The organism is Candidatus Avoscillospira sp. LCP25S3_F1 (assembly GCF_052117125.1).
In the GTDB taxonomy this organism is placed as follows: domain Bacteria; phylum Bacillota; class Clostridia; order Oscillospirales; family Oscillospiraceae; genus Avoscillospira_A.
On sequence record NZ_JBQKJT010000013.1, the window covers coordinates 57,672 to 114,912 of the forward strand.

The 57,241-nt window shown below is 55.2% G+C and carries 43 protein-coding genes, 1 tRNA gene and 1 pseudogene (1 of these 45 running past the window's edge); 18 read left to right on the plus strand and 27 right to left on the minus strand.

The window, feature by feature from the left end:
* From ACTQ33_RS12375 to ACTQ33_RS12395, 5 genes are all read left to right on the plus strand, one after another.
* On the plus strand, positions 1-76 hold the final stretch of the coding sequence (locus tag ACTQ33_RS12375) for a TetR/AcrR family transcriptional regulator (protein WP_441464909.1). Its footprint begins 503 nt before the window's first position; the window shows 76 of its 579 coding nt (coding positions 504-579); its start codon lies beyond the left edge, outside the window; it ends in the stop codon at positions 74-76.
* A gap of 4 nt (positions 77-80) precedes the next feature.
* Entirely contained in the window at positions 81-2,540 is a 2,460-nt protein-coding gene (locus tag ACTQ33_RS12380; protein WP_441464910.1) for an efflux RND transporter permease subunit, read from the plus strand.
* Complete coding sequence (locus ACTQ33_RS12385; RefSeq protein WP_441464911.1) at positions 2,537-5,680, plus strand: hypothetical protein; 3,144 nt, start codon at positions 2,537-2,539, stop codon at positions 5,678-5,680. Before ACTQ33_RS12380 ends, ACTQ33_RS12385 begins: the two co-directional genes overlap by 4 nt.
* 83 nt (positions 5,681-5,763) lie before the next feature.
* A complete protein-coding gene (locus tag ACTQ33_RS12390; protein WP_441464912.1) occupies positions 5,764-6,231 on the plus strand; it encodes a YbaK/EbsC family protein in 468 nt (155 codons plus the stop codon).
* A gap of 36 nt (positions 6,232-6,267) precedes the next feature.
* Positions 6,268-6,807 (plus strand): FmdE family protein, encoded by a 540-nt coding sequence (locus tag ACTQ33_RS12395; protein ID WP_441464913.1) that lies wholly within the window; start codon positions 6,268-6,270, stop codon positions 6,805-6,807.
* A gap of 125 nt (positions 6,808-6,932) precedes the next feature.
* On the opposite strand, the gene ACTQ33_RS12400 is transcribed toward ACTQ33_RS12395, so the two are convergent.
* Positions 6,933-8,081 carry a glycosyltransferase gene (locus ACTQ33_RS12400; RefSeq protein ID WP_441464914.1) on the minus strand — a complete coding sequence of 383 codons (1,149 nt, stop codon included), beginning with the start codon at positions 8,079-8,081 and terminating at the stop codon, positions 6,933-6,935.
* Positions 8,078-10,294, minus strand: a complete 2,217-nt coding sequence (csaB, locus tag ACTQ33_RS12405) for a polysaccharide pyruvyl transferase CsaB (RefSeq protein WP_441464915.1) — start codon at positions 10,292-10,294, stop codon at positions 8,078-8,080. Before csaB ends, ACTQ33_RS12400 begins: the two co-directional genes overlap by 4 nt.
* Positions 10,295-10,457: 163 nt before the next feature.
* On the opposite strand from csaB, the gene ACTQ33_RS12410 reads away from it, so the two are divergent.
* Positions 10,458-10,970, plus strand: a complete 513-nt coding sequence (locus ACTQ33_RS12410; RefSeq protein WP_441464916.1) for a DUF4330 domain-containing protein — start codon at positions 10,458-10,460, stop codon at positions 10,968-10,970.
* Positions 10,963-12,555: an O-antigen ligase family protein gene (locus tag ACTQ33_RS12415; protein ID WP_441464917.1), complete on the plus strand. Its 1,593-nt coding sequence runs from the start codon at positions 10,963-10,965 to the stop codon at positions 12,553-12,555. Before ACTQ33_RS12410 ends, ACTQ33_RS12415 begins: the two co-directional genes overlap by 8 nt.
* A 35-nt stretch (positions 12,556-12,590) precedes the next feature.
* On the opposite strand, the gene ACTQ33_RS12420 is transcribed toward ACTQ33_RS12415, so the two are convergent.
* The 4 genes from ACTQ33_RS12420 to ACTQ33_RS12435 form a co-directional block, all read right to left on the minus strand.
* Entirely contained in the window at positions 12,591-12,932 is a 342-nt protein-coding gene (locus ACTQ33_RS12420; protein ID WP_441464918.1) for an arsenate reductase family protein, read from the minus strand.
* Positions 12,929-13,669 (minus strand): tRNA pseudouridine(38-40) synthase TruA, encoded by a 741-nt coding sequence (gene truA, locus ACTQ33_RS12425; RefSeq protein ID WP_441464919.1) that lies wholly within the window; start codon positions 13,667-13,669, stop codon positions 12,929-12,931. The genes ACTQ33_RS12420 and truA overlap by 4 nt, the downstream gene beginning before the upstream one ends.
* A gap of 239 nt (positions 13,670-13,908) precedes the next feature.
* Positions 13,909-15,204 (minus strand): glycoside hydrolase family protein, encoded by a 1,296-nt coding sequence (locus ACTQ33_RS12430; RefSeq protein WP_441464920.1) that lies wholly within the window; start codon positions 15,202-15,204, stop codon positions 13,909-13,911.
* Positions 15,205-15,322: 118 nt separating this feature from the next.
* Complete coding sequence (locus ACTQ33_RS12435) at positions 15,323-16,237, minus strand: alpha/beta fold hydrolase (protein ID WP_441464921.1); 915 nt, start codon at positions 16,235-16,237, stop codon at positions 15,323-15,325.
* Between the two features lie 85 nt (positions 16,238-16,322).
* Here ACTQ33_RS12435 and glpK point away from each other — a divergent pair, with 85 nt between their 5' ends.
* Positions 16,323-17,837, plus strand: a complete 1,515-nt coding sequence (glpK, locus tag ACTQ33_RS12440) for a glycerol kinase GlpK (RefSeq protein ID WP_441464922.1) — start codon at positions 16,323-16,325, stop codon at positions 17,835-17,837.
* Between the two features lie 89 nt (positions 17,838-17,926).
* Here the strand turns inward: glpK and ACTQ33_RS12445 are convergent, their stop codons facing one another.
* The 4 genes from ACTQ33_RS12445 to ACTQ33_RS12460 all read right to left on the minus strand — a co-directional run bounded on the left by ACTQ33_RS12445 (position 17,927) and on the right by ACTQ33_RS12460 (position 22,239).
* Positions 17,927-19,807, minus strand: coding sequence for a sensor histidine kinase (locus ACTQ33_RS12445; RefSeq protein WP_441464923.1), 1,881 nt, complete (start codon positions 19,805-19,807; stop codon positions 17,927-17,929).
* Positions 19,804-20,502 carry a response regulator transcription factor gene (locus ACTQ33_RS12450; RefSeq protein WP_441464924.1) on the minus strand — a complete coding sequence of 233 codons (699 nt, stop codon included), beginning with the start codon at positions 20,500-20,502 and terminating at the stop codon, positions 19,804-19,806. Before ACTQ33_RS12450 ends, ACTQ33_RS12445 begins: the two co-directional genes overlap by 4 nt.
* A gap of 30 nt (positions 20,503-20,532) precedes the next feature.
* Positions 20,533-21,708, minus strand: coding sequence for a hypothetical protein (locus ACTQ33_RS12455; protein WP_441464925.1), 1,176 nt, complete (start codon positions 21,706-21,708; stop codon positions 20,533-20,535).
* A 69-nt stretch (positions 21,709-21,777) separates the two neighbouring features.
* Positions 21,778-22,239: a metallophosphoesterase family protein gene (locus ACTQ33_RS12460; RefSeq protein WP_441464926.1), complete on the minus strand. Its 462-nt coding sequence runs from the start codon at positions 22,237-22,239 to the stop codon at positions 21,778-21,780.
* A gap of 72 nt (positions 22,240-22,311) precedes the next feature.
* On the opposite strand from ACTQ33_RS12460, the gene ACTQ33_RS12465 reads away from it, so the two are divergent.
* The 3 genes from ACTQ33_RS12465 to ACTQ33_RS12475 are packed head-to-tail and all read left to right on the plus strand — an operon-like array spanning position 22,312 to position 23,189.
* The gene (locus ACTQ33_RS12465; protein ID WP_441464927.1) at positions 22,312-22,539 is read left to right on the plus strand and encodes a hypothetical protein; all 228 of its coding nucleotides are present in this window, start codon (positions 22,312-22,314) and stop codon (positions 22,537-22,539) included.
* 11 nt (positions 22,540-22,550) lie between these two features.
* Positions 22,551-22,904 carry a hypothetical protein gene (locus tag ACTQ33_RS12470; RefSeq protein WP_441464928.1) on the plus strand — a complete coding sequence of 118 codons (354 nt, stop codon included), beginning with the start codon at positions 22,551-22,553 and terminating at the stop codon, positions 22,902-22,904.
* A gap of 6 nt (positions 22,905-22,910) precedes the next feature.
* Positions 22,911-23,189, plus strand: a complete 279-nt coding sequence (locus ACTQ33_RS12475) for a hypothetical protein (RefSeq protein WP_441464929.1) — start codon at positions 22,911-22,913, stop codon at positions 23,187-23,189.
* Here the strand turns inward: ACTQ33_RS12475 and ACTQ33_RS12480 are convergent.
* The 4 genes from ACTQ33_RS12480 to trpS are packed head-to-tail and all read right to left on the minus strand — an operon-like array spanning position 23,176 to position 27,245.
* Positions 23,176-23,952: a hypothetical protein gene (locus ACTQ33_RS12480; protein WP_441464930.1), complete on the minus strand. Its 777-nt coding sequence runs from the start codon at positions 23,950-23,952 to the stop codon at positions 23,176-23,178. The two genes, ACTQ33_RS12475 and ACTQ33_RS12480, sit on opposite strands and share 14 nt — an antisense overlap.
* Positions 23,953-23,983: 31 nt before the next feature.
* Positions 23,984-25,132: a non-hydrolyzing UDP-N-acetylglucosamine 2-epimerase gene (gene wecB / locus ACTQ33_RS12485; protein WP_441464931.1), complete on the minus strand. Its 1,149-nt coding sequence runs from the start codon at positions 25,130-25,132 to the stop codon at positions 23,984-23,986.
* The gene (locus ACTQ33_RS12490; RefSeq protein WP_441464932.1) at positions 25,119-26,228 is read right to left on the minus strand and encodes an MraY family glycosyltransferase; all 1,110 of its coding nucleotides are present in this window, start codon (positions 26,226-26,228) and stop codon (positions 25,119-25,121) included. Before ACTQ33_RS12490 ends, wecB begins: the two co-directional genes overlap by 14 nt.
* Before the next feature lie 21 nt (positions 26,229-26,249).
* On the minus strand, positions 26,250-27,245 hold the full coding sequence (gene trpS / locus ACTQ33_RS12495; RefSeq protein ID WP_441464933.1) for a tryptophan--tRNA ligase: 996 nt from the start codon (positions 27,243-27,245) through the stop codon (positions 26,250-26,252).
* Positions 27,246-27,420: 175 nt separating this feature from the next.
* Here trpS and gltX point away from each other — a divergent pair, with 175 nt between their 5' ends.
* Positions 27,421-28,908: a glutamate--tRNA ligase gene (gltX, locus tag ACTQ33_RS12500; protein WP_441464951.1), complete on the plus strand. Its 1,488-nt coding sequence runs from the start codon at positions 27,421-27,423 to the stop codon at positions 28,906-28,908.
* A gap of 190 nt (positions 28,909-29,098) precedes the next feature.
* Positions 29,099-30,814: an ABC transporter ATP-binding protein gene (locus ACTQ33_RS12505; protein WP_441464934.1), complete on the plus strand. Its 1,716-nt coding sequence runs from the start codon at positions 29,099-29,101 to the stop codon at positions 30,812-30,814.
* Positions 30,815-30,922: 108 nt separating this feature from the next.
* Here ACTQ33_RS12505 and ACTQ33_RS12510 read toward each other — a convergent pair whose 3' ends face one another.
* Positions 30,923-32,284 carry an alanine/glycine:cation symporter family protein gene (locus ACTQ33_RS12510; RefSeq protein ID WP_441464935.1) on the minus strand — a complete coding sequence of 454 codons (1,362 nt, stop codon included), beginning with the start codon at positions 32,282-32,284 and terminating at the stop codon, positions 30,923-30,925.
* 119 nt (positions 32,285-32,403) lie between these two features.
* Between ACTQ33_RS12510 and ACTQ33_RS12515 the strand changes: the two genes are divergently transcribed.
* A tRNA-Thr gene (locus ACTQ33_RS12515) sits at positions 32,404-32,479 on the plus strand.
* A gap of 86 nt (positions 32,480-32,565) precedes the next feature.
* Here ACTQ33_RS12515 and ACTQ33_RS12520 read toward each other — a convergent pair.
* Positions 32,566-33,393 (minus strand): P-loop NTPase, encoded by an 828-nt coding sequence (locus tag ACTQ33_RS12520; RefSeq protein ID WP_441464936.1) that lies wholly within the window; start codon positions 33,391-33,393, stop codon positions 32,566-32,568.
* A gap of 169 nt (positions 33,394-33,562) precedes the next feature.
* On the opposite strand from ACTQ33_RS12520, the gene ACTQ33_RS12525 reads away from it, so the two are divergent.
* Positions 33,563-34,459, plus strand: a complete 897-nt coding sequence (locus ACTQ33_RS12525) for a hypothetical protein (RefSeq protein WP_441464937.1) — start codon at positions 33,563-33,565, stop codon at positions 34,457-34,459.
* Positions 34,460-34,542: 83 nt separating this feature from the next.
* Here ACTQ33_RS12525 and ACTQ33_RS12530 read toward each other — a convergent pair whose 3' ends face one another.
* The 3 genes from ACTQ33_RS12530 to ACTQ33_RS12540 are packed head-to-tail and all read right to left on the minus strand — an operon-like array spanning position 34,543 to position 36,890.
* Positions 34,543-35,118 (minus strand): ATP-binding cassette domain-containing protein, encoded by a 576-nt coding sequence (locus tag ACTQ33_RS12530; protein ID WP_441464938.1) that lies wholly within the window; start codon positions 35,116-35,118, stop codon positions 34,543-34,545.
* A 3-nt stretch (positions 35,119-35,121) separates the two neighbouring features.
* A complete protein-coding gene (locus tag ACTQ33_RS12535; protein WP_441464939.1) occupies positions 35,122-35,877 on the minus strand; it encodes an ABC transporter permease in 756 nt (251 codons plus the stop codon).
* Positions 35,877-36,890 carry an ABC transporter substrate-binding protein gene (locus ACTQ33_RS12540; protein WP_441464952.1) on the minus strand — a complete coding sequence of 338 codons (1,014 nt, stop codon included), beginning with the start codon at positions 36,888-36,890 and terminating at the stop codon, positions 35,877-35,879. Before ACTQ33_RS12540 ends, ACTQ33_RS12535 begins: the two co-directional genes overlap by 1 nt.
* A 201-nt stretch (positions 36,891-37,091) precedes the next feature.
* On the opposite strand from ACTQ33_RS12540, the gene trxA reads away from it, so the two are divergent.
* Positions 37,092-37,397, plus strand: a complete 306-nt coding sequence (gene trxA / locus ACTQ33_RS12545; protein WP_441464940.1) for a thioredoxin — start codon at positions 37,092-37,094, stop codon at positions 37,395-37,397.
* A gap of 113 nt (positions 37,398-37,510) precedes the next feature.
* Here the strand turns inward: trxA and ACTQ33_RS12550 are convergent, their stop codons facing one another.
* From ACTQ33_RS12550 to ACTQ33_RS12565, 4 genes are all read right to left on the minus strand, one after another.
* A complete protein-coding gene (locus ACTQ33_RS12550) occupies positions 37,511-38,770 on the minus strand; it encodes an S-layer homology domain-containing protein (RefSeq protein WP_441464941.1) in 1,260 nt (419 codons plus the stop codon).
* 25 nt (positions 38,771-38,795) lie between these two features.
* Positions 38,796-43,766 carry a M60 family metallopeptidase gene (locus tag ACTQ33_RS12555; RefSeq protein WP_441464942.1) on the minus strand — a complete coding sequence of 1,657 codons (4,971 nt, stop codon included), beginning with the start codon at positions 43,764-43,766 and terminating at the stop codon, positions 38,796-38,798.
* Positions 43,767-44,070: 304 nt separating this feature from the next.
* Positions 44,071-44,577 (minus strand): GNAT family N-acetyltransferase, encoded by a 507-nt coding sequence (locus ACTQ33_RS12560; RefSeq protein ID WP_441464943.1) that lies wholly within the window; start codon positions 44,575-44,577, stop codon positions 44,071-44,073.
* A gap of 75 nt (positions 44,578-44,652) precedes the next feature.
* The gene (locus ACTQ33_RS12565) at positions 44,653-49,392 is read right to left on the minus strand and encodes an MBG domain-containing protein (RefSeq protein ID WP_441464944.1); all 4,740 of its coding nucleotides are present in this window, start codon (positions 49,390-49,392) and stop codon (positions 44,653-44,655) included.
* A 686-nt stretch (positions 49,393-50,078) separates the two neighbouring features.
* On the opposite strand from ACTQ33_RS12565, the gene ACTQ33_RS12570 reads away from it, so the two are divergent.
* Positions 50,079-51,686, plus strand: coding sequence for a potassium/proton antiporter (locus tag ACTQ33_RS12570; RefSeq protein ID WP_441464945.1), 1,608 nt, complete (start codon positions 50,079-50,081; stop codon positions 51,684-51,686).
* A 313-nt stretch (positions 51,687-51,999) separates the two neighbouring features.
* On the opposite strand, the gene ACTQ33_RS12575 is transcribed toward ACTQ33_RS12570, so the two are convergent.
* Together ACTQ33_RS12575 and ACTQ33_RS12580 are read right to left on the minus strand one after the other, a co-directional pair.
* Positions 52,000-53,007 (minus strand): aldo/keto reductase, encoded by a 1,008-nt coding sequence (locus ACTQ33_RS12575; protein WP_441464946.1) that lies wholly within the window; start codon positions 53,005-53,007, stop codon positions 52,000-52,002.
* Positions 53,008-53,061: 54 nt separating this feature from the next.
* Positions 53,062-53,901: an aldo/keto reductase gene (locus tag ACTQ33_RS12580; RefSeq protein WP_441464947.1), complete on the minus strand. Its 840-nt coding sequence runs from the start codon at positions 53,899-53,901 to the stop codon at positions 53,062-53,064.
* Positions 53,902-54,145: 244 nt separating this feature from the next.
* On the opposite strand from ACTQ33_RS12580, the gene ACTQ33_RS12585 reads away from it, so the two are divergent.
* Positions 54,146-55,492, plus strand: a complete 1,347-nt coding sequence (locus ACTQ33_RS12585; RefSeq protein ID WP_441464953.1) for a cytidylate kinase family protein — start codon at positions 54,146-54,148, stop codon at positions 55,490-55,492.
* A 25-nt stretch (positions 55,493-55,517) separates the two neighbouring features.
* On the opposite strand, the gene ACTQ33_RS12590 is transcribed toward ACTQ33_RS12585, so the two are convergent.
* Both ACTQ33_RS12590 and ACTQ33_RS12595 read right to left on the minus strand, forming a co-directional pair.
* Positions 55,518-56,198 carry a thioredoxin family protein gene (locus ACTQ33_RS12590; RefSeq protein WP_441464948.1) on the minus strand — a complete coding sequence of 227 codons (681 nt, stop codon included), beginning with the start codon at positions 56,196-56,198 and terminating at the stop codon, positions 55,518-55,520.
* A 114-nt stretch (positions 56,199-56,312) separates the two neighbouring features.
* Positions 56,313-57,128 (minus strand): annotated as a pseudogene (locus tag ACTQ33_RS12595) (permease); the annotation flags it as partial.
* Between the last annotated feature and the right edge of the window lie 113 nt (positions 57,129-57,241).

The window sequence follows — 57,241 nt, forward strand, 5'->3', positions numbered from 1 at the left end:
GGAACCCTATCCCCTGTCCCAGGAAGAACTGTTACGCAATGTGGCCCGGCTGCTGCCGGAGTTTCCCGGAGAGTGAACCCATGCAGCGCGAAAAAAACTCTGAAACCTTTATGACCAAACTGGCCCGCTTTATCGTGGACAAACGAAAGGCGTTCTACCTGATTTTCATTGCAGTCTTTCTGTTCAGCGCTGCGTCGGTAAATAAAGTACAGGTCAACAACGACATCACCAGCTATCTGCCCAGTGAGACCGAGACGCGCCGGGGTCTGACCATTATGGATCAGGAATTCGTCACCCTCGGCAGCGCCAATATCATGGTGTCCAACATCACCTATGAAACAGCGGAGGCCCTTTCCAAGGAGATTGCAGCCGTTCCAGGAGTCTCTGGCGTGGAATTTGACGACACCGAGGGGCATTACCATGACGCCGCCGCCCTGTTCACAGTCTCGTTTGAGGGCGAGGAACAGGCACCGGAAACGGTGGAAGCGCTGGAGCGTGTGGAACTGTTGTTGGATGAATACGATTATTACCCCTCCACCACGGTAGGCCGTGACGCCTCTGCCAGTCTCCAAAAGGAAATGACAGTGATTCTCGCCATTGCCGCCGTCGTCATCGTGGTGGTGCTGCTCTTCACCTCCAAAAGCTATTTGGAGGTACCAGTTTATCTCATTGTCTTTGCGACGGCTGCTGTGTTGAATATGGGTACCAATTACTGGTTTGGCACCATTTCTTTTATCACCAACGCCATTGCCATTGTTTTGCAGTTGGCTCTGGCCATCGATTACGCCATCATCTTCTGCCATCGGTACATGGAGGAGCGGGATAACGGTCTGGACGCCCGGGAAGCGGATATTGCCGCCCTGTCCAAGGCTATTGTGGAAATTTCCTCATCCAGTTTGACCACCATTTCCGGTTTGGTGGCCTTGATGCTGATGCAGCTGCGCATCGGTTTCGATATGGGCATCGTACTGGCCAAGGGTATCGTCATCAGTATGCTCTGCGTCTTCCTGTTGATGCCGGGCCTGCTGATGCTGTTCCACAATGCCATTGAGAAAACCCGGCATAAAAATCTGGTTCCCCATATCTCCTGGCTGGGCAAAGGTGTGGTCAAGCTGCGCTTTATCCTGCCGCCCATCTTTCTGGGCGTTCTGGTGGTGGGAGCCATCCTGTCGGGCCGCTGTGACTATGTGTTCGACGCCAACGACACGGATTTTGACAATAAGCCCGCCTGGCGGATTGCGGATGAAAAAGTCACAGAAGCCTTTGGACAGAAAAACACCATCGCCATGTTGGTACCCCGGGGCGATTACGACAAAGAGGGCGCCATTCTTCGGCATGTGGAGGCGTTGGAACCGGTGACCCAGGTCACTGGCCTTGCCAACATTGAAGTGGAGGACGGTCGTATGCTGACCGATGCCATGAATCCCCGGCAGTTTGCCGAGCTGGCCGGCGTGGATGTGGAGTTGGCCCGGCTGCTCTATCAAGCCTACGGTCTCAGTGTAGAGGAATACGGCGCCATTTTCCAGGAACCGGACGAATACACCGTTCCCCTGCTGGATATCTTTGAATTTCTGGTGGAACAAATCGACAAGGGCGTGGTCAGTCTGGACGAGGAGCAAAGCGAAAAGGTGGAGGATCTGCGGGAGCAGCTGGACATGGGTATTGAACAGCTGCGGGGAGAAAACTGGTCCCGCCTCGTCTTTGTGGCAGACTTGCCCACCGAAGGGTCCGAGACCTACGACCTGCTGGACGAGATTCGCGCCATCGGTCAGACATATTACGGCGACAGCGTGATTCTGGTGGGCAACTCCACCAACGCCTTTGATCTCTCCAGCTCTTTCTCTCAGGACAACGCCAAAATCAGCATTTTGACAGCGCTGTTCGTCATGGTTATTCTGTTGTTTACCTTCAAATCGGCTGGTTTGCCTCTGCTGCTGGTTTTGACCATTCAAGGCTCCATCTGGATCAACTTTTCGTTCCCGGTATTGCAGGGGACCAACCTGTTCTTCCTCAGCTATCTGGTAGTCAGTTCCATTCAGATGGGCGCCACCATTGACTATGCCATCGTCATCACCAACCGGTATCTGGAACTGAAAACCACCATGGAGCGAAAGCAAGCCGTCATAGAAGCGTTGGACCAGAGTTTCCCTACCATACTGACTTCAGGCAGTATTATGGCGGTGGCCGGTTTCCTCATCGGCGGTATCTCCACCGACGCCACCATCGGATCTGTGGGTCTGACGCTGGGCCGTGGTACCGTCACCTCCATTCTGCTGGTCATGACGGTACTGCCCCAACTGCTGCTGTTGGGCGACAGTCTCATCGAACGGACGGCCATTACCCTCAACCGCGACCGGAAACAGCGGTTTAACCGGGGCACCATGCGTTTGGACGGCCATATCCGCGGCCATGTGGCCGGTTTCATTGACGGCGAGTTTAAAGGCGTGGTCCATGGCAGCATCGACGCGCTTGTGGAAAGCAAATACCAAGTCCCGCAGGCGTTGGACGAGGCCGACGAAGAGGAGGCGGAAAGCATATGATGAAACAGAAGCAATTTTTTCGGCGGCTGTGCGCCTCTCTGGTAGCCGCTGCGGTAACGCTGTCCCTGCTGCCGCCGGTATCGGCGGCCAACAGCATTTCCATCGCATCTCTGGAGGACTGGAAATCATTCACAGACCGCTGTGTCCGGGACACCTATTCCCAGGGATTGACAGTAGAGCTGACGGCGGATCTGGATTTTACAGACCATACCGTGGAGCCGGTACCTATCTTCCAGGGTACCTTCCATGGCAACGGCCACACCATCACCGGCTGGACCTACACGGAAAAAGGTTCCACCGTGGGCTTATTCCGCACGGTGACCGCCACCGCTGTGGTGGATGGATTGACGCTGGACGCCACTGTCAGCCCCGGCGGTACCGCCTCCACCGTAGGCTTGCTCTGCGGCGATAATTTCGGCATTCTGCAAAACTGCACGGTGCGCGGCACCTTGTCGGCCCAAACGGACACCGGCGGCATTGCCGGCTGCAACGAGGAATCGGGACAGATTCTAAACTGTATCAGCCATGCCCATGTGACTGCCGTCACCAACGGCGGCGGCATTGTAGGGCGGAATCTGGGAACTGTATCGGGCTGCATCAACATTGGAATTCTCAATGATGATCCGGACCAGACGATTCCCACCAGCATCGGCGGCATTGCCGGTCTGTCCCGCGGCACCCTGACCGGCTGCCGCAACCAGGGTGCCGTGGGCTATGACCATCTGGGCTACAACATGGGCGGTATCGTAGGTCTGCAATCCGGGACCATTCTGGACTGCACAAACAGCGGGACCATTCGCGGCCGTAAGGATGTAGGCGGCATCGTAGGCCAATTTGAACCCAGCACCCATGTAACCTATGGTCCCTCCCCTGCCGATCAGCTCAACGACAAGTTGACGGGCTTGATGGCGGAGATGACCAGTCTCACCGACCGGCTCTACGCCATCTCCTCCAGCAGCGTGGACGATGTACAGGTCATTCACAACGCACTGGCCGAAATTCAGAAGCAGGCCCATTCTGCCGGTACGGAAAGTCTGGAAAACGTGCAGGAACTATCCGATCAGCTTCACATCCACGCTACGGCCATCAGCGATGCCATCACCCAGGGCCGAGCGGTCATGGATGGCTTTCAGGATACTGCCCATCAGGATATCGAGGAGTTACTGAAGGCTTCCGACGCGTTTTCTGACGCCATCCATGCTATGGCTGAACAACTGGATGACGGACTGCGCGATACGCTGCATACAGCTGACATCGCATCATCGGATATTCACCGCCAAGTGCAGGCTATCCAATCCGCCATGAACCAGATGGACCGGGAGTTGACGGCGCTGCATAATTATGTGGAGACGGTGATTTCCCTGTTCAACAGCGGTGATCTGTTGGGGGCGCTGACCACTCCACTGCCGGACATGAATCCTAGGGGAAACCTCAATACCATCGGCACGGCTCTGGTCAACATCGGCTCCAGCCTTGATACACTGACCAGTCAGTGGAGCACCATTTACAAGCACACTTCCGACCAGCTGGGGCAGGAGCGGGAGCAGGCCCGGCAAGCTGCGGAACAGATTCGGGAAACGGCGGGCCATCTTAATGACGCCGCCTATGCCATGACCCAATCCCTCTCCAGCGTAACAGAGCAGCTGCAAACCAATTACGACGCTATTCTGGACCTAGTGAAAACCCATACCGACAGTCTCAACCAGACCGCCCAGGATACTGGCGACGCCATCGACGCCCAGCTGGAGATTCTGTCGGACCAAGTACAGAAAATGACCGACAAAGCAGCGACAGACACCGATCTGGTACATGATACCACCACGGCCCTGCTGAACCAGCTAGACCAGGTCCGGCAAGCCATTTACGATATGGGCCGGGAGCCGGAACTGACAGTGGAGGAAGTCACAGATATCACCGAGGGGCCTGGTCTGCTCTCCGGTTGTATCGCCACTGGCGACGTTTTCGGCGACAGCAACACCGGCGGATTGGTAGGTGTTGTCTCCACGGAGCTTGGCGACGACCCAGAGGCCACCTTCTCCATGGATGACATGGAATTGCTGTCCGATGTGTACGCAACACTGCGGGCTGTCATCCGTGACAGCCGCTTCGACGGCACGGTAACCGTACGCAACGACTGCGGCGGCGGTATCGTGGGCCGCAGTGAATCCGGCGCCATTGTCAATTGTGTGGCCCGTGGCACCGTAGAAACCGGTACCGATTACTGTGGAGGCATTGCCGGCCGCACCAAAGGCATTGTTACCGGCTGTGCCGCTCTGGTGGATTTGTCCGGTGACAACTGGGTAGGCGGTATCGCCGGTTTGGGTGCGGATATCAGCGGCTGCCGCACCATGGTGCGGGATGAAGGCGGCGGCGAATACCGCGGCGCCATTGCCGGACAGAGTGACGGTACATTGACCGACAACCGCTATCTGATGGAGGACCTCCCCGGACTGGACGGCGTAGACTATGCCGACCGTGCCCAAGGGCTGGATTTTGCATCATTTTCTCAACTTTCCGGCGTCCCAGCTGATTTTCTGCACTTCTCCTATCGCTATGTGGTGGATGGCAAGACAATCGCCGAGATTCCTTTCTCCTACGACGGCAATTTGGACGAGAGCAAGATTCCTGCCGTGCCGCAACGGGATGGAAGCTACGGCCAGTGGCCGGAATGCCCCACTGAGCATCTGACCCGGTCCATGGTGTTGGAGGCACAGTTTACGGCGCCCACTGCTACCCTGTCCAGCGGCGGCGCCATTCCGGCGCTTCTGGTACAAGGTGACTTTGGCCCCGATGCGTCGCTGCATGTGACAGAGGAGCCGCTGGACGGAGCACCCACCGGCGCGGTGGCCGCTTATGGCTACACCATAGAGAACTTCTCGGGCGACACTGTAACCTTACGTCTGCGGGCAGCCGACTGCACCCATCCGGCAGTCTATCTCTGGCAGGATGGCCAATGGCAGACGGTAGATACCGAAACAGATGGTTCCTATCTGATATGCACCGCACCAGCCAACAGCAAGGTACTGTTGACGGACACTCCCACGGTTTGGCCCATTCCAGCTGCCATCGGCGGCGCGGCTGTCATAGCCGTCGTTGTACTTCTATTGGTACACCGTCGGAAACGGGCTAAATCGGCTTGAACCAAGGATAGATTTTTTGCGACACTTATGGTATGATCGACCCATAATCCGGCATCGGTCCGGAAACTACGGGAGGAATGATCGTGTCCATTGAACGAGTGATCGCGTATTTTCAGCAGTTCGGCATGGCGGACCGGATTTTGCAGCTGGATGCATCCAGCGCCACGGTCGCATTGGCCGCGGAGGCGCTGCATTGTGCGCCCTGCCGCATTGCCAAAACCCTGTCCTTTGCCGTCCATGACGATGCAGTTTTGATCGTCGCCGCCGGTGACGCCCGTATTGACAATGCCAAATACAAGGCCCGATTTGGCGTCAAGGCAAAAATGCTTTCGCCGGAAGAAGCGGCGCAACGCATTGGTCATGCGGTGGGCGGTGTGTGCCCGTTTGCCGTCAACGACGGTGTCACCGTCTACCTGGACAAATCCCTGCAGCGGTTCGACACGGTCTTTCCGGCCTGCGGCAGCAGCAACAGCGCCATTGAACTGACTCTGGCAGAGCTGGAGCAGCATTCCAATTCCGCCGGATGGGTGGACGTTTGCAAAGATTGGTAATCGCATTTGCGGCAACAATGGAAAGGAGCCTATCGCATGGACCAAGAAAAAGCACAAGCGCTGTGGCAGTGGGCCATTGACTTTCATGGTCATACCTGTCCCGGCATCGCCATCGGTTATCGGGCCGCACTTTACGCCATGGAGCTGTTGGGGCTGGAATTCTCCGACGATGAGCAGGTAGTTTGTATCACAGAAAACGACGCCTGTGGCGTAGATGCCATTCAGGCTGTTCTGGGCTGTTCTGTCGGCAAGGGCAATCTGCTATTCCACCTGCGGGGAAAACAGGCGTTCTCCTTCTATCGACGCACTACCGGCCAATCGGTGCGGTTGGTACTCAATCCCCGCCCACGAGGCCTGAGCCGGGAGGAATCCCTCCGCTGGATTCTGGAAAAACCCTCGGCGGAGCTGTTCACCGTCAAGGAACCCACCATTACGCTGCCGGAATCCGCCCGGATTTTCGATTCCTACGTATGCGACTGCTGCGGCGAAGTCACCGGTGCGAACTGGATTCGCCTATCCGGCGACAAAAAGCTGTGTCTCGATTGCTACTCTACTTATGACCGGTTCAACGTATAAACCCTTCCAGCATTTCAACGCAATACGAGAACGAGCAAAACCCGAATGTGCATGAAGGCTTTGTAAATTTTTTTCATAGAGAAAAACTGGGAGCGGAAACCGCAAGGCTTCTGCTCCCAATTTTTTTATAATATTTTCATTTCCCGCAGCATGGATTCCATCTGCGACACTCTGGCATCCCAGGAACTTTGACGGCCGGCCTCCATGCGGGCTTTTACCCGCTCAGGGGTCGTGTCTACGATGGCCTCCGCACAGCAGTTAACAAACTGCTCCGGCGTCCGGGCCACCTGCATAATGGATTCGTATTGCAGCACCTGGTCCGGCTGCGGCGTAGAGACGATGGGCTTGCCGGTAGCCAGATACTCGTAAAATTTCAGCGGACTCACATCTTTGCTCAGATCACCGGATGCAAACAGGTTCAGGCAAACATCAAAGGCCGCCAGATAATCCGGCAACTGCTCATGGGGCTTCAGGCCCAGAAAATGGACGTTGGGCAGCGCTCGCAGGTCGGACAAATCCACACCGGGCTTTTCCTTGCCAATAAAGACGAAATTCCACTGGGGCCGGGCTTTGGCCGCATGGACCACCCAACCGTATTCGATACAGCTTTGCAGCGCGCCGACGAAGCCCAGAATCGGTCCTTGCAGCGTTTGGAGTTCCTGTGGCACGGGCCGGGGCTCTGCGGCCTTGCTGAACAGCTCAAAGTTAGCGCCGTTGGGAATAAAGGCAGCTTTAGGATTGGCGGCTTTCAGCCGCTGGCACAGACTGTCGGCTGTGGCAAAGACCATGTCACTCTTGGCGGCCAGATCCATTTCCATTTGATCCACCAGCTGGGGATTCATCAATCCGCCGTAAGCCGAATGGCGATCCACGCAGTCATAGACCAACGCGCTGTGGGGCACATGGTCCACCAGATCGGCACAGACCGGCGAATAGGTCCACAGAACCGGCTTCTCAAACCCGTGGCGCTTCATCACCTTGCGGACATAGGCGGCCATTCGCTTCTGATTCAGCCGGTTAATCCAACGATATTTGTTGAAAAAAGGCAGTACCGGCGGCAACGCGTAAACCGTAATATGGTCCGCCACCTTTTCACCAGGCTTATGGTAGGCTTTGCAGTGGGCCAGGGCGCTGCGATCCTTGATTGGTGCAATGATGGACACCGACGGATCAAAATACAGCACCTCAGCGTCGTGCAGACGGCTCATGACCTGCTGCTTTCTTGTGGGAATGGGATACCACGGTGACGTGGCTAGACAGACGATTTGTTTCATGGCTCCTCCAATAGTCTTCGTGCGACGTCCTCGTTTTCCGCCGCCAGGACCCGCAGATGCTCAATGGTTTCCGGTGCGTCCCGGCCTTCCGCCAACGCCTCGGCAATAGCGGCCATAAGCCGCTCTGTGGTGACATCTTCCAGGTCCATATAGTGTTTTTTCCCCATGTAATCCAGGAAAGCCCGGACCTTGGGATCATATACAGCGCCCACCACCGGCGTTCCTACAGCAGCAGCAAAAATCAGCGCATGGAGCCGCATGGAAACCACCACTTCCATCCGGCCCAGAATGCCCACAATGAGATCACCGTCATTGGGTACCGTCAGCACTGGACAGAAGTTTTTCATCTGATCGGCCGCCAAATGACAGGCTGACTGGTCGTGCTTCGTCTCCAGCGCCAGGAAAATGGGTGTCAGGCCGAACTTTCGCTTCACCGTCTCGGCGGCGGCAGCAAAAGATGGCGCCTTGTCGGCATAGCCGGGCCAGTTCCGCACTACAAACATGGCATACTGGCCGTTGGGGTCCAGATGGTTCCGCAGGAACCATCCGTCCACCCGGTCATCGTCAGCCGGATGCAAAAGCAATGCCGGGTCTGCCGTCACATAGATGTTCGGTTTGCGGACGCCCATACGCACCAGCTCATCCTGGGAGGTATCCTCCCGCAGCGTCACACCGTCCACATACCGGTCAATGACCCGGCCGGCACACCGCATATTGATAGGGTGGGTAATGGGACCGATACCGCAGCCGTACATGAGGACCCGGTTGCCTGTGATCTTGGCAAGGTGGATACTAGCCAAATAGTAATAGAGAGAACGGGTGCTGGTCACATCCTGAATCAAACTGCCTCCACCGTTCAGATACAGCTTGGTATGCCGCATAATCCGCAAAAAGCCCGGCAAATTAAAGGTGTGAACCGCACCGATGCGGTACTGAATTTTCGTCTCCCGCGGCGTCCGGGTCAGCACATACAGGGGCATATCCGGGTCGATGTGCCGCATCTGTCGCACAATGGCATGGAGAATGGAGTCGTCACCGGCGTTGCCTTTCCCATAAGCGCCGCAGATCAACACACCGTCGCGCTTGCGCCGGGGCCGCTGGGACCGGCGGATCATGATGCGGTAAATCTCTTTTTGCTTCTCCACCGTGGCCGAAGCGGAAAAGTCCCTGCGGGCCTTTTCATACAGCTGCCGGCCCAACCGCTGCCGCAGGCTGTCGTCCTGAGCCAAGGAGATCATCTGTTCCGCCAGCTCTTCTTCGTTCTGAGCGGTAAACAACAGGCCCGTCACCCCGTGTTCAATGAGATCGGGAATGCCGCCCACCCGAGAAGCAATGGTGGCGCACTGGTGGCGGGCGCCTTCCGTCAACGCGTAGGGGAATGTCTCGGACAAAGATGTCAGCGTGTTGACATCCATAGCGTTATAAAAGCTCTCCATGTCCCCTACCCATCCCGCGAAGCATACCGAGCCCTGGGGACAGGTCTCCGCTGCCAGCTGCCGCAGGTCTGCCATCTGCTCGCCATCACCGGCAATGACCAGGCGGGCCGACGGCACTTGCCGGACGGTACGGGCAAAGCCGCGAATCAGCGTACCCACGTCCTTGACGGCGCTGAGACGGGCTGCGATACCAAATACTACGCTGTTCTCCTCTGTTTGAAGTCCGATGCTGTTCAGGTACGTCTGCCGGTCCATGGCAGGCGCAACAGAAGTGAACTCCACACCATTATAGATGGAAAACATGGTCTGTGGATCAAACCCCCGGGAAATGAGCAGTTCGGCCATGGCATCGGACACTCCGATATGATATGGAATCTTCCGAACGCAGATGGTGTTGATGGTGCCGTACGTCAGATGGTGGATGGGACGGCCCAAGTAGTCCAGCCGATAGTCGGAGTGGACCGTGGTCACCACCGGCGCCTGAATCTTGCGCCGCAGCAGGAACCCGATCAGATTTGCCCGGGAACCGTGACAGTGGACCACCTGATAGCCCCCGGCGTTGATCTCCCCAGCCAGGACAGACGCCACCCGCAGCACATTTTTATCGGGGTAGACAATGGTCTCAATGCCCAATTCCCTGGCCTCCTGGGCAAAGGGGCCTTCCATAAAGCAGACAAGACGGACTTCCTCGGTCTGACTCAGCCCCTTCAGCAGAGACAGAACGTGGGTTTTGGCGCCGCCCACATCACCGCCTGAGATGAGATGTATGATTTTCATAAACACGCTCCGTAATTTAACCTTGTAGAACTCGTCAAAATCCGGTATAATAGGAAGACATTGCGCAGGCTTTGCCAGGCAATGCAATGCGGTATCATTATAGTATACTTGCCTGTCGGAATCAAATGCAAATGAGAAAAAAATATCGTAGGAGGAAATAATTTTGAAAATTCTTGACTCTAAGGGAAAACTCTTCGGCAAGATCAACCTGGTGGACTGTCTGGTAGTGCTGGTCATTCTGGTAGTGGTCATCGCCGCCGCGTTCAAGCTGACCGGCAGTTCTGTCAGTGATCTGGGCAGCGGCTCCAACACGGTCACCATCCGTTATGAGGTACTCTGTCCGAAAATCGATCCGACTACTTCTGACTATGCGGTGACAGAAATCGGCAAGCAGTTGATGAACAGCGGCGAGATGATCGACGCCTATATTACCGACTGCGTCATCGAACCCCACATCCAACCGGTAGAGGCTGCCGACGGCACGCTGCATTATGTAGAGGATACCACATGCCATGATTTGCGCTTCACCATCGACGCCAACGTACAATTCGTGGGCAACGCCTATTCGGTTGGTACCCAGGAGCTGCGGGTGGGCAAGTCCCATATTGTCAAGACGGTTGGCCTGGAGGTCACCGGCACCATCCTGTCCATGGAAGAAGTGACGACCAATGAGTAACATTCTGGAAACCAGCGTTGTCTGGCGTCTGGTATGTCTGTTTTGGACCAGCTGGCAAAACAGCAACCTGCGGAGTGTGTTCCAGCGGTTTTCCGCTTCAGCGCATTTCTCCGTCACCGGCCGGGTCCTGCGCGCCATTTTCGGCTGCTCCGCCGCCATGACGGTCCATTCCCGCTGCCGCCGGCTCCTATCCCAGATCAATCTGGTTTTGTGGCATTCAGGGCGGCATCTGACAGCGGCCCTTCACGGGAGTCTGCTCTACCGTGTCTACCACGCCGTTTTTACAGCGGGTCGGGAAAGCAAATGCCTGGGCTGGCTGTTTCGCAGCGGTATGACTGGGATTCTGCTGGTGTCGGTGGGGCTTTATGCCGTTCTGGATTATTTCCTGCGGGACGTTTTTGCTGTTCCGGTCCTGTCCTCCGTATGGGATGAGTGTCTGATGCTGCTGGCCCTGCTGTGGGTGATCTATCGGCGTATGTTCAACAGCCGTCCCATTCTCAGCCGTATCTCTCCCCTGGACCCGGCGGTGTTCCTGTTTGTTTCCATGGGTTTGGCCCTGCTGTTTACCGCCGCGCCTTTCTTCTCCATCGGCGTGTCCGGCTACCGGGCTACGGTGCAGTACATGTTGTGGTTCTTCCTGGTAACCCGGCTTCTGCGTAATGATCGGGACTTCACCTTGCTGTATGTGACCCTGGTGACCGCTGCGTTCCTCATTGCCCTGCATGGCATCTATCAGTTTATCATCGCAGTCCCCATTCCCGACAAATGGGTGGCCAATGCTGAAGGCTCTGTGCGTACCCGCGTCTTCTCTATCTTTGGCAGTCCCAACATCATGGGTGACTTCATGGTGCTGTTCGCGCCCATGGCGGCGGGTCTTGCCTACTGGTGCCGCAACACACGGGCCAAACTCCTGTGCTGGTTTGTCACCTTCTGTATGGGATTGGCCTGTCTGTTCACGATGTCCCGCGCCGCATGGGGCGCCATGGCCGTGGCGGTGCTGGTGTTTGCTCTGCTGGTGGACCGCCGTTTGATTGCCCTCATGTGCATAGCTCTGCTGGTGGCGCTGTGCATCCCCTTTGTTGCCAGTCGTCTGGGCTTCCTGCTGACACCGGAATTCCAGGCCGCCAACAACAATGGCGGCCGTGGCAGCCGTTGGGATATCGCGCTGGGTTATCTGGCGTTGCATCCAGTATTCGGCTTCGGGCTGGGCATGTTTGGCGGCGCGGTGGCGATGCAGCATCAGATTTACAAGTGGGTGTCTTACTTCTATGTGGACAACTACTATCTGAAAATCCTGGTAGAGATGGGCTGGATTGGTTTCTGCTGCTATCTGTTTCTGCTGGCTGCTCTCCTCTTCAACGGTGTGCGGGCTTGTTACCGCACGTCCCGGGAACCCAAGGAGACTTCTCCCCTGCCGTTGTGCGCCGGTATGCTGTCCGGCATGTGCGGTGTTCTGTTCCACTGTTATTTTGAGAACATTTTTGAAGAGCCGTATATGATGGCCTATTTCTGGACTATGGCCGCCATGATCGTCTATCTGGGTTTCTACCGCAGACGTCCTCGGCAAACGGCAAAGACTGCATAAAAAAATCGGTGCTGCTTGGATGCAGCACCGATTTTTTAGTTCCAGGTCTCCCACACCTCTGGGCAGAACCCCACGGTGGCCTGTTTCCCATTTCGGACCACCGGTGTTCTGATGAGTTTCTGATTATCATAGACCTTGTCTTCTTTCTGCCGTTCCTCGGACAGGTATTTCAGCAAGTCGATATCCGGCGATTTGCTGTCCCAGTTAATCAGAGCGTCAATGCCGCCCACAGCGCGCAAGACGCTGTCAAATTCACCGCCGGACATGCCGTATTTGACCAGATCGATCATCTGATATTTGATGCGCCGTTCCTTAAACCAACGTTCCGCTTTCTTCGTATCAAAACATTTGGATGTTCCAAAAATCTGTATGTTCATGGATAATATACCTCCTTCAAGCAGAGACCACGGGCCGGCGCGGTCTCTCCCGCCTGTTCCCGGCTATAGGAAGCCAGTATGGCTGGGATAGCGTCAACCGGCCGACGGTGTAAACCGATTTCCAGAAGGGTTCCCACCATAATCCGGACCATGTTATAAAGGAATCCATCGCCCGTTACTGTAAACCGCACCTCGTGCCCCAGCGTCTCAATGCGCAAAGCCGTGATGGTACGGATCGAGGATTTTTTAAAGTGTTTATTGGAGCAGAAGGCGATAAAATCATGGGTTCCTAAGAAATCAACTGCCGCTCGTTCCATGGCTGCCACATCCAGGGGTTCTCCCAACTGGTAAACGTAGCGCCGCTCAAACACATTGGGGACCCGGCTGTTCCAGACTCGGTATAGATAGGTCTTACCCGTGGCCGTCAGGCGGGCATGAAACCGGGGTGGAACCTCGGTGATTTCCAGAACGCCCAGGTCTTCCGGCAGATATTGGCGCAGCATCGCCGTCAACTCCCGGCAGGAACATGCCGTGTCGGCGTGAAAAGATGCCACCTGTCCGGCAGCATGCGCTCCGGCATCGGTTCGGCCGCTGCCATGGATTACAATGGGCTGCTCCAAAATACGGCTCAGCGTCTGTTCCAGCTTCCCTTGGATGGTGTCCGGACTGTTACCCAGCCGCTGCCATCCCCGATAGCGGGTGCCGTCATAGGCCAGCAGCATTTTAAAATTACGCATGGAGTTCCTCCATTATTTCACGGGCCTCCTGTTCGCTGTCGGCAGAAAACAGGAACGTTCCCCGGTAGTCGTAGACCTCAATATGACCTCTGACATGGTGGATACGATACATGCTGGACACTCCTTTTGCTTTGTGTCCTCAGTATATCGTATTAAGTGTCCTATAAATGGTACTGCAAAGCAGACAGAAGAACCATCCCGGCACATTACATGCCGGGATGGACTCTATCAAAGGTTTATCAATTCTTGGCGTGCTCTTCCATGGCATAGATGATCTTGGCCACTTCCGCACGATTCAGGGAGCGCTCCGGATAATAGTTGCGGTTGCCGTCGGCATCCACGGAGCCATCCAGAATCCCAGCGCCATACAGGGCCATCACATAGTTATCATCCGTATCGGCAAAAACCGAACTGCCCAAATACGGCTGCAAGCCCATGGCATTGCAGACCAATTTCGCCACCAACTGGCGGGAAATGGGCGCGTCCAGAGACGACAATTCCTCCGTAGTTGCCATCTGCTGCGACACAGCCAAAGACTGGTAGCCGCTGGCCCAGTGGCTGTCGGTTGCCGCTTGGGGCGGATATCCCGCGGCCAGCAGAATCAGTTTGAGACTCTCTCCCACGGTAACGGTATTTTCCGGTCGAAATGTACCATCTGCATAACCGCCGATGATGCCCTGGCTGCTCAACTCCGTTACATAGGGACTGTACCAATGGTCAGTTGTCACATCGGAATACATCGGCGCGCTGGTTGCCGCTTCCGGGGCCCATCGGGCATAAAGTGTATCGTCACCGTCCGCCATATCGCTGGCAGTGACCTCCCGTCCGCCCTCCGGCTCCGTAAACCATCCTACAAGACGATACCCCTCCCGATAAACCGACGGGAATGTGCTGTATGTAGTCCCGGCCTCATAGACGTAGACATCGGTATCGGCCTCGCCACCGTTGGCATCAAAGATCAGATAGTGGAAATCCGGGCTGGCGGTCTCCGTGTAGTCGCCGTACAGGAAAATCCGAATTTCACCAATCCGCCGCTGGAGCACACCGGTATGGATGGATGTACCCACATGGCACCAGACACCCAATGCACTGGCAATCTCGCTGGATGTATAATGTTCCAGGCCATCCTTCATCATAATCCAAAACCGGTAAGAAGAATTGAGCCAGGTTGGGCCCAGATTATAGGTCATGCTGGCCAGGGCGTCAAATTGGTTTTGCGTCACTGTAAGATTGTTCGCGGCCAGGAACTCGTTGAGATAGCCTTCAAAGTCCGCAATGGTGGTCTCCAGCAAAGCGCTGGCCTCTTCCTCCGTAATGCCGTCAGGATAGTCCGCCGGATCACAGGCATTGCCATATCCAATGGTCCACTGGCCGCCATCCACAAAGGCGGTAGGGCTGAACCCCTCCCACCCTTTGATTCTCTCCAAACCAGCGTCGCTGATTTGCAGTTCCGGCTCTGCCGCCACTGCTGCAACAGAGAAAAAAGTTACAGTGATACACACAACAAGAATACTGCTGAAAATACGTTTTATCATTGTTTTGCTCCTGTTTGCTGGGAAATCCCCACAGATCAGCAGGGAAAATCCATATAATCACAATTCGCAGTTTCGAGTATACCATGTGTTGTAACAATTTGCAACCTTTTTGTTAATTTCAGAGAACCCCATCGAGCCAGCGCAGTACGTCTGCGTAGACCTCTTCCCGGTTGACTTCCAGGAGCATTTCATGGCGGCGGCCCGGATAAAGATGGCAGGTTATCTGCTTCATTCCCGCCTTTTCAAAGGCTCGGACCGTGCGGCGAACGCCGCGGCCCATGGCCCCCACTGGGTCCTGTTCGCCGGAGAAAAACAGTACCGGCAGACTATGATCCATAGCAGCCAGATTTTCCGCTTTCTGATTGCGCCGGATGCCTCCCAGCATATCGGCAGCCAGCCCCACCGTGGGCCAATAGCTGCAATAGGGGTCGGCCAGGCTGGCGTCCACCACGGCAGGGTCCGAGCAGGTCCAATCCCGGTCGGTGCGGTTGGGCCGAAAAGGGCGATTGTAGTTCTCAAATACGATCCGTTGGAGCGATTCACTGACCTGATTCCCCCCCACTCTGCGGCGTTCCCGCTCACAAAGCCGTAAGCCGGCGGCCAGAACCACGGACGGTATCCAGCCGGTACCGGAGAGAATGACGCCGATGAGGTCCGCATCGGGATGGACATACAAAAATGTGCGGGTTAAAAACGATCCCATGCTGTGGCCCAGGAGCACATACGGCGTATGGGGCAGTTCCCGGCGCACTTCCGTCATCAGGCGGTATTCATCCTCCACCGCCCCGTCCCAGCCGCTGGGAAAAAATCCGGGCATATCGCCGGAGCCCACCGATTTTCCATGGCCCATGTGGTCGTCGCCCACCACGGCAATACCGTGCTCCGCGAGAAACCGTCCGAATTCGTCGTAACGTCCCACGTGTTCCGCCACGCCGTGGACCAGCTGGACCACTGCCCGGGGCGATTGCCGGGGCATCCACAGGCCGCACCGCAGATTGCATCCACCGGTGGAAGTCATAAAAAATTCGCGCATGTCCATGCTCCTTTCATACTTCTACTTGACATTATACACCTTTTCAGAGAAACTAAAAGAAAAACATTGGGAAAGGAATATGGACATGAACGGATACGTCCTGGCCCTGGATCAGGGCACCACCAGTTCCCGGGCCGTTCTCTGCGACGCCCACGGCGAGCTCCGCACCGTAGCCCAGTACCCCCTGCGGCAGATCTATCCCCGCCCCGGCTGGGTGGAACACGACCCCATGGACATTCTGGATACCATTTTGCACGCCATGGCGGAGGCCTTTGAGAAGAGCAAACTGTCTCCCACGGACATTGCCGCCATCGGTATCACCAATCAGCGGGAAACCACCATTCTATGGGACCGGAAAACGGGTCAGCCCGTATGCAACGCCATTGTCTGGCAATGCCGTCGGACGGCAGAGCTGTGTGAACAGCTCAAATCCGAAGGGCTGGGAGACCTGATCTATCAGCGGACCGGACTGCTCATTGACCCCTATTTTTCCGGTACGAAACTAAAGTGGATGCTGGATCAATCGCCAGACCTGCGCCGGCGGGCCAAGGCTGGGGAGCTGCTCTTCGGCACCGTAGACAGCTGGCTGATCTGGAATCTGACGGGGCATCAGGTGCATTGTACCGACTACTCCAACGCCTCCCGCACCATGCTCTTTGACATTGACCGGCTCTGCTGGGATGAAGATATCTGCAAGGCCCTGGACATTCCCATGTCCATGCTGCCTCAGCCAGTCCCCTCCAGTCAAGTCTACGGCACTGTGGCCAAAGGGCTGCCCGGTCTCAAGGCCCTGGCCGGTATCCCCATCTGCGGCTCCGCTGGCGACCAGCAGGCGGCGCTCTTCGGCCAGGGGTGTTTCCGGGAGGGTATGGCCAAAAATACCTATGGTACCGGCTGCTTCACACTGATGAACACCGGCAGCCATTCCATCCGCTGCAACAGTGGACTTCTGACTTCCGTGGCGTGGTCCATTGGTGGAACGGTCACCTATGCCCTGGAGGGCAGCGCATTCAACGCCGGTTCTGCCATCCAATGGCTGCGGGATCAATGCGGCGTCATCGCCACTTCTCACGATGTGGATATTCTGGCCGAGTCCATTCCCGACAACGGTGGTGTTTACTTTGTTCCGGCCTTTACGGGCCTTGGCGCCCCCTACTGGGACAGCTATGCCCGGGGCAGCTTCTTCGGGTTGACCCGGGGCAGCGGCAAGGCGGAGCTGAGCCGCGCCGTTCTGGAGGGCATCGCCTTTGAGGTGGCCGATCTGGTGCAAACTATGAATGAGGCGGCCCCGGTGGCCATTTCTGAGCTGCGGGTGGACGGCGGAGCCTGTGTCAGCGACTTTATGATGCAGTTCCAGGCCGATTTACTGCGTCTGCCGGTGAACCGGCCGGAAAATGTGGAGTCCACCGCCCTGGGCGCCGCCTTTCTGGCCGGTCTGGCCACCGGTGTCTGGAACTCCACCGAGGATCTGGAGCACATCCGCCGCACACAGCAGGTATTCCAGCCGGTCATGGCTATCCAGGATCGGAATCGGGCGCTGCAAAACTGGCACACTGCCGTGGAGCTGAGCCGCCTGTGGGGACAGCGCTGCCAACTGTAACTGGGTTTCGCTAGAAACCTGTACGCGCCGTCCTGTAATGGAACCATATCATAGCGCAAACGGAGCCGCAGGTCTGCGGCTCCGTTTCGTTATCCGTTCGCCTTGGGCAGTTCCACATCGACCTTAAACAGATCGCCATCCAGTTCCAGCCGGAACCGACCGCGCTGTAACTCCGTCAGGCTTTTTGCAATATTGAGGCCCAGGCCGGACCCTTCGGTGCTGCGGGCGCTGTCTCCACGGACAAACCGCTCCATCAATTCATCCGGGCTGATATTCAACTGCTGACGGGAGATATTTTTCAGTTGGATGGACACCGTCTTTTCCCGTTCCTCCACCGTCAGATAAACCCGCGTTCCCGGCATGGCGTATTTGCAAATATTGCCCAATAGATTATCCAGAACCCGCCATAGCAAGCGGCCGTCCGCCAGAATACTCAAGCCGTAGTCTGGGAAGTGGGCTACCAGTGTCAATCCTGCGGCCTCCAGCCGTTCCGTATACTCTCCTACAGCCTGATTCAGGCTCTCAGATACATCTGTTGGCACCAGGTCCGTCTGGATATTGCCCGTGGCGGCCTTAGAGGCCTCCACTAAATCCTCCGTCAGTTTCTTTAATCGCGTTGCCTGGCGGTGGAGAACTTCCAGGTACTGGGTTCGTTCCGCTTCATCATTCGTGTGCTGCAACAGGTCCACATAGTTGAGAATGGATGTCAGCGGCGTTTTGATATCGTGGGACACATTGGTAATCAGTTCCGTTTTCATCCGTTCCGACTTGGTATGCTGTTCGATGGCAATGGACATTCCATCAGAGATGGCGTTAAGATGCTGGCCGTAATGGCGAAATTCTCCATAAAGCCCCGTAGTATCTACCCGTGTTTCAAAATCTCCGTTCGCCATGGTTTCCACGGCACTTTTCAGCTTTTGCAGCTGGATGGAGCAAAAACAGAGGAAAATCACAATGGCCAGACTGATCAATGTATAGAGCATAAGCAGCGAGCTGCTCCAAATGCTGTAGATCGCCAGATACATCAACGCGATCAGCAGTGCAGCAGTGATAACCAGTGTCCGCCATACGATGGGAATTGCGCCCACAGTCCGCAGAAGCATCTTGATGGCGTGGAGACCATTGCGGTGAATCCAGTGCAGCAGCCGGTAAATCAGCGTATTGGCCCACCAGCGCCCCACCTTGAGCCGGGTGATCAGAGAGAGCAGCCATCCCAACAGGATCATGCTGGCCGTAAGAATGCCGACACAGGCCATGGTATTGGCAAAAGCATCCAGATCATAAAAGCCATTTTCCAAAGACAGCCGCAACAGCCACCCTGCAAAACAAGCCGCCATCAATGCATAGGCATCCAGCGGCAGCCGATCCATCCAGTTGAGCACAATTTCGTCATGACCCGGCCGGTGGCCCGCCATAATGCACAGCACAGTAAACGACGCCACACAGAGCACAGCGGAGATGACCAGAATCCACGGCAGCACATCCGACAAACGGTGAATCGTATTGAAAATCAAATATTGGCAGTAGGTCTTGCCGCTCTCTTGGGGCATGGACGATTTTATGCCCACCGTGACCCGGTAACTGGTTCCATTTTCCCACAGCTCAAAGCTATCGTAAAACCCATAGTTCTCTTTTTCAGACAGTGTTGTGGACATGACCTGCCACTGGCCGTCCTGCTGTTCCTCAATGGCATAGTTGACATTGGTGAAGCTGCCCCGGTATAGGTCCTCCAGAACACCCACCGGGAAATATTCCTGGGTATACGGCTCTAAAATATCAAACTGCGCCATTTCTCTGGCATTTTCATAGCAAATCCGACTGGCAAAATAGCTGGTATTGGAGCCGCCGTAGAGATTGGCGCGATAGCCGTAGAGAATACCGGCAGAGGTCAAACCAAAAACTGTCAAAAACGCCATCAGGAACAGGAGGACGATGAATTTCAGCAGCAGACTGCTTTTCCACTGGGTCACACGCTGTGCCCTCCCTCCATTTTATATCCCTGGCCCCAGACCACCTTCAAATAGCGAGGGTCCGAAGGCGAGATCTCAATTTTCTCCCGCAGATGCCGGATGTGGACGGCGACGGCGCTCTCGCTGCCTTGCGCCGGTTCATTCCAGACCTGCTCATAGATCTGGCGGGAAGAAAACACCTTGTCTGGCTGCGACATGAGCAGCCGTAGAATATTGAATTCAATGGGTGTCAGGGATACGGCTTCGCCGTCCACCGTGACCGCCTTGGTTTCGTCGTTAAGCTCGATATTGCCGATGGTCAAACGTTCCGTAGGCCGCGTCATGCCCCCCAGATTGGTGTAGCGCCGCAGTTGAGACCGCACCCGGGCCACCACCTCAATGGGATTGAACGGCTTGGTGATGTAGTCGTCGGCGCCAATGTTCAAACCCAGAATCTTGTCGGAGTCCTCGCTTTTGGCCGTCAGCAAAATAATGGGCACATTGCAGACCTCTCGAATCCGCGCCGTAGCGGCAATGCCGTCCAATTCCGGCATCATCACATCCATCAGAATCAGATGGACCGGCGTCTCAGACACCAATTCCACAGCCTCCCGCCCATTGGAGGCCGTGACCAGTTCATAGTTCTCTCCGGAGAGATAAATTTTCAGCGCCGAGACAATATCAGCGTCATCATCGCAGATCAAAATACGGTACATAGTATCACCTCATGGAACAGGTACAAAAGTTTACAGCAGGCCGCGCATAGGCTCCAAAGTCCCATCCTGCCGGTAGAGAAAGTATCCGCATCCAGGGCCCGGCGGCGCGACGCCCGCCTCATGGACAATGCAGACCTCGTCCTCACTGGGTTCCGGCAGCAAAATGTGTTCAGCAAAGCGGCCTGTCTCATCAGGATGGCAGCCCACCACATCATAAAACTGTCGATTGGCGCGCTCCGTGTTCGTCAGCAGCGACAGATGGTACCGCCCTTTGGGGTGCAGCCGCGGAAACTGGACGGCGTCGGAGTCCAGGACCATAAATTGCCGGTGGGCCCGTTTAACGCAGAGAATGCGGGAAAAATACAGACAGTGGGGACCGGTAAACAGACGGTCTGCCGCCGTCCAGATGGGTATCTGATACGGCAGCTGGGAAGCACATTGTTCCGTCCGCCTCCCCCACTCCGCAGCATCGGCATGGGGCGTGCCCGGAAAAAAGCTGAGACCGGGTCCACCGCCCAAATTACAGAAGGCAATGGGCGTATGAAGTTGCTCCAGTTCCTCAATGACCGGCTGTAACAGGGACAGCACCATGCCGTAGTAGTCCGGGTCCAGAACCTGTTGCGTCAAATGAACCTCCAAACCCAATCGTTGGATGCCGGTCCGGTGGAGATAGGGCGCATATTCCAGAATCTCCCGCAATCCCATGCCCCGCTTGGAACGCTCGGCCCGACACAATACCGTTCCATCCAGCGTCACCTCGCCGCCCGGATTGAACACCAGGCTGGCTGCGGCAATGGGCTGTTCCAGACACACGGCGGCGGAGATGTTGTTATCCACCGACACCGTGGCCCCCAGGGATGATGCCAACGCCAACCCCTCCACCGACGGATACATGGGTTCATACACCAACGCTTCCCCGGAGAAGCCCCAATCGGCGGCCTGCCGCAGTTCCCGGTCCGTGCAGCAGGAGACCCCACACCCCTCCTCCAGAAGAAGTCTGGCCATACCGTCCAGGGGCAGCTGCCGCAGGGGAAAGATTTGACGGTGTCCCCGACACCAGGAAAACGCCTGGAGAAAGTCTCGGATACTCTGCCGGATCCCCGTCTCATCGTATAGAAAAAACGGCGTGGGCAGATCGGATATCAATTGTTTCAGCTTTTTGCGCGGCAGGAAAACCTCATCCATCGCACTGTGCTCCACGGCCATACCGCCGCTCCTTTCTGTAAAAATGCTCCCGGCCGGTGTTCCGTCCGGGAGCATTCCAGATCGACTCTATTAGACATGGTCAGTATAGCACTGCGCCTGTCCATTTGCAATCAGAATCACGCCATAGCTGCCGCCATATCCAATAGAACCCGGATTCAGCAGCCACAGGCCGTCCGTTTCCCGGCAGTATGCCACATGGGTATGTCCAAAGGCCGCCACCTGCACGCCAGCTTCCCGCGCCGCCAGCTCCATGCGGAGCAGGCCGCTCTTGACGCCGTAGGCATGGCCATGGGTCAGCAGCATGGGCACCCCGCCCAATTCCTGACGCACCGTCAAGGTTTCGGTTGGCAACGGCAGGTCACAGTTTCCGGGAACCGAAATCACCGGATAGTCCGGAAAGCGTTTTCCCAGCTTTCGGGCATCCCGCTGATGGTCCCCCAGGTGGAAAATATAATCAGGCCGTTCCCGCAGAACGGCATCCTCCATAGCGGAGAACTGGCCGTGGGAATCGGAAAGGACCAAAATTTTCATGGGTCATCACCTTTTTTTCCGTCACACATATACTGGGATGAACAGATCATCGTGTGAAATGGAGGTAGTCATATGGATCGTCAATCCTTTCCCTTTCAGGAGCAGGACATTCGTCGCGTTTTAGGCAGCCCCGAAGGGCAAAAGTTGTTACAATTGCTGAATCGGGACGGTGGCCAGGCTTTGCGTCAAGCCGCCAACGCCCTGCGCAGCGGCAACACCCAGGCAGCCATGGAGATTCTGGCCCCCGTCATGGAAACCAAGGAGGCCGCGGAACTGGTGGATCAGATCAATCGCAAATGAGGTGACCATAAATGGAGGATCTTGAAAACAAGATCGGTGAGATATTGGGCGATCCTCAGGCCATGGCTGGGATTCTGTCCCTGGCACAAAGCCTGGGACTGACACCACCGGAACAGACGGAACCATCTGCCCCTCCGCCGTCCTCGCCGCCTCCACAGCAGGACCCCATGGCCAGTTCCATGGCACAGCTGCTGTCCATGGCTGGGTCCCTGGGCGGCAAGGAATTGGCGCTATTACAGGCGCTGCGTCCCCTGCTGCGGGAGGATCGCCGGTTCAAACTGGACCGGGCCATCCAGGCGGCCAGAATCTCACAGATTGCTGGAACAGCTATGAAAACACTGGGAAATTCAGATACCGGAAGGTGATGGACCTTGTATAATCGCTACATTCCATCGGCTGATGGCAGCTACATCTGTCAGCCGGTGGCGGAATTGCCCCATCTGGAGGGCAGCACATCCGACAACCGGCCGCCCACTCCCTCGCCGCGTCCGACGGCGGCATCCTGTTTGAGCCGTCTGCTGCCATCGGACCTGGAGGCCGACGATCTGTTGATTCTGCTGATTCTGTTGTTGCTGTTTCTGGACCAGGACGGTGAAGCCGATTCCACCCGGGCCTTATTGGCCGCTGCGGCCTTCCTCATTCTTCGCTAGGGAGTATTTGGGTGCCGTCCGGCAGCTGAAACATCTCCTGCAAAGACGTGTCCTCCGGTGTCAGCAGCTGGCAGGACGTTTGCCGCAGCTGGTAGACTGGTGTATCCCCTTCCAACACATCGGCTCGATACAGCAGCTGTGCATCGACATCCACCCAGTAACGGACTTCCTGTTCTCCCTCTTGGGCGGCAACGTAGAGGCAGTCATGGGACTGGGTTTCATCAAAGGTGACAAAGCCGGCATCTAAAATTTCGGATTCCGGCAGAGCCAGCAACGTCTCATAGGTGGGTATCCCCAGCAGATCGTCAAAGGACACCGTTTCATCCAGTGTCAGGGATCGAACCGCGTCATCGGTACCATACCAAATCCAGACGGTTATCCCGTCGGTGAGCAGATGTTTGGTTTCGCTGCCCACGGACAACTGGGCCCGGAGACAAGCGCCGCTGCGCCAAAGCTGCACCGTCTGTGTGGCTACCTCCTGTTCCCACAGGGTCGACACAGACAGCACCTGATGATATGCCGTTGACCGGGACAGGGTTCCCAATGCCATCTGGACATTATCCGCATTCAGTTGCAGGAAGGGTTCTTTCACATCGGATAAGGGTAACTCACCGTCGGCGGCGCCCAAATCCTCCGGCAGCTGGATCACATCCCGCTGTCCGCCCCGGATGCTCAGCAGCACCAGAGCCAACAGCAGCGCCAGAACAAACAGCGTGGCAGCAATGACAATGCCGGCAGATTGTTTGCCAGTGTGATTGTGCATTGCTGCCACGCTCCTTTCTGCTGTCTATCCGTTAGACCTGAAAATCTTCCGGCCGATGGTCCGTCAGGCCAAAGTGCCAGGCAATGGCCTCCACAATCCGGCCACAGGCATTGCCGTCGCCATAGGGGTTCACCGCCTTTGCCATCTTGGCGTAAGCCGCTTCGGAATCAAGAAGCTCTCCGGCCAGACGGACAATCTCCGCCTGCTCCACGCCGACCAGTTTGGCGGTACCGGCGGCAATGGCTTCCGGCCGCTCCGTCTCCCGCCGCATGACCAGGACAGGCTTCCCCAGTGCGGGCGCTTCCTCCTGCAATCCGCCGGAATCTGTCATCACCATATAGCACCGGGCCATAAGGTTGTGCATCTCCTCCACATTGACCGGATCGATGAGATGGACCCGCTTCACATTGCCCAGGATGCCGAACACGCACTCCCGCACCGCCGGGCTCAGATGGACCGGATAGACCACCTCCACATCGGGGTGGCTTTCCACCAGCTCCGCGATGGCGTGCATGATATTGACCATGGGCTGGCCGTAATTTTCTCTGCGGTGACAGGTGACAACGATGACCCGTCTGGAGTGGAAATCCAGTTCATTGAGACACTGTGTAGAGAACACAAAATCGTCCCGAACTGTGGTTTTCATGGCATCAATGGCCGTGTTGCCGGTGATAAAGATTTCTCCGTTGACCGCCTCCCGGCGGAGATTTTCCGCATTGGCCTTGGTGGGAGAAAAGTGCAGATCGGCCATATCGCTCACCAGCACCCGGTTCATCTCCTCCGGATAGGGAGAGTATTTGTCACCGGTGCGCAGACCCGCCTCCACATGGCCGATGGGCACTTGATGGTAGAAGGCCGACAGGGCGCCGGCGAAGGTGGTGGAGGTGTCGCCGTGGACCAGAATCAAATCGGGCTTGGCCTCCTCGATGACGCTGTCCATGCCCAGAATAGTCTTCGTGGTGATTTTGGTCAACGTCTGCTGCTTTTCCATGATATTCAGATCATAGTCGCCTTTCAGCTGGAAAATCTCCATAACGGAGTCCAACATCTCCCGGTGTTGGCCGGTCAGGCAGCACAGGCTCTCCATTTGCGGATGGGCCGCCAGCTCCTTGACCAGGGGGGCCATTTTAATGGCCTCTGGCCGTGTGCCGAACACAGACATAACTCTAATCTTTTTCATCTTCAACTTCCTTTTGTTCTCCATGCGGATGCGCATGGTCATTGTGTTCGTGGGGGGTGATGGCGAATATCACCTTGAGGCCAATGGCGCCGACAACGATGATGGCGCCGATGAGAAACAGCGCCCGCAGTGCGCCGGATGACGTCAGTACCACGGCGGACAAGCCCAAAATGGCCGTCATCATATAGGCAATGGCAACCGTCTGCTTCTGATTGAACCCCATATCAATGAGCCGGTGGTGGATATGACCCCGGTCGGCCTGCATCGGGTTCTGGCCCTTGGCCAGACGCCGCAGAATGGCAAAGCAGATATCAAAAATGGGCAGGCCGAGAATCAAAAACGGTACGGCAAAGGAGATGATGGCGTACAGCTTGAATAGTCCCTGAATGGACACCGTGGCCAGAATATAGCCCAAAAAGGTGGAACCGGTATCGCCCATAAAGATTTTCGCCGGGTTCATATTATAAGGAATGAAACCCAGGCAGGCGCCCAACAGGGCAGCCATGATAATAGCTACATTGCCCTCGGCTATGAGCATGGCTGTCACCAGCAGCGTAGCGCTGGAAATGGCTGAGACGCCCACCGCCAGGCCATCCAGGCCGTCAATGAAGTTGACGGCGTTGGTGATGGCCACAATCCAGATGATGGTCACCGGAATGGCCAGTTTACCCAAATCCAAGTAGGGCTCCGGACTGGTAAGAATGGGATTTGACACATATTGGATGACGTTACCGTAGTAGACGGCCACACCGGCAGCTGCGATCTGCACCAGGAATTTCGGTACCGCTTTCAGCGTCATAATGTCGTCAAAAATACCCAAAACGACAATCATGACCGCGCCGATCAGGATACCCCGAATCTCCGGCTGAATTTCCACAAACAACAAAACGCTGAGGAAAAAGCCCAGAAAAATCGCCAGTCCACCCAGTCGTGGGATGGGCGTCTTGTGCATCCGGCGGGCATCCTTTGGTACATCGATGGCGCCCACCTTATAGGCCATTTTTTTGACCAGCGGCGTCGTCGCAAAGGTGACGGCGATGGCCGTCAGCAACGCCAGCAGGATATATTTCACCAAACTCAAATCGAGTTCTGCCACTATGTGGAAACGCTCCTTCCGTTAACCGGCCACAAAGCCGACCTTTTTATAGACTTTCCGCAGTGTCTTCTCCGCCAGATACCGGGCCCGCTCAGCGCCCTCTTTGTAGACGCTTTCCAGATAGGCCTTGTCGCCCATGAGGCGCTGCGCTTCCTCCCGAACAGGGCGCATCAGCTCCACCACGGCCTCGCCCACGGCAGGCTTAAAGACGCCATAGCCCTGACCGGCAAACTCCGCTTCCGCTTCTTCCATGGTCTTGCCGGTAGCGGCGCAGTAGATGGTCAACAGGTTGGATACGCCGGGCTTGTTCTCCTTGTCATAACGGACCGCCGTCTCGCAGTCGGTGACGGCACGCTTGAACTTGCGCATGATATCCTCAGGCTTATCCATCATATAGACACATCCATCCGGATCGGACTTGCTCATCTTGCTGTCAGGATTGCCCAGGCTCATGATGCGGGCGCCCATCTTGGGGATAAACGGCTCCGGCAGCGTAAAGGTGTCGGAATAGACACCGTTAAACCGGTTGGCAATATCGCGGCACAGCTCCACATGCTGCTTCTGGTCCTGGCCCACAGGCACCAAGTCCGTCTGATACAGCAGAATATCCGCGGCCATGAGTACCGGATAGGTAAAGAGACCCGCAGTAATATTGTCTGCGTGTTTCTGAGACTTATCCTTAAACTGGGTCATCCGGGACAGTTCGCCAAACTGGGTATAACAACCCAACACCCAACTCAGTTCCGCATGCTGGGGTACATGGGATTGGATGAACATAATGTTCTTCTTGGGGTCCAGGCCACAGGCAATATACTGGGCCAGCTGCTCCAGGCTGCGGCGGCGCAAATTGGCCGGCACCTGCCGCACCGTAATGGCGTGCATATCCACGATGCAGTACAGGCAATCGTATTCATCCTGCAAAGCCACCCAGTTTTTGATGGCTCCCATATAAGAGCCCAGCGTCAGGTCGCCACTGGGCTGAATGCCGGAAAAAATCCGTTTTTTTCTCTCGTCCATGAAAGATATTCCTTCCCTTCTGCAGTTCGTGGCAGAACGCCACGATTCTAAGTCGATATTTTATCACACCCCGTCGGAAAATTCAATCTGTCATTGACTTTCGCCGCGATTAAAATATAATTGGTATAGAGTAACGCAAGAAATAATCCCGGAGGTATCATCTTCTATGACAATTATGACAATCGACAAGGACTTTTTTGCGCAGATGGAGGCCCGCATCCCCAAGGGCGAAGTACGCACCCGCTTCGCCCCCTCCCCCACCGGTTATATGCACGTGGGCAATCTGCGTACCGCACTGTATACCTATCTGATCGCCCGTCATCTGGGCGGTAAGTTCCTGCTGCGCATTGAGGACACGGATCAGGAGCGTCTGGTGGAAGGCGCCACTGATATCATTTACAATACCCTGCGTCAGTGCGGCCTCAACTGGGATGAAGGCCCCGATCTGGGCGGCCCCGTGGGTCCCTACATTCAGACTGAGCGCCGGGACCTCTACGGCAAGTATGCCGAACTCCTCATTGAGCGCGGCGGCGCGTATCGCTGCTTCTGCACCAAGGAGCGGCTGGAGGAACTCCACAAGGACAACCCCACAGCCAAGTACGACGGTCTCTGCGCCACGCTGACCCAGGCCGAGATTGATGAAAAGCTGGCCGCCGGTATTCCCTACGTCATCCGTCAGAAGATTCCCCGGGAAGGCACCACCACCTTTGTGGACGCCACCTTCGGTGAGATTACGGTTCCCAACGACACGCTGGATGACAATGTGCTAATCAAGTCCGACGGTCTGCCCACCTACAACTTCGCCAACGTCATCGACGATCATCTGATGGGCATTACCCATGTGGTCCGCGGCAGCGAATACCTGTCCTCTTCCCCCAAGTACAATCTGCTGTATGAAGCCTTTGGTTGGGACATTCCCACCTATGTCCACTGTTCTCCCGTTATGCGTGACGCCCAGCACAAAATGTCCAAACGTCATGGTGATCCCTCCTATGAGGACCTAATCGCCCAGGGCTATCTGTGTGAAGCCGTGGTTAATTATGTGGCTTTGCTGGGCTGGAGTCCCGGCGGTGAGCAGGAAATTTTCTCCTTGGACGATTTGGTCAAAATCTTCGACCTCAAGGGCATTTCCAAGTCCCCTGCCGTCTTCGATATCGTTAAGCTCAAGTGGATGAATGCCGAGTATATCAAAGCCATGAGCCCCGAAGCATTTTATGCCGTGGCAGAGCCCTACTTGAAGCAAGCCATTACGAACCCGGCCATTGATCTGAAAGCCGTGGCTGCGTTGGTGCAGCCACGCTGCGAAGTTCTGACCGATCTGGCCGAGCGCGTGGATTTCCTGGACGCCCTGCCCGACTATGATGTACAGATGTATGTCCACAAGAAGTCCAAGACCACGTTGGAAAATTCTCTCCACTCTCTTCAGACGGCTCTGCCTGTGCTGGAAGCTCTGGAGACTTGGAACAACAGTGCCATTTTTGAAGCGTTGGCCGGTCTGGCTGCCGCCCAGGAGGTCAAAAACTCCGTAATGCTGTGGCCTGTCCGTGTAGCCGTCTCCGGTAAGATGTCCACCCCCGGCGGCGCCACAGAACTGTGCGAACTGCTGGGTAAGGAGGAATCTCTAAACCGCATTCGCAAAGGCATTGAACTGCTGTCCAAATAATCTGAACACCGCACAGCAGTGGCTTATTGTAAAATAGGTCCAAAAAAGACTGGACAGCACCACAAAAGGGTTGCCCAGTCTTTTTATCTTTTCCCAGAAAAACAGCAGCAAAACCACAGTAACTTACTGAGATTCAGAGGATACCCACAAAAATTCAGGGGATTCATCCCCCAATCAGAGGAGTGTTTCTATGAGGAAGCGAGACTTGCGGCGTCCCTTTGTTCGCCAGTTCTACCGGCGGAACCGGGTAAATTTTTCTTTGGCAATGCTGACTACAGTAGCTATGGCCATTGTGAATTTGGTCATCTCCTGGATGCTCCAACAAGCTATGGATTTAATTGCAGGTGTGGAAGGTACATTGCCATTGCAACAGCTGCTATGGGTGTTCTTTGGTGTTGTAATCACTATTATTTTAGTTGGATTATTACGAGCATGGGTGATGCCCCGATTTTATGCCCGGGCCATGGGCCAGTACAAGGACTACGCTTTCGAGCAGCTTTTGCGAAAGAACATCTCCAGCTTTGCCGGTGAAAATACTTCCACTTATCTCTCCGCTTTCTCTAACGATACAGCCAGTATCGAATTAAACTATCTTGAAAACCTCTTCACCTTGGTGATGGACTCATTATTGTGCTTGGGTGCATTCGTGATGATGTTCTGGTATAGCCCGTTGTTGACGGTGATCGCCTCGGGACTGTCTCTGCTGTCGCTGGCGGCGTCTCTATTGACCGGCAAACGTTTAGTGGCCGCCGAAAAAGAGGTTTCCCGAAAAAATGACAGCTTTCTCTCTATGCTCAAAGACGGACTTGTGGGGTTCTCTGTCATAAAGAGTTTTCGGTCTGAGAAGGACATTTTGAAACTATTTTCCGAGAGTAATCGGCAGGTGCAGAATGCGAAGGCACATAGCAACCGGCTACGGAAGATTTTAAATACCATTGGCATCATTGCCGGGCTTATTGCGCAATTCGGCGTGTTCCTGACGGCGGCTGCCATGGCGGTGGCTGGATGGGACGTCACTCCAGGTATGGCGTGGGTGTTTTTACAGCTCAGTGGTTTAGCGGTAATGTTTTTAGAGGAAGCCCCCTCGTTATTTTCCAATCGCGCGGCCGCCTTGGGCCTGGTGGAAAAACTCGCCTGTTCTCTGGCCGAAAATGTTCGCGAGGAAGGGCGTCCCATTCCAAACGTATTAAATAACGGTATTCAGCTGCGCAATCTCTCCTTTGCTTATCCTGGCGGAGAAGCGGTACTCCACAAGGTGAATGTTTTGTTTCAGGCGGGCAAGAGCTATGCTTTAGTGGGAACCTCCGGCTCAGGAAAATCCACCTTGTTGAATTTACTGATGGCGGGTCAGGACGGGTACGACGGGGAGATTTTCTACGATGAGCGTGAACTGCGCTCCATTCATACGGACTCTTTATATGAACTGGTATCCCTGGTGGAGCAGAATGTTTTTGTATTCAACAGCACCCTGCGAAATAATATTACGATGTTCCAGAATTTTCCAGAAATTCAAATCAAACGGGCAGAATCTCTTTCCGGCTTGTCAAATCTGGTAAAGCAAAAGGGAGAAAATTACCTCTGCGGTGAAAATGGCGTCGGTCTCTCCGGTGGGGAGCGCCAACGGATAGCAATTGCTCGTTGCCTGTTGCGCGAAACCCCGGTGCTCTTAGTGGATGAAGCCACCTCTGCTTTAGATAAGGAAACGGCCTACCGAGTGACCAGCTCAATACTGGACTTAAAGGGTCTGACTCGAATCGTGGTGACACATTCCCTGGAGGAGGCACTGCTTCGCAGGTATGACGATATTCTGGTATTGAGCCACGGTCGTGTGGTGGAGGAAGGAAAATTTGACCAGTTGATGGAGCAAAAAGGATTGCTTTACTCTCTCTTCACAGTGGCACAGTGAGCTTGATCTTACGTAATTGACGGAGTTCCTTACGTTAGAGAATCGCCGGTATTTGACGCCTTGAGCGTTGTGCGCTATACTTGTACCAGCCTATAGCGTATACGGAAGTTAAGTTCCCTCAGTAACCTGAACCACCGTCCCCGCCAGCAGCAACAGCGCCAGCAGATTGGGAAAGGCCATCAAACCGTTGGTCAGGTCTGCCAGCTGCCACACGGCCTCCACTGACAAATAGGGCGCCACCGCCACAGCGGCAATGCAGAGCCAGCGGTACATCTGTTCCGCCACGTGACTGCCGCGGGTCAGATAGGCCAGACACCGCTGGGCGTAGTAATGCCAGCCGATGACTGTGGCAAAGGCAAACAGCAGCAGACTGACCATCAGAACAAACCGACTGAACGAGGGTGTAAACGGCAAGCCGGATACAAAAGCGGTATTGGTAATGGAGACACCATCCCCGCCCTGCTGCCACGCGCCGGTTACCACAATAGCCAGACCAGTCAGTGTACACAGTACAATGGTATCAATAAACGTACCGGTCATAGAAGCCAGCCCCTGTCGGTCGGGCCGGATGCCACGGACCATACCGGCGGCAATGGCCGCCGTACCCATACCCGCCTCGTTGGTAAAAAGCCCCCGTGCAATCCCCTGTCGCATGGCAATAAACACGGACCCCACCGCACCGCCGGCGACAGCTTTGGGGGCCAGTGCGCCGGTCAGAACCTGTCCCACCGCCATGGGCAGCGCTTTCCAGTTCCACAAAAGCAATGCGCTGGTCAGCAGAATGTAGCCGACAGCCATAATGGGTACCAGAGTTTCCGCCACAGTACCGATGCGCTCCACACCGCCCAACAACACTGCCGCTGTGGCCACGGTCACCAGCAAACCGGCCAGGACCACGGCTGGCGGCCGATAAGCTCCAAACAGCCACAATCCCCAAGTTCCCTGAAAATCCGGTGCAAAAAACCGTGCCACAGCAGCGCTGATGCCATGGACCTGGGCCACAGTACCAATGCCGAACGCTCCAGCGAACACGGCGCAGATGGCGTAACAGATTGCCATAACCCGGCCTTTTCGTCCCAAGCCCTGCTCCATATAAATGCAGGGACCGCCGCCCTGAGGGCCGGAATATCGTACTGCCAGCAGTCCTTCGGCGTACTGCGTTGCCATTCCCAGAAAACCCGCCACCAGCATCCAAAACAATGCACCGGGGCCACCGATGGAAATAGCCGACGCTACACCAATGATGTTGCCGGTACCGATGGTGGCCGCCAGCGCTGTACACAGAGCCCGAAATGGTGTGGCTCCCCCCGATTCCGTCTGCGGGCCGAAGGCCGTTTTCAATCCGGTTTTCAGCCCTCGCAGCTGAATGAAGCGGAGCCGGATGGTAAATAGGGCACCCACTGTTAGAATCAAGCCCATCATGGGCCAGCCCCAGACCCATGTGCAGAGTGTTTCAAGCCATACTGCCATTTTGGCTGCCTCCTTTGTCTGTCAATACTGTACAGTATGCGTTTTTAGAGGCAGTTAGAAATATTTTCTCTTGACAATCTAAATTTTCCATAGTATAATAACCGAGCAATTGAAAGTTTGCTGGTATAGCTCAGTCGGTAGAGCAGCTGATTCGTAATCAGCAGGTCGTGTGTTCGAGTCACATTACCAGCTCCAAAAGGATATCGCTTCGGCGATGTCCTTTTGCTTTATGCCGATTATAACAAAACACCGGAGCTTCTCAGAAGTTCCGGTGTTTTCTCTTATTCCTTGGTCAGTGCCTGGGCGGCGGGCTCGATAGCCGTCAGATCGACCTGCTCGATACAGCCCATGTCGGCCATCTGCGCCACTGCGGGATCGATGGGCAGCCGGGCCAGAATGGGAATGTTATACTGCTGCGACATGGCATCCAGATGGCTCTTGCCGAAGACCTCCGTCTTCTTTCCGCAGTCAGGGCACTGATAGTAGCTGTAGTTCTCTACAAAGCCCAGAACCGGAATTTCCATCATCCGTGCCATGTTGACAGCCTTGGCCACAATCATGGAAACCAGATCCTGCGGTGTTGCCACCACAATAATACCATCAATGGGCAGGGACTGGAACACCGTCAGAGGCACGTCACCCGTTCCGGGAGGCATGTCCACAAACAGGTAGTCCACATCGCCCCAAATTACATCGGTCCAGAACTGCTTGACCGCACCGGCCAGAACGGGACCACGCCACAGGACGGGAGACGTTTCATCATCCAGCAGCAAATTGATGGACATCACCTGAATGCCCTCCTTGCTGATAGCCGGGACGATACCGGCTTCCGTGGCTTCCCGGCACTCACTGACGCCGAACGCCTTGGGGATGGACGGACCGGTGATATCGGCGTCGAGAATGGCTGTGCTGTGGCCTTGCTTTGCCATTGCACAGGCCAGCATGGAGGTGACGGTGGATTTACCCACGCCGCCCTTGCCGGACACAACAGCAATCACTTTCTTAACGTGGGAACCAGGATTGGCCGGGGCCAGCAAGCTCTCCTTCGTGCGGCTGCCGCAGTCGGAACTGCTGCAGGAAGAGCAGTTGCCGGAACATGCTTCACTCATATTGATGCGCTCCTTCTACGCCCGAAGGCGTTGTAAATTCTTTCTTGATTGTAGTCCCTGCGGCGTAGAAAGTCAAGGCGGCATATGCCATTTTCACACATTTTAGACTGGGGCATACACTGATCATGAAGGCGCTTGCCTATCAAATTTCCATTAGGAGGTATCCCCTATGTCTGAGAAATGCCAGGTGGGTGCAGTCAACGACCTGGGCGGCATTCGCGAGGCCGTTTGCATCCACACCAAGAAAATCTGTGACTCCTGTATTGACAAGGACTGCATTGAGGATCTGCGGGTGTTCCTGACCCAGGATTCCCAAGCCATTCTGGAGCAGGCCACCAACGTCAAGGCCCGCAGCGCCGAGCTGCTGTACGTCTGCCTCGATGTGGAGCCGGCCCAATTCAACACTGGCCACTACACCGTGGACATTACTTATTATTACCGCATTTTGGTGGACGCCATCGTCTGCGGCACCCGTCCCTGCACCATCTGCGGTCTGTCCGTGTTCTCCAAGCGGGTCATCCTCTGCGGCGGCGAGGGCAGCGCCCGGACCTTCAGCAGCAAGACTGTCATGGACGGCTGTGACCGTCAGCGCCTCATGCAGACCGCAACGCCCGACGCCCTGGTGGAGGTCATTGACCCCATGATCCTCGCCAGTAAGGTAGTGGACGTCTGCAACTGCCGCTGCAACGAAAACACCTGCCTGGAGCTGCCCGGCTTCATCTGCGGCTGCTTCGACGGCGAACTGGTCCTCAACGGTGAGAGCCGCCGCCTGTACGTCACCATCGGTCAGTTCTCCATCATCCGTATGGAGCGGGACACCCAGCTGCGTATCCCCAGTTACAGCTACTGCATCCCCACCAAGGACTGCGCCGCCACCGGTTCCGGCGCCGACGAGAGCCCCTGCGACATGTTCAGCAAGATCAAGTTCCCTGTCTCCTCCTTCTTCCCCGCTTGCGGCGAGAGTGAATGCGCTGCCCTGGCCGGTGTCAATGATGACTGCGGCTACGGCAATAACAATAACAACTCCAATTCCAACAACAACTGCGGCTGCCGTATCGTTCGCTGAGCAGTCACACAACAACGGGGCATCCCGGCGCCAGGCCGGGGTGCCCCGTTCCCCTTCTCGGAACAATAGTTTGACAAGTTTAATCACAGCGAAAGCCGGTTTGTTACGCCCATTGTGTCCAATTCCTCCGGGTCATGGGTCACCAACAGTACCGTTCGCCCGGTGCAGCGCTTCAAGGTATCCGTCAGAACCACCTGTTTCGTGGCGGCGTCCAGTCCCCGGAATGGCTCGTCCAACAGCAGCAGATCGTACTGTGCCAGCAACGCTCGCAAAATGGCAACCCGTCGCTTCTGTCCGCCGGACAGTTCCCGGACCGGCTGACGACTGCTGTTCTCCAGTCCCACTGCCTTCAAAGATGCTTCCACGGTTTCCGGTGTCAGAAACGGCGTCACCAGACGGATATTCGCCACCGCATTGAGGTTTTCACACAGCCGGTCCTCCTGAAAAACTGCGCTGATACGCAGGCCGTCCAATCCTGTGATCTCACCGCGCTGAGGCCGGTCTAAGCCCATGAGAATCCGCAGCAGCGTTGTCTTGCCGGAACCGGACGGCGCCATCAATCCTGTGATGGTTCCGGCGCGCAGACAGGCCGAAAAGCCGCGGAGAACCTTCCTTTCTCCAAAGGAACGGTACACTTCCCGGATGATGATATCCTCCATGGCTCACATCCTTTCCAGCGCCCGGAACAGTAGACGCAGCAGCGTCTGAAATAACCGTTCACAGCCCACACTCAGCAGCACGATCACGACAGTCCAGGCAAACAGGTCCCGCGTATCCAGATAGACCTTGGCCTGATACAGCTGCGCGCCGATGGACCCGTCTGGCATCCCGATAACCTCTGCGGCCATACCGGATTTCCATGCAAGACCCACCGCGGTGGCACAGGCGGACTGGAAATACGGCGCCACCTGGGGTGCATAAATGTACCGCAGCCGCCGTCCCGGTGAGATGGCAAACACCTGAGCCATCTCCAGCAGCTGACGATCTGCCGCCCGGATACCGGCGGCGGTACTGCCGTAAACCACAGGCAGCACAATGAGAAAAGAGATCACCACCGCCAGGGATTGGGCGGAAAAGAGAATCAGGACCAGAATGATAAAGGATGCCACAGGAATGGATTTCACCGTCAGCAGCAGCGGCGCCAGCAGTTCTTCCACCCGGCGGTATCGAACCGCCAGGGCCGCCAGTCCGGCCCCCGCCGCGACGCCCAGCAGGAAGCCGGCGGCAATTCGTCCGGTGGAACACAAAACCGCTCCATAAAATGCCGGTACGGCCAACAGCTCCCCCACCCGGAGCAGAACTTCCCAGGGCGACACCAGGAAAATTCGCTGGTGAATCACCATGGCCGCCGCCTGCCATACCAGGAGCCAGAAAACCACGGCCCACAGGCGCAGGGTTCCTCGCTTCTTCCTTGCCATCAGCCAAGGAAATAGAAATCGTCAGCGGGCATGGAGCCACCGATGGATTTCGGATTCTGCTCCAGCAGCACCGTCAGATAGCCCGACAACTTCTCCTGCAATTCCTGTCCGCGAATCAGGGTGATATTACAGGCGGGAATGGCCTGGACAGCTACCTGGGCCGGTACAATATCGTACTGTCCCACCAGCTGAGCGGCATCCTCCACATGGTTGTTGACATAGTCCACAGAGGTCTGATAGTGTTCCAAGAATGCCGTCACCGCGTCGGGATGGGCCTCTACAAAGTCCCGGCGGCCAATGAGTACACCAGTAATCATGGAAGAGGGTGTCTCACTGTCTGCTTGCAGGCGTTCCCATTCCTCCGTCAAATCCAAGGCCACACGAATTTGGTCACTCTGCATCTGCGCTGTGGTGACAAAGGGCTGGGGCAGCATGGCAACAGCGTTCTCCTGGGCCAGCAGCGCCGCCAGGCACTCGCTGTGCTCACTCTTCCATTCAATGGTCACATCGGTGGTCGGGTCAATGCCGTTCTGTTCCAGAACATAGTTAAGGGCATATTCCGGCGTGTTGTCCTTGCCGCTGGCATAGATGGTCTTGCCCCGCAGATCCTCCACTGTGGAAATGGTGTCGCCGCTCTCCACCATATACAGAACGCCCAGCGTATTGATGGCCAGCACTTCCACGCCGCCGTCCATATTATGGTAGAGCACCGAAGCCAGATTGGCAGGCACCGCCGCCAGGTCCACCTCACCTTTCGCCAGCAGCGGCGTCACCAGATCCGCCGAAGCCTCAATGGAAAACGTATAATCGCAGCCCTCCAGCTCGCCCTTGTCAGCCGCGTCCATCATCTGGACCATGCCCATGGCCGTGGGACCTTTCAGCGCAGCAACGCGAATGGGCACCACATCGGTTTCCGCAGACGCTTCCGGCGTCTCCGCCGACGGTTGGCCGCAGCCGGTCAGCATCGCTGCGGTCACAGACAGGGCGCAGAACAGGGAAAATAGTTTTTTCATCATATGGCGTTCTTCCTTTCTAAGCCGATTGGCTTCCATAGTCGTATTGTACTCTCTGGCCGGTGGTTTGTAAATATCTCCTGCCCGGCTGTGCCTTTGGTGATTTTATCACAGAAGCCCCGACGCATATCTGTTATACTGTGGTCAAAGATAAAGAAACACCGTCATATCGGACGGCAAAACTGCAAGGAGGAACGGATTATGTCTGTACTGCACATCACAAAGGATACGTTTGAAAAGGAAGTCATGGCGTCCACGGTACCGGTACTGGTGGATTTTTGGGCCACCTGGTGCGGCCCCTGCCGCATGGTTGGCCCCATCCTCGATGAAATCGCCGCCGAGCGCAGCGATATTAAGGTTTGCAAAATCAACGTGGATGAGGAGCCGGAACTGGCCGCCCGCTTCCAGATCATGACCATTCCCACTCTGATGGTTATCAAGAACGGCGCTATCGTACACCAGTCCGCCGGCGCCCGGCCCAAGCAGCAAATTCTGGATTTGCTGTAAAACTGGATACCCATGCCCCGGCTGCGATCTTGCCCCGCAGTCGGGACATTTTACGTTCAATATGGCACACGCGGTTCCCAGCCACTGGCTGAGAACCGCGTTTTTTCTAATATTTATTGAAGGTTTTTCGCAAACCGCTGCAAAATCGCGGCTACCTGAGCGCGAGTAGCAGAGCCGCCGGGAGACAATCGCTGATCTCCCACGCCGGAAATCAAGCCCCGGTCCACGGCCCAGCCCATGGCCTGGACCGCATAGCCGGACACCGCCGACGCATCACGGAAGCCGTCCAGTGAACCGCTGCTTTCCCCGGCTACCCCCGCATGGTTGGCATACCGATATAGGATAGTAGCCATCTGCTCGCGGGTCACCGGTACATTGGGGGCAAAGCGGCTGTCGCTGACGCCCTGGACAATGCCGTTCGCCGCGGCCCAGGCCACGGCCTGGGCATACCAGGCGTCGGCCGGGACATCGACAAAGTTGGCGGCACTCTCATTAGGCGCTCCTGCCATCCGATGGAGCACTGTCACCAGCATGGCGCGACTCATGGACACGTTGGGCCCAAACTCTGTCTCGCTGATGCCCAAGAACAGGCCGTTGGACACGGCGTAGTTCACCGCTCCAGCGTACCAGTCGTTGGGACCCACGTCGGTAAAGGCGTGCACCTGCACCGTATTTTCTTCGGGTGTCTCCTCTGGCGTCTCCTCCGGCACCACTTCCGGCTCCCGCTCAAAGGTTACCACCACCGTATCTGTGGCTTTGAGGCCTGTCAGTCGGGTGGTCAATGCCACTTCCCTGCCGTTCACCAGAATTTTTGCAATACGATATCCTGCATCTGGTGTGATGGTAACGGTGCCATCACTGGCCGCGTTGATTTTACCGCCGGTACCATTGACGGAGACCGTCGGCGTCCGGTCCTCCACGGCGGGAGAGGATGTCCCGCCGGCAGGCGCTTGCATTACAGACAGTGCAACCGTGTCATACTTCGTTCCATTCAGGAACCGGTCCAATACCGTAGCCTCGGGCACAGTGGTCACCTGGGTTCCGGCGGCCACTGTCAGCGTTCCCAGGTCCAGCGTGCCGTCCGCTGCCGTCAACGGCGTCCGTGAGGCGACGTACAGCGTCACAGTTCCTGCCGCACTGTCCACCGTCACGGCATAGGTGTCGCCTTTCCCCTGGAACTGCACCGTCTGGACATTGGTAATGTTGATCGTGACTTCAGCCGCATACCGGTCGGTTCCTACGTCCCGCAGCTCCACAGCCGCTGTCGTCCCCTGCTTGTCAAAGGATAGGGAAAGCTCCGCGGCCAGAACATTGGCCGACAGCATGGCGCCCAGGGTCAGCGCACAGATTCCCCGTTTGATCCAACGCTTCATTGCGTCCTCCATTTCTACCATTGCGTTACTGCTCCAATACGATACCGGGCATGGAATCGTAGCGGGGTACGCTGATTGTCAGTATGTCGCTGGTCATACGCGGATTGTCGCCGTTCACCGTCTCAGCGCGCCACATCTGGGCCTGCAATGCAATCATCACCAGATTTCCGGCTGCATGGTTGTCGCCGTGGTCCTCATTGACCTGCCGGAACGCCGCCTGATTCTCGGGAATAAAGAGGAAGAAGCCGTCGCTGATGGTGCTGACCTGCCCATCCTCCGGAATTTCCGCAAAGAGCAGCGTCTCGCCGGACAAGGTCTGCTTGGTGACCACCGGCGCCTCTGCGGAGCCGGGCTTCATAGACTGCACCTGTGCCGCCACACGGACACTGTTATACAGGGGATCGCCACGATAACTACCGGTGACCACCACCGTTCCGGCGGGAATGGTCTCTGTCTGGCCGCCGCCGATGGAATAGGTGTAATCCTGCTCCAGAACACCAATAGAAGCCCCCTCTGTAAAGGCGATATTGTCGCCCGGATAGCTGAGCAGGTGGATATCCGACGGGGCCACATAGTCCGGTACGCCGGTAATCACCACCTGGGCAGCATCATACATCCAGATGCGGGTATCCGATGCCTCCACACCGGGCTTATTGAAGTATGCCAGGAAGGTCTCACCGCTCTGATTCTCGTTGTCAGTGAAAGAGCCGCTCTTGGCTACAGTTTCCTGCCCAGTTTCACCGATGACGGTCACCGTATAGGTGCCGTCGGCGGGAAGCTGCGCACCGGTGATCTTCCAGCCGCCGGTGGTCAACAGTTGCTCCTCCTTGGCGGTAATCACAATGTCGCCGTTTTCCCGCCGGTCGATATCATAGCGGTCAGCGTCAATCGTCTGATCATAGGAGATGCGGACCTGATTGGATTCCGCTGTTGCAGTCTCATAGCCAAGCTTGTCAATCACGCGCACCGTATAGGTAAACGCCATATTGTTGGCAGCGCCTACCGTATCCACGTAGGTCTGCGTCTCACTGCCGTTACCAAGGAGGAAGCCCAACGGAGTGCCGTTGCGCAAAATTTCATAGCCCTGGACGCGGTCGGCGTCACCGGACACGGTGATGGTCAGCTTTGTCTGCTGCTCGCCCTCGACAGCAGCAGTCACCGCAGCCGTCAACTCTGCCTGCCGTTCCCCATTGAGGCCGTCCCGGCGGGACTGGTCATTGAGATACCAGATATTGCGGGTTTCCTCCGTATACTCCGCCAACGCCGTTTTTGTCTGCTGGCTGAGTTCCATGCCCCAACGGGTAAAGAACTCGGTCAAGTCCTTGCCGGTAATCTCTGCGGCAATCAATGCAATTCGGTCATCCTTGCTGGCTGCGTCACTGTAGGCTCCAGCCTTCCACTTGGCAAAGAACGCATTGTAGAAGTCCAGCGCACCCGCACCGTCCAGGGGATTTCCCGCCCCGTCGTAGGCCAGATGCAGCTGCCAGTACATACCCAATTGTGTAAAGACGTCGCCGGCCTGTCCCGGCTTGCCCAAGGCCACTTTGTCAAAGATAGCTGTGTACATGCCCTCCAGCCGGGAAGGTCCCGTCATATCGCCGGTATCTGCCGTCTGGGCCACCAGGGAATAAATATTGTTGGTGATCTCTGCATAGCCGATTTTGTCCATATTGTGGCCGATCTCATGGGCAATGCCCCAGCCGTACAGGCCGTTAACGTCATCGGCATCGATGCCAATGCCGGAACCACTCTGGCCCAGGGGATACCCGGTGACCATGGAACGGGTCTCCGGATAATCGATGCCCACATAGCTGCCGGCAGCAAACATAAACGCACCGGAGAACATCCGGGAGAATCGGATATACTGACGGGTCTGCATAGGATAGCGGTAGTCCACAAAAACCGCGTCATTAGCGATCACGCCCTGGGTCTTGTTGGCCAGGAACAAGAGCTGCTCCCAGGCACAGATGGCGTCATACAGCTTTTGAGTCATTTCCTCTGTATCAGCCTGTGCACCACCCAAACCGGTCAGCACTTGATCCGCAGGCAGCGACAGCAGCACGCTGGGGGTGGCGATTTCTGTTGCATTGCGAATATTGGTTCTGCGGCTGCTGTCGTTGGGGAAGGTCAGCCCGGCCACATGGGTCCGCAGGGTTTCTACATAGGCGGTAATCAGCGCTTTGCGCTCCGCTTCGCTTCTGCCGTACCACTGGTCCGGCGCAATGTCCAGCAGCGGGATCTCCGTCACCACGTTTTTCTGTGCAGAGATATCCCGGATTTGAATTTTAATCGTGTCGGCATGGCTACCACTGTACTCCAGATACAGGGAGCCGCCCCGCTCGCCGGAACCGCTGTTGCCGATTGGATTCAGATAAATCTGATTGCGCCCATTGTGAAGCGCATATCGCTTGGCTTCGGTTCCCGCCTCTGAATACTGCTGCCACTGAACCAGTGTCGCTGTCTCACCGTCGCCCAGGCCCTCCACGTAGAGGGAGACAGACTGATTGGACAGGGCGGAAATGCCCAAGGGCTGCAACGCCGAAGCCGTCTGACCATACTTCTGATCTGCGGCGGCGCTGCGGGAAGTAAAGCCGCTGCGGACCACCAACGTTTCGCCGTTCAGCAGCTGCTGGGCGTTGTCCAGTTGATCCAGCAGAATGGACCGATCCACGTAGTAGGCTTCCGCATTTTCCGCTTTTGCACGCAGGGCCGCAATGCGCTCGGCATCCGCAGCTTGGGACAGGGCCGTGTGGCTGTCGTTGGCGAACAGCGCTTCAATCTCATCGGCCAATCCATCATATTGATAAAACGCAATCTCCGACAGACTCATATTACCGGCGCCATCCCATTGCTTGGGCTGCACAGATAGCGTGGTAACGGTCGTGCGGGGGAATTTGACAATAAAATATTCGTTGTCCTTGGCTGCTTCATAGGAGACCTGGGACGCAGGCACTTCCTCCCCATTGACCCAGATGGTAAACGCCTTGAAAAAGTCCCGGAACCGTCTGCCGTCGTTGTTCTGCACATCCGGGCCCAAATCGGGAACATAGATCAGGTAGTCCATCTCATAGGCTTGATCGAACTGGAATGTAAACTTCTTGTCTTTCCACCAGGTCTCGGCAATCCAGCTGGTGCGGTAGTCTCCGTCATAGACGGAGCCGGGAAGCTGTCCCTTACTGACGTTGGCAGCCGTATTGTAAACCGGATAGGTAGCCGACACAATGATACTGTTATCCAGCCGGTTAACCGTGGGCAAGTCGGGGGCGTCCACTTGCTCCAGCTTGGGCGTGCCAACCGCCGTCAGAGAAACCGGTCCATTGCCCTTTCCATTGACACCGAAAACCTGTATCTCATAGGTCACGTCATTTTTCAGACCGGTGATGACCGCTGAAGTTTGATATTGACCATTCAAAACCACAAAGGTGTCCTCGCCCTGAATCCGGTACTGGACCCGACTGTATTGTGTGTCCTTACCGGGCTTCCAAGTGACCGTCAGTAGTGTATCTCCTGCCGTCACCGTCACATTGTCGGGCTTGTCCGGAACGCTGCTGGGCTGCGGTACCGCCCGGACCACATCCGATTTGCCGCCCTCCCAGGTCTGGCCACCGGCAGTAGACACCGGCGCCACGGCAAAATAATACGTCTTCAGGTTTTCCAGACCGGTGACGGTGCAGCTGGTGCGGTCCGTCTCCAGAACGTTGTTCAACTGGGACTCATTGGTGCCATAATACACCTTATAGCCGGTGATATTGGGGAATACATCCCAGGTAAGGCGGACTTCCTTGGTACCGGCCACAGCCTGAACGTTCTGCACCTGGGTATTTTCCGCTGCCGGGTTTTCCGGCAGAACATCTTGCAGGAACTTGATCTGTTCCACCACAATTTCCCGGTTATCGGTCACATCCACACGGATGGTGATTTTTTTGACCGGCACCCGCTGGCCCAGGGAAATGGTCACGACCTTGCGGCCATCATCCCTGGTTTGCAAGGCATAGACACCTGCGGGCGTACTTTCATCAAAGGGTACCTCGATCGTCTGATTGTCGGTAGTGATTGCTTCCACAACGCCCTTTTCCACGGGGTTGCCTGTAGAACTGACAATCTCCACCTGCTCCATCTCCACACCAGTATCGGCGTGTTCCGCCGTCAACTGAATGGGAAGCGCAATTTCCGTAGCGCCTTCCGAAGCAGAGAGCTGCACCATTTGGCCGTCATCGGCAAACAGGGATGCGACACTGCCGGACACGAGCTGTCCGCTAAGGGCCTGTTCCATCTCTGTGACGTCGACCACTTTGGACAGGATGGCGCTGGTCTGATAGTACTTCGCCTGCCCCGCAGCACCGGCTGCCATGGTCACCGTGGCCAGATCATAGATGTCCACGCGACCATCCCCGTTGAGGTCCGCCCGGGTCTCCAACGTATCCAGCCCATCTTTCACCAGTTCCACATCCGCACTGTCCACACGCCCATCGCCGTTAATGTCGCCCTGGGTAAAGGTGGCGTCGCCGGTGCCAAAAATCAATCCTTGGGAATAGTCGGACAGAGACAGGACTTCGCTGGTGTACGACTGAAAGCCATCGGCCGTAACTTGCAGCCGATATTGATTCTCCCCCGTTTCCGCCGACAAGCCGGAGATCAACAGGTCGATATATGACAACTGCTGTCCCTCTGTCCGCCAAGTGACCGTACCGGCAGCGGTACTTCCGTCGGTGAACCTCAAAGCGGCCCCGTCCGCGCAAAGACTACCCTCCGCGATGGCTGCTGTCCCCCGATACAGGGTGATCGTTCCCTGGCTCTGTGCCATCTTATCCGGCGTAATGGGATAATCCATCCGGATGGTCGCCTGGATTGTACCGGTGGCACCGGCGGCGACCGCCGCAGTCCCCGCCGTCACATGGGCGCCGTTCGTTGCCGCTGCACCGGGAATGCCGCCCATAAGACCGAAGCCCATGGAGGCCGCAAGCACACCCGACAACGTTCTATGATACCATTTCATTTGTCCTGTGTTCCTTTCTTTTGATTCTCGCCGTAAACACCTGTGGTACGTTATTCAACACCACCTGTTTGAAAACGGTTACATCATGCGCGCCATATTGTAGCATAAATTCTAGTATTTGTATAGGTTTTTATTTCCCTGAACGTGCTATTTTAAAAAATATTGCAGTTCAAACAATTTTTCTTGCTTTTTATTCTATATTCCATGCATTTTGTCGAACTGTTGTTATAAATTCCTTATTATAGCAACAACGCCGGAAACGGAGAACCGTTGCCGGCGTTGTTGTTTACTGCTATCGCGGCTGTTACCGCAAATCCAGATACATCAGCTCAAAATCCACATATTGTCCATCCAGTTTAAAGAATGCCGGCGCGGTGCCAATCCGACGGAACCCATATTTTTTGTACAGTTGACGCGCCCTGGTATTGTCGCTTCGTACTTCCAAATTGATCAGTTCCACACCGTTACTGCGGGCATATGCAATCAGCCGTTCCATCAGCAAACTGCCGACTCCGTTGCCCCATGCTGATTGGACAATGGCAATCCCAAGCTCTGCCCGATGGCGCATCCGTCCCGGAAGCCCGTGCAGGCTTCCGGTTCCCACCAACACCTCACCATCCCACGCACAGAAGAACACGGACCGTGGTTCCTCCTGCATCTGCCGCAAAAAGTCCCGTTCCTCTTCGACAGTGATGGGTATACCCTCGGCTCCATATGTCAGATTGTCTGTTTCTCCGCCTGTCTTTTTCATGTGGGCCAGCAGCGCTTCGGCATCCTGTGGAAGTGCTTCCCGAATGAATACGTCTTTCATGATGCAGCTCTCCTCTATTTAAGTATTTATAATGATACCATACTACCAATAGTTTTCGCTCTGAACCAGAAAAACTTAATCGGTGAGCAGATACCGCATCACGATCACGGCTGCCTCCGCACGTGTCACAGGACGCTTTGCGTTTTGCTGGCCGTCGCTGCCGGAGAGTATACCGCTCTGGATTGCCCAGGCCATGGCCTCGGTTGCCCAACTGCTGACATTGTCCGTATGGACCGTCTCCAGAGCGGAGGCGGTGACCGACGGGCTGCCGGAATACCGGTACAGCAGCACAGTCAGCTGCTCCAATGTCAGGTCCTCCGTCATCGTGTCACCATCAGAAATTCCACGTTCCACGGCCCAGCGGCATCCTGCTTCATACCAGGTAGCACCCCTGCTGGTGTCCATACCATCCAGCCGGGCCAGCACCGTAACCATCATGGCGCGGCTCATATGGGCAGTAGGAGAAAAGGTGGTTTCACCTGTACCATTGAACAGCTCCCGGCCTGAAGTAAAATCAATGGCTTCTGCGCCCCAGGTATTGCCGTATACATCTGCAAAGTCCTTGCTGTTGTCCAGAATCTTAACAGTATCGCCGTCTTCCAGCTCTACCAAGATACCGTTCATTGTCGTGGCCACAGTTTTGAGTACTGTTTCGGTTCCGTCCGCCCTTACCAGAATGGCCACCGTGCCGGCAGCCATCTGTTCCACAGGAATTTCCAGCCGGATTGCGGTGTTTGCCGGCAGATGAACGGTTACCGTCGGAGCCTTGGCTGGATCGGACGTCACCGGAAGCGACGGAATGGGTAACCCAGTAATGGTTCCTCCCGTCTCTTGGAGCATTTGCGTAGATGGGGTAACATGAACCTCTATTTGACCGTTTTGATGAATCGACACCACTACAATGCTGCCATCCGGCAGCTTAGTGGTCTCCGTTTTGGAACCATCCGGTTTGTTAACGGTCACGGTAACGCTGCCGTCGGAGTTCTCAATTGTTTCTGTGTCCCCATCGGACGCCGTACCACTGCCGCCGGTGGCGCCGCCAGAGGATTCGCCGCCGGTAGAGCCACCGCCGGGCCCCTCCTCCGAAGGCGCCTTTGGGATAGCCGTTGCCATGCCGGGAGCACTGCTGCCGATTGCGTTGGTTGCCGTCACCTGGAACGTGTACATGGTGTCGTTGGTCAATCCGGTGACGGTGTAACCATCGGTCCGGCTATCCAACTCCACCGTATCAACCGTTGCATCGCCGTTCCGGATGGTCAGAAGATACCCGATAATAGCGGCTCCGCCGTCATGAGCCACAGTCCAATGGACGGTAACCTGTCCATCATCGGCAGAAGCCGTAACCGCTGGTGTATCGGGTACCGTTGCAGGTATTACAATTCCGGCATCCGCAGTGATTTCTCCGGTATAGTTGCCCTTGCCAACGGCTTTGGCAGAAATCGTAGTCCCCTGATCCCCATCCCGTATGGTATAAACGGCACCATCCGCATTGGGAATCACGGCCCCGTCCCGTAGCCAAACCAAATCATAGCTGCCATCCTCCAGGCCTGCGGCAATGGCCGTAATGGTATCCCCCTGTCGGGAAAGGGTCAGCGTACCGATCAGCGATTTGGGCAGGATGGTCAAGGTGGTGGTTCGGGTGCCGAGGTAGTCTGCATTTTCCACCGTTACCGTCAGCGTGTACTCCCCTGTGTCCACCGGCAACTCTTCGCTGCCGTTGCACGTATACGTATAGGTGACGCCTTTGTATTCTGGTTTCGGAATCACAGAGGCGACGGGCGTATACGCCGTCCCATACGGTACCGTAATGGCCGCAAAGGTGATATCCTCCTCCGGTATCACCTGTTTGGCGGTGATGGTCACCTGGATGGCGGGCCGTTCCGTCTTTACCGTGGCCCATGGTGGGATACTGTCTCCTGCCAGAGTCAGCGTAGCCGTTCCCTCCTGTCCATCGTCCAGGTCGTTGACCAACGACTGAAGCTGTTGCAGCGTCATATCCCAGACAGCGTGGACCTCCTGCGCCGTCACTGCATCGTCATAGGTCAGCCGCACCGTTGCGGGTATCCCCAAATCCGCCAGGGTACCGGCCTCTATGACCTGCGTTCTGGTGACGGTCAGCGCTGTGGGAATCTCACCATCCGCCAGTCCGATTTCCACCAACTGAACCGCCGTTACCGTAACTGTAGCGGTTACCGTCGGACGGTTTGCAAAATTGGGGTTGGCTTCCAACGTACCAATATAGGTGTAGGTACCACCTTTGGCGTTATACGCTTCCGTTGCAGACGCCCAATGGATTGCCGCCGTGGTAGCCGCTGTACCGGCGCCGGTAATCTCTACCGTCTCCGGCAAGTTCAGCAGCGCCCACAGTCCCTCTACGGTATTACTCGGATCATTGGCCTGGATGACAGCCGTGGGAACGGCCGTCAGTACAGAAACCGTTGCCGGTGTCACCGTCAGCGTACCATCGGCTACTGTCACCGTATAGTTTTCGGCCGTGGCCGTACCGGTGATTGGATAGCCACCCACATCGGACTGGGTAGACGCGGTTGTTTGCAGCAACACCGATAGATCGCTGGGTTGGTCCCCGGCGACGAGGGCTCCATCCGGAACCGTAAAGGTCAAAACGGGTAGCGGAGCACCATACGACTTGGACCGAGAGTCTGCTGCAATCGTGATGGCCTTTTTATCCACTGTGATACTGTACGTTTTTTCTACTTGAATATTTTGGTAGTCTCCGTCTGTGGTGACGGTGTATATCACGGTCACTTGCCGCGAACCGGCGGCCTGTATCCCATCCGCATCCCCATAGGCAAATACGCCTTTCAGCAGTTGGTCACCGGCCATAGCCGTACCATCGGCGGGAAGCACAGCCAGTTCTCCGTTTTTCTGGCCATAGGTCAGGCCCTTGCCAGTTATGGCAGCATCCACCGCTGCCCAGTCCACCGCCAGATCTGTCATGGAAACGGTGACCGATTTACTCCATTGGTCAATGGTCGCCGTTATCGTCACTTGAGTTCCTTTGGACGCGCCGTCCTCCACTGTCAGTACGCCATCGGAAAACCGCACGTTACTGTCCGTAATCTCCGACACGCTCCATACTGGTGTACCGGGCAGTTTGGAGCCATGTAAATCATACAACGCCGCATAATAGATATATTGTTTCTCCGCTTCACCAGCAGTCGGAAAAACAACAGTGTCGGTATCGCCGAGACGAATGCCGTTCCGCTCCAAAACCAGAACTACGGCCGACTGTGAATCGCCGCCGATAACCGTCACCGTTTTGGTTCCCGCTACGGACCCGCAGGAAGCTGTGACCAGAAAAACAGCAGGCTCTCCCGATGATATGGCCGCAGCGGCGTCCTTGGTCACGGTGATGACGCCATCGACAATGGTAACGCCCTGGACCGCGGAACCGTCCTTTTCAATGGACCAGGTCAGTTGGGGCGACGGTATCACTTCACCGTATTGGTTCGTTACCACGGCAGAAATGGCGGAAGATTGGGCAGGTTTCTCCCCGGTTGGAACCTGCAACACAATTTCATTGTCGGACAGCACAATTTTTGCTGCCCGCTCCTCCTCACGGGCCACGATAAATTCAGCAGAAGCCGTATTCTCCGGCAATTGAACAGCCGTCACCGCGTAACTGCCGTCTTTGGCGATACCGCTGACGGTAATCACACCGGTTTTGGGATCAATGGACACACCGGAATCTTCGTCACCGGAAATGGACCAGGTAACCGAATTGGTAATATCGGAACCGGCTTGATCCCATGCTTTGGCCGTCACCGTCTGGTTTTCTGTATCCATCCCGGCAACTGTTATCCTATCTTCCGACAGCTCCACCGACGCCAACGTGGATGTATTCGACTTGATGATGGAAATTTCTACCGAATTGCTGGCTATTCCATCGGCAAATGCTGTCACATGGACGATACCGGGTTGTGCATCCTTCGTCACGGTGATGGTCCCGTCACCGTGATAGGTAACGCCTTCCGGCGCTTCCACAGGATCATAGCTCCACTGTACGCTGGGGGCCGCCATCCCTTCTCCCTCGGTATCCACAGCGAGAATCTCCGGTACTATACTCGTTTGTGGTGACGCCGCAATGGTGACCCCTGTCACCGTGCCCAGCGTCAGACCTCCCAGTTGCGGAACCGTGCAATTGGGATATTGGATCACCGGTGCGCCCATACTGTTATCCGCCGCACCACTGGTGTATTGGTATTCTTCTGTTCCAGATTGCACCATAGCGGCACTGTCAATCTGTAGTAATTCGACCACATCGGTATCGGCGGTGGTTTTTATGCTGCCCTTTTTCAGTAGTGTCTCGTCATTTTCCTTCAGTTTGAAAAACATGACATACAGCAACTTTTTTCCGGGCTCGGTAACCATGCTGGGGGGCGCATAACACCCATAGTTAAACGAGACCTGTTCGCCCTCAACATACGTTGTCAGGGCATACGGAAAATATGCCTTTTCCCCTGCGTACTTTCCGAGGATCTGAAAACATCCTGCTGTAGGTACTGTCAGCGTCTGATTTGCCTGGAATTCATAGGGCTGCACCACGCGGCTGTCATAAGTAATCGCAATACGCATCGTGTTGATCGACTGGTCTTCCGCCCCCGGATCACAGGAAAAGAACAAACCGTAAACTTCTTTGTCTAAAATTCCATATTCTTGCAATTCCACATCACTCAATTGATGTGCTTCCGCTTGAATACTGGGCAGTTCCGCTGCGGCTGATGAAACACCCCAAATGCAAAGCAGCGCCCATAGGAGAGCGGTCTGGGAAAGCAGTTTCAGAAATAATTTCATAATATAAGTTCCTCACTTAATTGGTCCAAAAACAAACATCCTTGCCATTCCGGCAATCGGGACTCAGCGATTTTGCTTTTTACCAAACTCACGGCCCTCGCAAATGGCAGAGCCGCCAGCTGTAGACCGACGCTGCATAAGCAGGAATATTCCTTCGATTCATACAATTTCACCCCTCTGTCTTTCTGTTTTATGCACCATCTCTTTTATCTCTCTGATGCATATACTCACAGTATAGAGTATAGCGGTGATATTTCAAGATTTTACCGCACTTTGTACGAACCATATTTGGTCGGTAAACAATTTTGGGCCGCTGTAAAGCCCACTTTATTCCCATTGTTGTCCGGCCCGTTATTCCAAAAACTCTTCTCTTTAACCGTAAATACTCCCAAAAGGCCGTTTATACCGTCACATCTGTTGAATTACACAAATTCTCAGCGGATGCCCCAGGAGTAGTTTCGACCTATTTGGTGCAAACAGCAAAATTGATTGATAGACAATTGTAACAACTATCGAATGCATCCCATCGACGCCACAAACAGGTTGAGGTGTTGCAAAATAGCCAACAAAGCTACTTCGCAACAAACTCGGTTGACCATATGGGTTCTCTGGTTGGCATACCGCTGTTTTTTTGCTATACTATGGGAGTATGCCCCGTCAAGTCTCTGTGAAAGGCTGGTGGTTATTTGAATGAACCTCTGCTGCTGATGGGAATCGTCATCCTGATTTGTATTCTGCTCAATCGATTCCTCGAGAAGATTCCCATTCCTTCCCTGCTGATTTTTATCGTCCTGGGTATGTTTTTCGGTGAAAACGGCGTTCTTAAAATCCCCTTTGATGATTATGCAGCGGTCAATGTCATCTGCTCCATATCGTTGATCTTTATTATGTTTTATGGTGGATTCGGCACCAATCTCCACGCTGCCCGGCCGGTCTTGGCCCCATCGATTCTGTTGTCCACATTGGGCGTTGTGGGAACTGCCGGTGCGGTGGCCCTGTTCGCCCACTGGGTACTCAGTCTCCCATGGCTGGAATGTTTCCTCATTGGTTCCGTCATTTCCTCCACAGATGCCGCGTCGGTTTTCAATATTCTCCGTTCCCAAAAACTGGCCCTGAAATACCACACCGACTCCCTGCTGGAAATCGAATCCGGCTCCAACGATCCCATGTCCTACATGCTTACCACGGTGGCCATCGCCCTGCTGGGCGGGCAGTCCCTATCCATCCCCCTCCTGCTGGCGCAGCAGCTGATCTTCGGTATCCTGTGTGGTGCTGCCATGGGATGGCTGGCGGTCAAGCTGCTCCATCAGCGGCTGCTTCCTTCGCAGCAAAGCCACACCGTTTTTTTGTCGGCAATTATGGTGTTGGCCTACGCCATTCCCACCGCATGCAACGGAAATGGGTATCTGAGCGTATACCTGTGTGGAATCTGGATCGGCAACGCCAATCTACCGCAGAAGAAGTATCTGGTCCACTTTTTTGACGTTTTGACCCATGTGGCACAGGTATTGATTTTCTTTTTGCTGGGACTGCTGGTTACACCGCTGGAGCTGCCTTCGGTTCTGCTTCCCGCGCTGATCTTGATGTTGTTTCTCACATTTGCTGCCCGGCCCTTGGTCAGCGCCGTGCTGCTGGCGCCCTTCCGTCCCAAACCGCAGCAAATCGCCCTGGTATCCTGGGCGGGTCTCCGCGGCGCCGCCTCTATCGTATTTGCCATTGCCGCAGTGCTAAGCGGCGTTAAAACAACCTACAACCTTTATAATCTGGTCTTCTGTATGGTACTGCTATCCATTTCCATACAGGGTACTTTGTTGCCCCGGGTGGCAAAACGACTTTCCATGATCGATCCCACAGCCGATATTCGCCGCACCTTCAACGACTATCAGGAGGACAGCGACGTTCATTTTATCCAACTGCGCATTGCGCCGGAGCATCCCTGGCGCGGTCAGAGTTTAAGTCAGCTGCAACTACCGTCGGATCTGCTGGTTGCCATGATCGTCCGGCAAGAGGCACCGCTGATTCCCACCGGCGATACCCAGTTGGAATCGGAAGATACACTTGTTCTGGCTGCCCGCAGTTATGACGGTTCTGACCATATCGCCCTATGTGAGTTGGTGGTAGAGGGCAATCACCGCTATGTCAATCGTCCTCTTTCCCAGATTCCCCAGGCCCACACCAATCGTGTGCTCCTAATCAAGCGTGGCATCGATACGGTCATCCCCACCGGCAGTACCGTGGTCCGTGCCGGTGATATTCTGGTGCTGGCGCAGCCCCTCAAACCCGCTCAGACATAACGATTGGACAGTTTCCTACAAAAAGCAGGTCTGCAACGAGGGTTAAGCCCCATAGGTACACAATGTGATCCTATGGGGCTTAACACCGTGTATGGGAGAAATTAGGGCTTGTGAAGCACCACAGGCCCTAATTTTTTGTTGGGTAGGGAAACATTCGGCTCTCGCAAAGTGGTACGTTTTCTGCCCACGGACTGCGGTGTATGGTCTGCAAAAATGGATGATAACGCGTTTGCTGGAGGAAAATATTTCAGTGCTTTTCGCACTGATCTGTGGTAAATATAGGATTCTGCGGGCTGAATAGTACCAAATCATATCAATGCTGCTTACTGAATGCAAAGTTGGGATTCTGTTCTGTTTCAACATGGCCACGATGTCCATACACCGTGCATGCGCCCAATGCCTGTTCAAGGGAAGAAAGCTCTGCTTCTGTCATCGTTATCTCGCTGGCCTTTAGGTTTTCCAGGATCCGTTCTTTGTTTTTAGAACCGGGAATTGGGACAACGTTGGGATACTTGTGTAGCATCCACGCAAGCGCAATCTGGGCGTTGGTCGCGCCTTTTGCCGCGGCATGTTGGCGGACCACGTCCAGAATCGGCTGGTTGGCCTCCAGGTTTTCTTTTGCGAGCTGGGGCACAAATTTCCGCACATCGTCACCTTCAAATTTGATGTCCCTGGTTACTTTTCCGGAAAGAAGGCCACTGGCAATGGGAGAGAACGGGACAACACCAATGCTATGCTCCATGCAGTAGGGGAAAATATCTGCTTCACAGTTGCGCTCCACCATGGAGTAGATATTCTGAACGGCAGAAACAGGAGTGACCTGATCCGCACGGCGCAGCATTTCCCCTGAAACCTGGGAAAGACCCCAAGCTCGGATGATGCCTTGCTGAATGAGTTTCCCCATCACTCCGGCTATGTCTTCCAAGGGAACATCCTCATTGACCCGGTGCAGATAATACAGATCCACATAGTCACTTCGCAGATTATGAAGAGACTGCTCCAGATGCCGCCTCACTTCCACTTCCAATTCTTTGCCGTCCTTCGGTGCAGCGCCGCGAAAATGTAGTTTGGTTGCCAAAACGATCTCCTTGCGGAAGGGTTCCACAGCCTCGCCCACCAACTGTTCATTGTGACCTGGATAGAACTGCTGCGTCCCGTAGGTCTCTGCAGTATCAAAGAAGATACAGCCATATGCGAAGGCGTCGCGGATTGCCTCTATGCTGTAATCACGATCCGGAGCGGTCCCATAGCCGTGGGAAAAGCCCATACACCCCATGCCGATTTCGGAAACCTCCAACTCCCGTAATTTTCTCTTTCTCATGTGCGTTGCTCCATCTGATGAGAAAATGTGTTGATGTCGTCCTGACTGGGGCAGTCACTGTTCAAACCGGATACCGTGCAGTCGATGAACCTCGTCCAAACTGGTGATGTTGAGAATCAAACTGTGCCCCAGATTCATCTTTTGGATTTGTTCCATGTCCTCCTGAGACAGCACAAAGTCATCAATTGAAAAGTTTTCCCTGATTCGATTCTCATGTACTGATTTGGGAATGGCCACGATCTGATTCTGCAAAAGCCACCGCAAAATGACCTGAGCCGGTGTCTTTCCATAGACCTGACCGATCTGTGTCAAAAGAGGATGGGTGAAAATATGATTCTGCCCCTCAGCAAAGGGGGCCCAGGCCATGGGCTGGATCTGGTACTGGGCCATCAGCGCGCGCAGTTCCGCCTGTTGGCAGAAGGGGTGAATCTCCATCTGATTCACCATGGGGGCGATGCGGTGGGTCAGGATGAGGTCGGTCAGCCGATCCGGCAGGAAATTGCATACCCCGATGGCCTGAACCCGCCCCTCCTCATAGAGTTCTTCCATGGCTCTCCAGCTGCCGTGGTAGTCGCCATAGGGCATGTGGATCAGGTAGAGGTCCAGATAGTCGGTCCCCAGATTGTCCAGAGTCTTGGAAAAGGACCGCTTGGTCTGCTCATAGCCGGCATCCTGAATCCACACCTTGGACACCAGAAAGATGTCCTGCCGTGGGATACCGCTCTCCGTCACGGCTTTTCCAACTGCCCGTTCGTTGCCGTAACAGACCGCCGTGTCAATGAGTCGATAGCCTGCCTGGAGGGCCTGAGCTACTGCCTGTTCACACTGGGTAGGGTCGGTAATTTGAAATACACCAAACCCCTCAAAGGGCATTGATACCTGGTTTCTCAGCAATATTGTTTCCATTATTCCCACTGTAGCAGGCCTGATTTTAGGCCATCTGGTACGGGCCGTTGGAAAAACAAAAGAAGCTGGTATCGGCCTTTCCCTCGGCGGTATTCTGAATATTATCCTGGACCCGATTTTTATTTTTGAAAAGGGAGATACGGTGTTTAACGGTGCGCTGACCATGCCGTTTGGATTTGGTATGGATGTGTCGGGCGCTGCCGTTGCCACAATGATTTCCAATACCATTTCCATGGTTTATTTCTTCGTCATCCTGGCAAAAATCCGGAAAAACACCGTTTTGAGCATTAACCCCAAGCAATTCTCCCTGGAAAAGGCTGTTGCGTTTGATACCTGTGCCGTCGGATTCCCCGCAGCCGTTTCGGTGCTTTTGGTGTCCGTATCCATTGCCGTGCTCAATGGTCTTTTACTTGGCCATGAAGGCGGCAATATCCTTTCCGCGGCGTATGGCGTCACCTCCAAATGCGGTACGATTGCACTGCATATCAGCATCGGTATCGCTCAGGGTGTCATGCCGTTGATCGGCTTCAGCTATGGCGCAAAAAATTATAAACGTGTCCATCAGGTGTGCAGTCTTTCCTTTAAAATCCTCTGGGTGTTCTCTATCGCGTTCCTGATTGTTGTGCAGCTGATGCCGGAGGCGATTGCAGGAGTTTTTACACCGCACGCAGAAACCATCCAGGTTGCGGCAACCTTCATGCGCTGCTGGTCCTGGTGTGTCATCGGCATGAGCCTATTCAATATGTATAATTCTGTGTTCCAGGCCGTCGGCAAATGGAAAACCTCCCTGCTCCTGGCAGTGCTCCGTTTGGGAATCATCTTTACGGTACTTTCCTTCGTCATGGATGCCCTTTGGGGCGTAACCGGATTGATGTGGGTGCAGGCCGTTACCGATACACTCTCCTTTGTCATTGCGGCGGTGCTCTATGCGCGGTTCAAGCAGTCCGTCATCCGTGAGGCGGCAGAGGCGCCCGCGCCAGTTTCGGCTCCACAAACGCGGAATCGCGTGATTGCCATCAGTCGGGAGTTTGGCAGCGGCGGCCGGACCATCGGTAAAGAAGTCGCCGCCAAACTCGGCATTCCTTGCTATGACAGTGAAATCATCGAAAAGATTTCCGCTGAAACAGGATTTGCAAAGGAATATGTCGAACAATATGGGGAGTCCGCAGTATCCGACAACCTGTACAATAACGCCCTGGCAGGCAGAACTTACGATGGACAATCGGATGCGGACAAACTGTGGCTGGCCCAAACAGAAGTGATTACGCAATTGGCAGAAAAAGGCCCTTGTGTCATTGTTGGCCGCTGTGCGGATTACATTCTTCGTGAGGCGGCGGATTGCCTGTCTGTGTTCATTCATGCTTCCGACGAGAAGAGAGCGGAGCGGATTGTCTCGGTTTATGGACAACGGGAAGAAGCCCCTGCTGAACGACTGCGGGAAAAGGATAAAAAGCGTAAGGCCTATTACGAACTTTACACTGGTACCGCCTGGGGTGAAGCCGATAATTACGCAATTTGCCTTGACAGTGGTGTGCTGGGTATCGAAAAGTGTGCGGAAATCATAGGGAATTTGTACTGATTTGCCGGAGGGTATTTGGCTGCAATCAGCCTTGCACCTTCTTTAGAATCGTTGCGATATCCTCCGGCTTCAGAACCTTGCCATAAGAGACCACCTTACCATCCACCACCAGTCCCGGCGTACTCATGATGCCGTATTGGGCAATCTCAGCAAAGTCGGTCACATGACCGATGGTAAACGTAGTGTTGCCGATCATATCCAACGCAACACGGGTGTTCTCTTCCAGCGTCTTACAGTTTTTGCAGCCAGGGCCGAGGATTAAGATCGATGCAGACGCACTTTCCGGTTTACAAGTGCCGCCGCAGGTACAGCAGGAAGGGGCCGCGGGCTGAACAACGCCAAGTTTGTTCAGCAGTTGCTCCACCTCGGTGGCTTTCAAAACCTTGCCCATCGTGATCACTTTCTCATTGACCACCAGAGCAGGAATACTCATCACACCGTATCCGGCAATTTGAGCCATATCCGTTACATATTCCACATCCGCATTAAGCCCCATGCGCAACACAGCCTCTTTCGTGTTCTCCAGCAAAGTGTGGCAAGACGCGCAGCCAGCTCCCAGCACCTTGATAGAGAGGGTGCCGTCTCCAGTGTAACTGGTTTCTTTTTCCACCTCAGCAGGATCTGTTGCCGCAGTGGGGCACCCACACTGACAAGCACAAGCAAGTGTATTTTCTTCTTTCTTCTTACCAAAACCAAACAGTCCCATAATAAAGTACCTCCAATTAAACTCTTAATACTATATAGAAGCCAACCATCAGGACCATAGCCCCCATGATTATCTTTAAAACAGACACCACGTTTTTATCGTGATTTTCCCTCTTTAGACCAGCAGAAACTGAATTGCGTTGAAGAAATATCCCACAATGATAATTCCTCCAGTACAAATGGCAACAAATGCAGCCAGCAGTTTCGGCTTTACTGCCTTTTTCAACATAATGATAGAAGGCAGACTCAACGTGGTCACAGCCATCATAAAGGAAAGAATGGTACCCAGACCAGCTCCCTTGAACAGCAGGCTTTCCGCCACGGGAATGGTGCCGAAAATGTCAGCGTACATGGGGACACCCACAATAGTAGCCAAAATCACCGCAAAGGGATTGTTACTGCCCAGAATCATCTCCACCCACTCCTGGGGAACCACATTGTGGATAAAAGCACCGATCCCCACACCGATGAAGATATAGGGGGCCACTTTCTTGATGGTGCTGAGAAGCTGTTCTTTGGCAAACTGCACTCGGTCACGTCGGGTCAAATCGTGGCCTTCCGCTTCAATATGGGGCGCATTCTTAATGAAGTCTTCCACATAACGTTCCATGCCCAGCTTTTCCAGCAGTGTGCCGCCAATGACAGCGATGACCAGCCCGAGGATGACGTATACAACCGCGACTCTTGCACCAAAAATGCTCATCAGCAGGACCAAAGAGCCCAAGTCAACCATTGGGGAAGAAATTAAGAAGGAAAAGGTCACGCCTACCGGCAAACCGGCGCTGGTAAAGCCCATAAAGATGGGAATGGAGGAACAGGAGCAAAAGGGCGTTACCGTACCCAGCAGGGCTGCAACCGAATTGGCGCCGATGCCGCGAAACCGACCCAAAATTTTTTTGGTACGCTCCGGTGGAAAATAACTCTGAATGTAAGGGAACCGCTGATTTAATGCAATGACACAAAAGAAATGGTATTATAATGGCATAAGAAAAAAGGCGGTGTGCAGAAATGAAGCAGCAAAGTTTCAGTGATTACGAATACAGC

Coding starts and splice junctions, on each gene's coding strand:
- ACTQ33_RS12540 (WP_441464952.1), bottom strand. CDS start 36,890: ATGAAAAAACTATTTTCCCTGTTCTGCGCCCTGTCTGTGACCGCAGCG.
- ACTQ33_RS12385 (WP_441464911.1), top strand. CDS start 2,537: ATGATGAAACAGAAGCAATTTTTTCGGCGGCTGTGCGCCTCTCTGGTA.
- ACTQ33_RS12430 (WP_441464920.1), bottom strand. CDS start 15,204: ATGATAAAACGTATTTTCAGCAGTATTCTTGTTGTGTGTATCACTGTA.
- ACTQ33_RS12380 (WP_441464910.1), top strand. CDS start 81: ATGCAGCGCGAAAAAAACTCTGAAACCTTTATGACCAAACTGGCCCGC.
- ACTQ33_RS12525 (WP_441464937.1), top strand. CDS start 33,563: ATGTCTGAGAAATGCCAGGTGGGTGCAGTCAACGACCTGGGCGGCATT.
- ACTQ33_RS12590 (WP_441464948.1), bottom strand. CDS start 56,198: ATGGGACTGTTTGGTTTTGGTAAGAAGAAAGAAGAAAATACACTTGCT.
- ACTQ33_RS12520 (WP_441464936.1), bottom strand. CDS start 33,393: ATGAGTGAAGCATGTTCCGGCAACTGCTCTTCCTGCAGCAGTTCCGAC.
- ACTQ33_RS12420 (WP_441464918.1), bottom strand. CDS start 12,932: ATGAACATACAGATTTTTGGAACATCCAAATGTTTTGATACGAAGAAA.
- ACTQ33_RS12555 (WP_441464942.1), bottom strand. CDS start 43,766: ATGAAATGGTATCATAGAACGTTGTCGGGTGTGCTTGCGGCCTCCATG.
- ACTQ33_RS12510 (WP_441464935.1), bottom strand. CDS start 32,284: ATGGCAGTATGGCTTGAAACACTCTGCACATGGGTCTGGGGCTGGCCC.
- ACTQ33_RS12455 (WP_441464925.1), bottom strand. CDS start 21,708: ATGGCCGTGGAGCACAGTGCGATGGATGAGGTTTTCCTGCCGCGCAAA.
- wecB (WP_441464931.1), bottom strand. CDS start 25,132: ATGAAAAAGATTAGAGTTATGTCTGTGTTCGGCACACGGCCAGAGGCC.
- ACTQ33_RS12415 (WP_441464917.1), top strand. CDS start 10,963: ATGAGTAACATTCTGGAAACCAGCGTTGTCTGGCGTCTGGTATGTCTG.
- ACTQ33_RS12560 (WP_441464943.1), bottom strand. CDS start 44,577: ATGAAAGACGTATTCATTCGGGAAGCACTTCCACAGGATGCCGAAGCG.
- glpK (WP_441464922.1), top strand. CDS start 16,323: ATGAACGGATACGTCCTGGCCCTGGATCAGGGCACCACCAGTTCCCGG.
- ACTQ33_RS12435 (WP_441464921.1), bottom strand. CDS start 16,237: ATGCGCGAATTTTTTATGACTTCCACCGGTGGATGCAATCTGCGGTGC.
- ACTQ33_RS12400 (WP_441464914.1), bottom strand. CDS start 8,081: ATGAAACAAATCGTCTGTCTAGCCACGTCACCGTGGTATCCCATTCCC.
- ACTQ33_RS12480 (WP_441464930.1), bottom strand. CDS start 23,952: ATGCACAATCACACTGGCAAACAATCTGCCGGCATTGTCATTGCTGCC.
- ACTQ33_RS12505 (WP_441464934.1), top strand. CDS start 29,099: ATGAGGAAGCGAGACTTGCGGCGTCCCTTTGTTCGCCAGTTCTACCGG.
- ACTQ33_RS12395 (WP_441464913.1), top strand. CDS start 6,268: ATGGACCAAGAAAAAGCACAAGCGCTGTGGCAGTGGGCCATTGACTTT.
- trpS (WP_441464933.1), bottom strand. CDS start 27,245: ATGGACGAGAGAAAAAAACGGATTTTTTCCGGCATTCAGCCCAGTGGC.
- ACTQ33_RS12530 (WP_441464938.1), bottom strand. CDS start 35,118: ATGGAGGATATCATCATCCGGGAAGTGTACCGTTCCTTTGGAGAAAGG.
- gltX (WP_441464951.1), top strand. CDS start 27,421: ATGACAATCGACAAGGACTTTTTTGCGCAGATGGAGGCCCGCATCCCC.
- ACTQ33_RS12550 (WP_441464941.1), bottom strand. CDS start 38,770: ATGAAGCGTTGGATCAAACGGGGAATCTGTGCGCTGACCCTGGGCGCC.
- ACTQ33_RS12465 (WP_441464927.1), top strand. CDS start 22,312: ATGGATCGTCAATCCTTTCCCTTTCAGGAGCAGGACATTCGTCGCGTT.
- ACTQ33_RS12535 (WP_441464939.1), bottom strand. CDS start 35,877: ATGGCAAGGAAGAAGCGAGGAACCCTGCGCCTGTGGGCCGTGGTTTTC.
- ACTQ33_RS12565 (WP_441464944.1), bottom strand. CDS start 49,392: ATGAAATTATTTCTGAAACTGCTTTCCCAGACCGCTCTCCTATGGGCG.
- truA (WP_441464919.1), bottom strand. CDS start 13,669: ATGCGTAATTTTAAAATGCTGCTGGCCTATGACGGCACCCGCTATCGG.
- ACTQ33_RS12470 (WP_441464928.1), top strand. CDS start 22,551: ATGGAGGATCTTGAAAACAAGATCGGTGAGATATTGGGCGATCCTCAG.
- csaB (WP_441464915.1), bottom strand. CDS start 10,294: ATGAAAATCATACATCTCATCTCAGGCGGTGATGTGGGCGGCGCCAAA.
- ACTQ33_RS12585 (WP_441464953.1), top strand. CDS start 54,146: ATGGTTTATTTCTTCGTCATCCTGGCAAAAATCCGGAAAAACACCGTT.
- trxA (WP_441464940.1), top strand. CDS start 37,092: ATGTCTGTACTGCACATCACAAAGGATACGTTTGAAAAGGAAGTCATG.
- ACTQ33_RS12575 (WP_441464946.1), bottom strand. CDS start 53,007: ATGAGAAAGAGAAAATTACGGGAGTTGGAGGTTTCCGAAATCGGCATG.
- ACTQ33_RS12450 (WP_441464924.1), bottom strand. CDS start 20,502: ATGTACCGTATTTTGATCTGCGATGATGACGCTGATATTGTCTCGGCG.
- ACTQ33_RS12460 (WP_441464926.1), bottom strand. CDS start 22,239: ATGAAAATTTTGGTCCTTTCCGATTCCCACGGCCAGTTCTCCGCTATG.